This is a genomic window from Peptoniphilus genitalis (genome assembly GCF_023614525.1).
In the GTDB taxonomy this organism is placed as follows: Bacteria; Bacillota; Clostridia; order Tissierellales; family Peptoniphilaceae; genus Peptoniphilus_A; species Peptoniphilus_A genitalis.
This window is the reverse complement of record NZ_CP097885.1, coordinates 1-57,671: the sequence shown is the minus strand read 5'-3', so window position 1 is coordinate 57,671 and position 57,671 is coordinate 1. Positions and strand designations below refer to the sequence as shown.

57 protein-coding genes and 1 other annotated feature (1 of these 58 running past the window's edge) are annotated in these 57,671 nt (G+C 31.8%); of the genes, 6 read left to right on the top strand and 51 right to left on the bottom strand.

The genetic code is table 11. From position 1 onward, the window contains the following. The 39 genes from M9426_RS00285 to M9426_RS00095 form a co-directional block, all read right to left on the bottom strand. On the bottom strand, positions 1 to 374 hold the beginning of the coding sequence (locus M9426_RS00285; protein ID WP_195444339.1) for an AAA family ATPase. Its footprint begins 1,078 nt before the window's first position; the window shows 374 of its 1,452 coding nt (coding positions 1-374); the start codon lies at positions 372 to 374; the stop codon falls past the left edge of the window. Beyond that, a complete protein-coding gene (locus M9426_RS00280) occupies positions 371 to 1,351 on the bottom strand; it encodes a metallophosphoesterase family protein (RefSeq protein ID WP_195444341.1) in 981 nt (326 codons plus the stop codon). Before M9426_RS00280 ends, M9426_RS00285 begins: the two co-directional genes overlap by 4 nt. Before the next feature lie 11 nt (positions 1,352 to 1,362). Then, positions 1,363 to 2,424 carry a recombinase RecA gene (gene recA / locus M9426_RS00275; RefSeq protein ID WP_195444343.1) on the bottom strand — a complete coding sequence of 354 codons (1,062 nt, stop codon included), beginning with the start codon at positions 2,422 to 2,424 and terminating at the stop codon, positions 1,363 to 1,365. Positions 2,425 to 2,426: 2 nt separating this feature from the next. Beyond that, complete coding sequence (locus tag M9426_RS00270; protein WP_195444345.1) at positions 2,427 to 3,662, bottom strand: competence/damage-inducible protein A; 1,236 nt, start codon at positions 3,660 to 3,662, stop codon at positions 2,427 to 2,429. A gap of 8 nt (positions 3,663 to 3,670) precedes the next feature. Beyond that, positions 3,671 to 4,204 (bottom strand): CDP-diacylglycerol--glycerol-3-phosphate 3-phosphatidyltransferase, encoded by a 534-nt coding sequence (gene pgsA, locus M9426_RS00265; RefSeq protein WP_060800242.1) that lies wholly within the window; start codon positions 4,202 to 4,204, stop codon positions 3,671 to 3,673. Continuing rightward, the gene (gene rimO, locus M9426_RS00260; RefSeq protein WP_250342083.1) at positions 4,201 to 5,517 is read right to left on the bottom strand and encodes a 30S ribosomal protein S12 methylthiotransferase RimO; all 1,317 of its coding nucleotides are present in this window, start codon (positions 5,515 to 5,517) and stop codon (positions 4,201 to 4,203) included. The genes pgsA and rimO overlap by 4 nt, the downstream gene beginning before the upstream one ends. After that, entirely contained in the window at positions 5,510 to 7,870 is a 2,361-nt protein-coding gene (locus M9426_RS00255; protein ID WP_250342082.1) for an FtsK/SpoIIIE family DNA translocase, read from the bottom strand. The genes rimO and M9426_RS00255 overlap by 8 nt, the downstream gene beginning before the upstream one ends. Before the next feature lie 38 nt (positions 7,871 to 7,908). Further along, positions 7,909 to 8,340: a dUTP diphosphatase gene (gene dut, locus M9426_RS00250; RefSeq protein ID WP_195444361.1), complete on the bottom strand. Its 432-nt coding sequence runs from the start codon at positions 8,338 to 8,340 to the stop codon at positions 7,909 to 7,911. 57 nt (positions 8,341 to 8,397) lie between these two features. Beyond that, positions 8,398 to 10,509 carry a polyribonucleotide nucleotidyltransferase gene (locus M9426_RS00245; RefSeq protein WP_250342081.1) on the bottom strand — a complete coding sequence of 704 codons (2,112 nt, stop codon included), beginning with the start codon at positions 10,507 to 10,509 and terminating at the stop codon, positions 8,398 to 8,400. A 43-nt stretch (positions 10,510 to 10,552) separates the two neighbouring features. Beyond that, a complete protein-coding gene (gene rpsO / locus M9426_RS00240) occupies positions 10,553 to 10,819 on the bottom strand; it encodes a 30S ribosomal protein S15 (RefSeq protein WP_005956416.1) in 267 nt (88 codons plus the stop codon). A gap of 114 nt (positions 10,820 to 10,933) precedes the next feature. Then, complete coding sequence (locus tag M9426_RS00235; RefSeq protein ID WP_250342080.1) at positions 10,934 to 11,842, bottom strand: bifunctional riboflavin kinase/FAD synthetase; 909 nt, start codon at positions 11,840 to 11,842, stop codon at positions 10,934 to 10,936. Then, on the bottom strand, positions 11,839 to 12,726 hold the full coding sequence (truB, locus tag M9426_RS00230; protein ID WP_250342079.1) for a tRNA pseudouridine(55) synthase TruB: 888 nt from the start codon (positions 12,724 to 12,726) through the stop codon (positions 11,839 to 11,841). Before truB ends, M9426_RS00235 begins: the two co-directional genes overlap by 4 nt. Then, positions 12,726 to 13,700, bottom strand: a complete 975-nt coding sequence (locus M9426_RS00225) for a DHH family phosphoesterase (RefSeq protein ID WP_250342078.1) — start codon at positions 13,698 to 13,700, stop codon at positions 12,726 to 12,728. Before M9426_RS00225 ends, truB begins: the two co-directional genes overlap by 1 nt. Then, positions 13,693 to 14,046 carry a 30S ribosome-binding factor RbfA gene (rbfA, locus tag M9426_RS00220; protein ID WP_250342077.1) on the bottom strand — a complete coding sequence of 118 codons (354 nt, stop codon included), beginning with the start codon at positions 14,044 to 14,046 and terminating at the stop codon, positions 13,693 to 13,695. The genes M9426_RS00225 and rbfA overlap by 8 nt, the downstream gene beginning before the upstream one ends. Then, positions 14,046 to 16,295 (bottom strand): translation initiation factor IF-2, encoded by a 2,250-nt coding sequence (gene infB, locus M9426_RS00215; protein ID WP_250342076.1) that lies wholly within the window; start codon positions 16,293 to 16,295, stop codon positions 14,046 to 14,048. Before infB ends, rbfA begins: the two co-directional genes overlap by 1 nt. Before the next feature lie 24 nt (positions 16,296 to 16,319). Next, on the bottom strand, positions 16,320 to 16,583 hold the full coding sequence (gene rnpM / locus M9426_RS00210; protein ID WP_148466005.1) for an RNase P modulator RnpM: 264 nt from the start codon (positions 16,581 to 16,583) through the stop codon (positions 16,320 to 16,322). Between the two features lie 25 nt (positions 16,584 to 16,608). Next, entirely contained in the window at positions 16,609 to 17,844 is a 1,236-nt protein-coding gene (gene nusA / locus M9426_RS00205; protein WP_250342075.1) for a transcription termination factor NusA, read from the bottom strand. Between the two features lie 11 nt (positions 17,845 to 17,855). Then, a complete protein-coding gene (rimP, locus tag M9426_RS00200) occupies positions 17,856 to 18,317 on the bottom strand; it encodes a ribosome maturation factor RimP (protein ID WP_005956418.1) in 462 nt (153 codons plus the stop codon). A 106-nt stretch (positions 18,318 to 18,423) separates the two neighbouring features. After that, positions 18,424 to 22,671, bottom strand: coding sequence for a PolC-type DNA polymerase III (locus M9426_RS00195; RefSeq protein WP_250342074.1), 4,248 nt, complete (start codon positions 22,669 to 22,671; stop codon positions 18,424 to 18,426). Between the two features lie 4 nt (positions 22,672 to 22,675). After that, positions 22,676 to 23,731, bottom strand: coding sequence for a flavodoxin-dependent (E)-4-hydroxy-3-methylbut-2-enyl-diphosphate synthase (ispG, locus tag M9426_RS00190; RefSeq protein ID WP_250342073.1), 1,056 nt, complete (start codon positions 23,729 to 23,731; stop codon positions 22,676 to 22,678). Then, positions 23,728 to 24,738, bottom strand: a complete 1,011-nt coding sequence (rseP, locus tag M9426_RS00185; protein ID WP_250342072.1) for an RIP metalloprotease RseP — start codon at positions 24,736 to 24,738, stop codon at positions 23,728 to 23,730. Before rseP ends, ispG begins: the two co-directional genes overlap by 4 nt. 9 nt (positions 24,739 to 24,747) lie before the next feature. Continuing rightward, the gene (locus M9426_RS00180; RefSeq protein ID WP_250342071.1) at positions 24,748 to 25,530 is read right to left on the bottom strand and encodes a phosphatidate cytidylyltransferase; all 783 of its coding nucleotides are present in this window, start codon (positions 25,528 to 25,530) and stop codon (positions 24,748 to 24,750) included. A gap of 2 nt (positions 25,531 to 25,532) precedes the next feature. After that, a complete protein-coding gene (gene uppS, locus M9426_RS00175; RefSeq protein WP_250342070.1) occupies positions 25,533 to 26,258 on the bottom strand; it encodes an undecaprenyl pyrophosphate synthase in 726 nt (241 codons plus the stop codon). 45 nt (positions 26,259 to 26,303) lie between these two features. Further along, positions 26,304 to 26,861: a ribosome recycling factor gene (gene frr, locus M9426_RS00170; protein ID WP_060800231.1), complete on the bottom strand. Its 558-nt coding sequence runs from the start codon at positions 26,859 to 26,861 to the stop codon at positions 26,304 to 26,306. A gap of 9 nt (positions 26,862 to 26,870) precedes the next feature. Then, complete coding sequence (pyrH, locus tag M9426_RS00165) at positions 26,871 to 27,575, bottom strand: UMP kinase (RefSeq protein ID WP_005956531.1); 705 nt, start codon at positions 27,573 to 27,575, stop codon at positions 26,871 to 26,873. 16 nt (positions 27,576 to 27,591) lie between these two features. Continuing rightward, positions 27,592 to 28,236: a translation elongation factor Ts gene (gene tsf / locus M9426_RS00160; protein ID WP_005956533.1), complete on the bottom strand. Its 645-nt coding sequence runs from the start codon at positions 28,234 to 28,236 to the stop codon at positions 27,592 to 27,594. A 71-nt stretch (positions 28,237 to 28,307) separates the two neighbouring features. Then, positions 28,308 to 29,081: a 30S ribosomal protein S2 gene (rpsB, locus tag M9426_RS00155; protein WP_005956503.1), complete on the bottom strand. Its 774-nt coding sequence runs from the start codon at positions 29,079 to 29,081 to the stop codon at positions 28,308 to 28,310. Between the two features lie 245 nt (positions 29,082 to 29,326). Further along, on the bottom strand, positions 29,327 to 29,869 hold the full coding sequence (locus M9426_RS00150) for a rubrerythrin family protein (RefSeq protein WP_005956494.1): 543 nt from the start codon (positions 29,867 to 29,869) through the stop codon (positions 29,327 to 29,329). Between the two features lie 109 nt (positions 29,870 to 29,978). Beyond that, positions 29,979 to 31,046 (bottom strand): peptide chain release factor 1, encoded by a 1,068-nt coding sequence (prfA, locus tag M9426_RS00145; protein WP_005956457.1) that lies wholly within the window; start codon positions 31,044 to 31,046, stop codon positions 29,979 to 29,981. An 8-nt stretch (positions 31,047 to 31,054) separates the two neighbouring features. After that, positions 31,055 to 31,885 (bottom strand): peptide chain release factor N(5)-glutamine methyltransferase, encoded by an 831-nt coding sequence (gene prmC / locus M9426_RS00140; RefSeq protein WP_148466008.1) that lies wholly within the window; start codon positions 31,883 to 31,885, stop codon positions 31,055 to 31,057. Positions 31,886 to 31,927: 42 nt separating this feature from the next. Next, on the bottom strand, positions 31,928 to 32,131 hold the full coding sequence (gene rpmE / locus M9426_RS00135; protein WP_005956574.1) for a 50S ribosomal protein L31: 204 nt from the start codon (positions 32,129 to 32,131) through the stop codon (positions 31,928 to 31,930). A gap of 148 nt (positions 32,132 to 32,279) precedes the next feature. Continuing rightward, positions 32,280 to 33,704: a transcription termination factor Rho gene (rho, locus tag M9426_RS00130; protein WP_250342069.1), complete on the bottom strand. Its 1,425-nt coding sequence runs from the start codon at positions 33,702 to 33,704 to the stop codon at positions 32,280 to 32,282. An 8-nt stretch (positions 33,705 to 33,712) separates the two neighbouring features. Continuing rightward, complete coding sequence (gene glpX / locus M9426_RS00125) at positions 33,713 to 34,678, bottom strand: class II fructose-bisphosphatase (protein WP_005956561.1); 966 nt, start codon at positions 34,676 to 34,678, stop codon at positions 33,713 to 33,715. 1 nt (position 34,679) lies between these two features. Next, complete coding sequence (gene fsa / locus M9426_RS00120) at positions 34,680 to 35,333, bottom strand: fructose-6-phosphate aldolase (RefSeq protein ID WP_250342068.1); 654 nt, start codon at positions 35,331 to 35,333, stop codon at positions 34,680 to 34,682. Between the two features lie 5 nt (positions 35,334 to 35,338). After that, positions 35,339 to 35,815, bottom strand: coding sequence for a 2-C-methyl-D-erythritol 2,4-cyclodiphosphate synthase (gene ispF, locus M9426_RS00115; protein ID WP_250342067.1), 477 nt, complete (start codon positions 35,813 to 35,815; stop codon positions 35,339 to 35,341). After that, entirely contained in the window at positions 35,812 to 36,513 is a 702-nt protein-coding gene (ispD, locus tag M9426_RS00110; RefSeq protein ID WP_250342066.1) for a 2-C-methyl-D-erythritol 4-phosphate cytidylyltransferase, read from the bottom strand. Before ispD ends, ispF begins: the two co-directional genes overlap by 4 nt. 4 nt (positions 36,514 to 36,517) lie before the next feature. Next, positions 36,518 to 37,960, bottom strand: coding sequence for a peptidoglycan D,D-transpeptidase FtsI family protein (locus M9426_RS00105; RefSeq protein ID WP_250342065.1), 1,443 nt, complete (start codon positions 37,958 to 37,960; stop codon positions 36,518 to 36,520). Further along, a complete protein-coding gene (locus M9426_RS00100) occupies positions 37,953 to 39,218 on the bottom strand; it encodes an FtsW/RodA/SpoVE family cell cycle protein (protein WP_195444400.1) in 1,266 nt (421 codons plus the stop codon). The genes M9426_RS00105 and M9426_RS00100 overlap by 8 nt, the downstream gene beginning before the upstream one ends. A gap of 4 nt (positions 39,219 to 39,222) precedes the next feature. Continuing rightward, positions 39,223 to 39,663, bottom strand: a complete 441-nt coding sequence (locus tag M9426_RS00095; RefSeq protein ID WP_060800220.1) for an FHA domain-containing protein — start codon at positions 39,661 to 39,663, stop codon at positions 39,223 to 39,225. A gap of 125 nt (positions 39,664 to 39,788) precedes the next feature. On the opposite strand from M9426_RS00095, the gene M9426_RS00090 reads away from it, so the two are divergent. Continuing rightward, positions 39,789 to 40,397 carry a regulatory protein RecX gene (locus M9426_RS00090; RefSeq protein ID WP_250342064.1) on the top strand — a complete coding sequence of 203 codons (609 nt, stop codon included), beginning with the start codon at positions 39,789 to 39,791 and terminating at the stop codon, positions 40,395 to 40,397. After that, positions 40,398 to 40,694, top strand: coding sequence for a GIY-YIG nuclease family protein (locus M9426_RS00085; protein ID WP_250342063.1), 297 nt, complete (start codon positions 40,398 to 40,400; stop codon positions 40,692 to 40,694). 39 nt (positions 40,695 to 40,733) lie between these two features. Here the strand turns inward: M9426_RS00085 and M9426_RS00080 are convergent, their stop codons facing one another. The 11 genes from M9426_RS00080 to M9426_RS00030 all read right to left on the bottom strand — a co-directional run bounded on the left by M9426_RS00080 (position 40,734) and on the right by M9426_RS00030 (position 51,077). Further along, positions 40,734 to 42,566, bottom strand: a complete 1,833-nt coding sequence (locus tag M9426_RS00080; protein WP_250342062.1) for an ATP-binding protein — start codon at positions 42,564 to 42,566, stop codon at positions 40,734 to 40,736. Between the two features lie 8 nt (positions 42,567 to 42,574). After that, positions 42,575 to 43,519, bottom strand: coding sequence for a DNA double-strand break repair nuclease NurA (locus tag M9426_RS00075; RefSeq protein ID WP_250342061.1), 945 nt, complete (start codon positions 43,517 to 43,519; stop codon positions 42,575 to 42,577). Continuing rightward, positions 43,516 to 44,310: a 16S rRNA (cytidine(1402)-2'-O)-methyltransferase gene (gene rsmI, locus M9426_RS00070; RefSeq protein WP_250342060.1), complete on the bottom strand. Its 795-nt coding sequence runs from the start codon at positions 44,308 to 44,310 to the stop codon at positions 43,516 to 43,518. The genes M9426_RS00075 and rsmI overlap by 4 nt, the downstream gene beginning before the upstream one ends. Further along, on the bottom strand, positions 44,307 to 44,996 hold the full coding sequence (locus M9426_RS00065; RefSeq protein WP_250342059.1) for a tRNA1(Val) (adenine(37)-N6)-methyltransferase: 690 nt from the start codon (positions 44,994 to 44,996) through the stop codon (positions 44,307 to 44,309). Before M9426_RS00065 ends, rsmI begins: the two co-directional genes overlap by 4 nt. Next, entirely contained in the window at positions 44,993 to 46,171 is a 1,179-nt protein-coding gene (locus tag M9426_RS00060) for a CapA family protein (protein WP_250342058.1), read from the bottom strand. Before M9426_RS00060 ends, M9426_RS00065 begins: the two co-directional genes overlap by 4 nt. Then, positions 46,168 to 46,779 (bottom strand): epoxyqueuosine reductase QueH, encoded by a 612-nt coding sequence (locus M9426_RS00055; protein WP_250342057.1) that lies wholly within the window; start codon positions 46,777 to 46,779, stop codon positions 46,168 to 46,170. The genes M9426_RS00060 and M9426_RS00055 overlap by 4 nt, the downstream gene beginning before the upstream one ends. 42 nt (positions 46,780 to 46,821) lie before the next feature. Next, a complete protein-coding gene (gene lgt / locus M9426_RS00050) occupies positions 46,822 to 47,577 on the bottom strand; it encodes a prolipoprotein diacylglyceryl transferase (protein WP_250342056.1) in 756 nt (251 codons plus the stop codon). Then, entirely contained in the window at positions 47,574 to 48,233 is a 660-nt protein-coding gene (gene deoC / locus M9426_RS00045) for a deoxyribose-phosphate aldolase (protein ID WP_250342055.1), read from the bottom strand. The genes lgt and deoC overlap by 4 nt, the downstream gene beginning before the upstream one ends. Then, positions 48,233 to 48,958, bottom strand: a complete 726-nt coding sequence (locus tag M9426_RS00040) for a YebC/PmpR family DNA-binding transcriptional regulator (protein WP_005956397.1) — start codon at positions 48,956 to 48,958, stop codon at positions 48,233 to 48,235. The genes deoC and M9426_RS00040 overlap by 1 nt, the downstream gene beginning before the upstream one ends. Positions 48,959 to 49,068: 110 nt before the next feature. Further along, positions 49,069 to 50,379, bottom strand: coding sequence for a HAMP domain-containing sensor histidine kinase (locus tag M9426_RS00035; protein WP_250342054.1), 1,311 nt, complete (start codon positions 50,377 to 50,379; stop codon positions 49,069 to 49,071). Continuing rightward, on the bottom strand, positions 50,373 to 51,077 hold the full coding sequence (locus tag M9426_RS00030; protein WP_250342053.1) for a response regulator transcription factor: 705 nt from the start codon (positions 51,075 to 51,077) through the stop codon (positions 50,373 to 50,375). Before M9426_RS00030 ends, M9426_RS00035 begins: the two co-directional genes overlap by 7 nt. A 134-nt stretch (positions 51,078 to 51,211) precedes the next feature. Here M9426_RS00030 and M9426_RS00025 point away from each other — a divergent pair, with 134 nt between their 5' ends. The 4 genes from M9426_RS00025 to M9426_RS00010 all read left to right on the top strand — a co-directional run bounded on the left by M9426_RS00025 (position 51,212) and on the right by M9426_RS00010 (position 55,281). Then, positions 51,212 to 52,108 (top strand): ABC transporter ATP-binding protein, encoded by an 897-nt coding sequence (locus M9426_RS00025; protein WP_250342052.1) that lies wholly within the window; start codon positions 51,212 to 51,214, stop codon positions 52,106 to 52,108. Positions 52,109 to 52,112: 4 nt separating this feature from the next. Continuing rightward, positions 52,113 to 52,868 (top strand): ABC-2 transporter permease family protein, encoded by a 756-nt coding sequence (locus tag M9426_RS00020; protein ID WP_250342051.1) that lies wholly within the window; start codon positions 52,113 to 52,115, stop codon positions 52,866 to 52,868. Positions 52,869 to 52,877: 9 nt separating this feature from the next. After that, the gene (locus M9426_RS00015) at positions 52,878 to 53,591 is read left to right on the top strand and encodes an ABC transporter permease (RefSeq protein WP_250342050.1); all 714 of its coding nucleotides are present in this window, start codon (positions 52,878 to 52,880) and stop codon (positions 53,589 to 53,591) included. Positions 53,592 to 53,664: 73 nt separating this feature from the next. Continuing rightward, positions 53,665 to 53,907, top strand: a binding site (T-box leader). Between the two features lie 93 nt (positions 53,908 to 54,000). Continuing rightward, positions 54,001 to 55,281, top strand: coding sequence for an O-acetylhomoserine aminocarboxypropyltransferase/cysteine synthase family protein (locus tag M9426_RS00010; protein ID WP_250342049.1), 1,281 nt, complete (start codon positions 54,001 to 54,003; stop codon positions 55,279 to 55,281). Between the two features lie 137 nt (positions 55,282 to 55,418). Here M9426_RS00010 and M9426_RS00005 read toward each other — a convergent pair whose 3' ends face one another. Beyond that, positions 55,419 to 57,671 (bottom strand): stalk domain-containing protein, encoded by a 2,253-nt coding sequence (locus M9426_RS00005; protein ID WP_250342048.1) that lies wholly within the window; start codon positions 57,669 to 57,671, stop codon positions 55,419 to 55,421.

Genomic DNA, 57,671 nt, shown 5'->3' with positions numbered 1-57,671 from the left:
GAATTATCTAATGAAACTTTGTACATTTGAATAGCATCAGTTATTTCTTTTGGTACATCTAAACCAAATCCTTCAAAACGCATTTCTTGACCTTCAGCATCAATAAGATAATAGGAGTTTTTAGATGGAGTCCTTGATCTTTCAACTACTACGCCATTAGAGAAAGTAACTTTAACAGATACATCCCTCTCCCCTTGTCTAATGAAATAATCCCCTTTTGGTTCATTGAAAAGAGCCCACTTTATTGCCCTTAGAATTGCAGTTTTACCAGCATCAGAATTACCGAGGATAACATTGAGACCTCGGTCAAATTCTATTTCTGTATGATTATGAGATTGGAAATTTATAAGTTCTACATTTTTTATATAAATCATGAGTATCTAACCTCATTAATTTGAGCTTCTTCCACTCTCTTCAGAGCTTCACTTTTAACTTCTTCACTAATGTTTTCACTTTTAGAAATTCTTAATAGCAAATCGAAAATATCGAGACTTTTATAGTTTGCTGAAGCTTCTATACTCTCTTTAAATTCTGCCATTTTAATTCCCTTAAACTGATGTCTTTCCATTTCAGACCTATCAAGGACTTCTTCTCCAGGTTTTGCAGATTTTAAATATCTTTCTTCTATATGAATATCTTCATCTAAGCTAATAATATCTACCTTAGGTCTTCTTTTCATTTCAATTTTTGAATTAGATATCCTTATTAAGGCACCAGGATTTACAAAATATTTGTTATCAAGTTCAACAGTTTTAAATCCAAAGTGGTAATGACCCCCTAGAGTGATGTCAGCTTTTGTATCTTTAATATCCTCTATTAAAGTATGACTAACTTCTTTCATAAAGGGTTTATCAATTAAAAAACCATGAGTCATATGTATGGCATATTTACAGGATTCATCAACTTCTGTTACCTTATAGTTATCTCTATTGGAAAGCTCGTCCATTGAATAAATATAGGGAGATCCTGTTAGTTGAACTCTTAAATTATCCTTTTCTAAAATAATTTTTTTATAGTTCACAAGATGCATAATTCCAAGATTACACAAAAGACCAAGCATTGTTCTGTCTAAGGTGTCTGGATTGTGACCAAATATATCATGGTTGCCGCTTATTATATATATAGGCACTCCAAAAGATTGAAAAATCTGTGCAAATTCAGAGACTATACTGACAGACACATCTGGCCTGTCAAATAAGTCTCCTCCATGCAAAACAAAATCAACCTTCTCTTCTTTAACAATATTTGAAATTTCTTTTAATTTTTCTTTTAAAGTTTCACAATAATCGTCTAATCTATTCTTGGGACTAGTACCTCTTATGTGAGTGTCTGTTAAATAAAGTAATTTCAATAAATCACACCTTATTCTTCATTATTAGCTGTGTTTTCTTCCTCTTTGTTTTCTATATTTTCATCATCTTCAATAAGATTATAATGAACTCTTACTTTGTGTTCTATTTCATTTAGTAGTTCAGGATTTTCTTCTAAAAAGTCCTTAGAATTTTCTCTACCTTGGCCAAGTCTTTCTTCACCATAAGAGTACCAAGCTCCTGCTTTTTTTATAATGTCAGCTTCAGCTGCAACATCAAGTATATTGCCTACACTTGATATTCCCTTACCGTACATAATATCAAACTCTGCTTGTCTAAAAGGTGGTGCTATTTTATTTTTAACAACCTTTACCCTAACTCTGTTACCAATAATTTCATCACCTTTTTTGATGTTTTCAGACTTTCTAATATCAAGTCTTACAGATGAATAAAACTTAAGGGCTCTACCGCCTGTTGTAGTTTCTGGGTTCCCAAACATAATACCAACTTTTTCTCTAAGTTGGTTAATAAATACAACGGTACATTTTGACTTGTTGATTGCCCCAGTTAATTTTCTAAGTGCTTGAGACATAAGTCTAGCTTGGAGCCCTATTTGTGCAGCACCCATGTCGCCATCGATTTCTGCTTTTGGTACAAGGGCAGCAACTGAGTCTATAATAATTAAATCAACAGCGTTAGATCTTACAAGAGCTTCTGTTATTTCTAAGGCTTGCTCACCAGTGTCAGGTTGAGAAATAATTAAATTTTCTACATCAACTCCAAGGTTTTTTGCATATCCAGCATCAAGAGCATGTTCAGCATCTACAAAGGCACCTGTTCCACCATTTTTTTGTGCTTCAGCTAACATATGCAGAGCCAATGTAGTTTTACCTGATGACTCTGGTCCATATATTTCTATAATTCTTCCCTTAGGAATACCGCCAATTCCAAGGGCAATATCAAGAGCAAGTGAACCAGTAGGTATAGATTCAATGTCTAATTTAACATCTTCACCAAGAATCATTACAGATCCTTCCCCGTATTGTTTTTCAATTTTTGATATGACGTTGTGAAGAGCTTCTTGTTTTTCTTTACTTAAATTGCTTTCTTTCATAATTACTCCTTAAAATTTTTTCTAAGTAAATAAAGAATGTGAGATAAAACTCTATTTACAGTGCTTCTGCGTATTTTATTTCTGTCTCCTGAAAAGAAATAATGTTTTGTATAATAATTATCTTCACCAAAATAGATGCAGGTAAAGACATTTCCAACTTCTGTTTCTGATGGATTTGGTCCAGCTTCTCCAGTTGTTGAAACTCCAATATTGGCAATTGATTTTTCTTTTACTCCTTTGGCCATTTCATAAGCTGTATTTTCACTTATAGCACCAAATTTTTTCAGTGTTTCCTTAGAAACATTTAAATTTTTATTTTTTGAATCATTTGAATAGGTAACATAGGAGCTTTCAATAACATTAGATGCTCCACTTATATCTGTAATAGCTGATGCTAGCATTCCACCAGTTATGGATTCTGCGAAGGAAATCTTTAAATTATTTTTTCTTAAAATATCTACGATTTGTTTTGCAACATCTTCATTATTTTCTGAATAAATATGAGTCTTAAACTCCCTATAAAGAGAATTGACTGTTTCCTCTATGGAGGATATAAGTTTATCTTTATCAGAATTTTTTCCTATTATCTTAACCTCTGTATAAGTCCCGTGGGCAAAAGTATTGATTGAAATACTCTTGTCATTAAATTCCATATGTCTTATTCTATCTTCAATAATAGACTCACCAAGGCCAATGATATCTATTGACTTTATAATAATATTATCACTTGTAAAGGATTTATTAGCAATATAATAGTCAAGCATTGGTTCCATTTCGTTAGGAGGTCCAGGTAGTAAAATGATTTTTTTATTATTGAATTCTATAAACTCACCAAGAGCAACTCCCCAATGATTATTGATTTTCTCTGATCCCTCTATAAGCATAACTTGCTTAAGATTATTTGGAGTCATTGTTCTTCCAAGTCTATTAAACCTCTCTTCCATTTTTATCTTTTCGTCTTGGTCGAGATAAACCTTTCTATTTAAAAATTTTGCTACAGCATCTCTTGTTAAGTCGTCATCTGTAGGTCCAAGTCCACCACTTATAATAATTAAGTCAGATGTTTTAGAAATATAGTTTAATTCTTCTACAATTTCATATAAGCCATCATCTACTGAGACTTGTCTTATAACATCTATCCCCATATCAGTTAATTTTTCTGATATATATTTGGAGTTTGTGTTTAAAATTGAACCAATTAAGATCTCTTTGCCAATTGTTAAGATACTTGCTTTCATAATTCTCCTTAAATGTTTTCTAAGTCTAATACTTTTTTGTTTTTTATGAGGTAATCAGCACCAGAAATTATAGTAAATACTACAGCTAAATAAAATATAATCATTCCAATACCTTTAAGACTTTCTAAACCTGTTAAAAGCAAAATATTTGAAATTAATTGCGTTACTGTTTTAAATTTTCCTAAAGGACTTGCAGCAATAGTGATATTTTCAGATGCAGCTATTATTCTAAACCCAGTGATTGTAAATTCTCTTGCAATAATTATAATTACAGCCCATGCTGGCATTTCACCAGTACTAACTAACATTATCATTGCAGAGCACACCAATATTTTATCCGCAAGGGGATCAGCAAATTTACCAAAGTTCGTAACAAGATTGTCTCTTCTTGCTATATGGCCATCTAAAAAATCAGTAAAAGAAGCAACCGCGAAGATAGCTGTCGCAATTAACCTTGAATTATTAAAATCTAAATACATACAAAGGATAAATATAGGAACCATTAGGGTTCTCATTAAGGTTAGTTTATTTGGAGTATTCATATAATTTCACCTACTAAGTCGTAATCTAAACTATCAACTACATCTACTTGGACAAAGCTACCGATTTCGAGATTTTTAGCTGAATGAACATAAGTAACACCATCGATTTCTGGAGAATCCATATAAGTTCTACCAACGTAGTTTTCTTCATCAACCTCTTCTTCAATTAAAGTTTCTAGCCTTTTTCCTGTTTTTTTTGAGAGGATTTCAGCAGAAATCTCACTTTGAATTGCCATAATTTCGTTTTTTCTTTCTTCTTTTATTGAATCGGGAATTTGTTCATCTAATGAAGCTGCCCTTGTCCCCTCTTCTTTAGAGTATTCAAAAACACCTAGTTTATCAAATTTTATATCTTCAATAAAATCAACTAATTGATTAAAATCGTCATCACTCTCTCCAGGAAATCCAACGATAAAAGTCGTTCTTATGACAATGTCAGGTACAGATTTTCTTAGATTTTTTAGAGTTTTTAAAATATGTTCTTTACTTGTCTTTCTATTCATTTTTTTAAGAACATCGTCTGATATGTGTTGAAGTGGCATATCCACATAATTTACAAGTTTATCATTATTTTTAAACTCTTCAATTAAGTCATCTGTAAAATGATCTGGATATAGGTATAAAACTCTAATCCACTTTAAATCTTCTATTTTAGAAATCTTATTTATTAAATTAGCTAAAGAATATTTAGAATATAAGTCTATACCATAGTCAGTAGTATTTTGAGCAATTAGGATAATCTCTCTTGCGCCCTTACTTACCAGGTATTCCACTTCACTATAAATATCTTCAATTTTTCTAGATCTATTTTTCCCACGTAGTGAAGGGATTATACAGTAGGAGCAATTATTGTTGCAACCTTCAGAAATCTTAACATATTCTGTAGTATTAACTTCTTCTTTTCTAATTCCCTCAATATAGGCTGAATTTAAATTATCTGTCTTGATAAATAAATCTCCAGCAAGGCTTCTATCTAAAAGTTCGTTTATATAATCAATATTTCCCGTACCAATTATGCCGTCTATTTCGGGTATTTCTTTGATAAGTTCCTCTGGGTATCTTTGTGCAAGACATCCAGATAATAGAACTTTTTTACATCTACCTTCATTTTTATATTTTACAGATTCAAGTATTGTATCAATGGATTCTTCCTTTGCAGCATCTATGAAACCACATGTGTTAACAATTAAAATATCAGCTTGACTTGGTTCATTAACCATTTGATATTTATTTTTATCTAATAGTGAGTACATAATAGAAGAATCCACATCATTTTTTGAACACCCAAGGGTAACAATGTGAACATTATTCATCTTCTTCACCTAAAATCATATCCAATTCTTCCTTTGTTTTTAAAAGTTTACGAGGTTTTGACCCTTCGTGAGGGCCTATTATTCCCATTTCTTCCATTTGATCAACAATTCGACCTGCTCTTGAATAACCAACTTTTAGCTTTCTTTGTATATAAGATATAGAAGCTTGTTCATCATTAACTACAAGCTCAACTGCTTCTTTGAAAAGAGGGTCTTTTTCGTTGTCAATCTTTACTTTTCTGTCTTCTATTGCTTGTTCTATTTTTGATTCAACTGTATTTTTAATTTCATTGTTGCTTTTTACAAAATCAACTAATCTTTCTACTTCCCCATCACTAATAAAAGCACCCTGTATTCTCTTTGGCTTAGGATACTTACTTGGATAGAATAGCATATCTCCCTTTCCTAGCAACTTTTCTGCACCGCCCATATCAAGTATGGTTCTAGAGTCTACAGAAGATGCTACTGCAAAGGCAATACGAGATGGAACATTGGCTTTAATAGTTCCAGTAATAACGTCAACAGAAGGTCTTTGAGTTGCAAGTATTAAGTGCATACCAGCAGCTCTTGCTTTCTGAGCAAGCCTTGCTATATATTCTTCGATTTCTTTGGAAGCAACCATCATAAGGTCAGCCAACTCATCTACTATTATTAAAATTTTTGGAAGCTTTTCATCTTCTTTTCCTTCTGCTATCATTTTTTTATTATAGCCTTTTAAGTCTCTCACATGATTTTCAGCAAAGGCTTCATATCTTTTTTCCATTTCATCCACTGCCCAATTAAGAGCAAAGGCTGCTTTTTTAGGATTAGTAACTACATCTATTAAAAGATGTGGTATTCCATTATAAACGCTGAGTTCAACAACCTTAGGATCTATTAGCATTAATTTAACATCTTTAGGAGATGATTTATATATAACGCTAGTGATAATTGAATTAATACAAACTGATTTACCTGAACCAGTTGCACCAGCTATTAAAAGGTGTGGCATGTCTTCCATTCCAGAAATTAAAATATTACCTTCTACATCTTTGCCTAGGGTTAGAGGGATATCAGACTTACTATTTTTAAATTCTTGAGATTCAATTAATTCTTTAAGTGCAACAGAATCTTTATCTTTGTTTGGAACTTCAATACCTACTACTGTTTTACCAGGTATTGGAGCTTCAATACGTAAATCAGAACTTGCTAGTGCCATTGCTATATTGTCACTTAAGCCAACAATTCTAGATAATTTTATCCCTGGAGCAGGTTTTAGCTCATAAGAAGTTATAACTGGTCCCCTATTTATAGCTACAACCTTAGAATCAATTCCAAAGTTTTTCATAGTATTTTCAATGATTTTGCCTTTTTCAAGAACTTCGTCTTTGGAAAAATTACCCTTTGATGGAATCCTATCTAAAAGAGCTGTGTCTGGATAAGTGTAAATAAACTCTTCTTCTTTTTTGTGTTCGATGTCATCCTTTATAGTATCGATAACTTCTTCCTCATCATCTTGAGTTTCGATAGTAGCATCATTAGTAAATTCAATATCATCAGTATCGGCTACATCCTCAAAATCCTTATTCTCTGGAATACTATCTTCAGAATAATCTTTTATTACTAAACTTTCAGACAAATCCTCACTATTATCTAATTCTTTTTCTTCAACTTTTTTAATTTCTTTCTTCTTGCTTTCTTTTAATTCTTTTTTCTTTTCTTTTTCTTCAAGCTTCAATTTTTTCTCGGATCTTTTTTCTTCACGAGCTAGTTTTTTGTCTTCAAAATATTCACCCAAATCTTCAAAAACCATAATTATATGCTCTATATTAGGCCTTATCATGAAATATATTGAAGCAATTATTACTAAGCTTAAGATTATATAAGTACCAAGTGAACCTAAAAGTTTATAAGAAAAGAATCCAAAGATTGCGCCGATAATCCCACCGCTTCTAGTGATATCCATATACTCAGTTGATTTTATTATTCTTTCGATTAAAGTCATATCCATTTCCTTAGATCCGTCTAAGAAAACCAGTATGCATAAAAGAATTACTAAAGAAAAACTTATATAGCGACTCATATGTATTTTTGTCGCTTGAATATTAAAAAGTATTCCCCAAAAAATTAAAAGTAGTGGTATAAGAAAGTTTGCAGAACCAGATAAAACTGAGAACAATTTATATATTAATGATCCGACAATACCCATTCGCTGACTGTAAAGGCAGATAAAGAAGACTATTCCAATAACTATTAAAAATAGTCCCATTATTTCTTGGCCACTACCTATTTCTGAATTTCTTTTTTTTCTGTTAACTTTTGTATTATTTTTTTTATTTGTAGGTTTTTTATTTGTTTTAATTTTTCTTTTCAAGAGCTAGCACCTCATTAATATTATAACAATTTGTGCTCTTAAAGACCAGTGTGACCGAAGCCTCCGTCACTTCTTTCTGTATCACTAATCTCTTCTACTTCAATTAATTCAGGAGTTTCAATTTTCATAAATACAACTTGGGCAATCCTGTCACCATCTTCAATTACTACGTCTTCCCTACTCATATTTATTAAAATAACTTTTAACTCACCTCTGTAGTCTGAGTCAATTGTACCTATACCGTTAGGAAGTCCTAAACCTTTTTTTAAGGCTAATCCAGACCTTGCTCTTACTTGTGCCTCATAGCCTTTTTCAAATTCAAAGTAAAGGCCTGTAGGAACAAGTACCCTGTCAAGAGGTTTTAAAATTAAATTTTCATCTAAGTTTGCTCTTAAATCCATTCCAGATGAACCTTCAGTTTCATATTTTGGTAGAGGGTGTTTACTCTTATTAATAACTTTTAATTTCATAATTTCTCCTTTAAAAAAATCGCATTAAAATAAATTCTAATGCGACTAAAATTTTTCTTATTTATTTTCTTCGTTCTTTGGACTATCTTCTCTTTCAATTAAAGCTTTTCTTGATAATGAAATCTTTCCTGTATCTTTAGCTATATCAATTACCTTAACTTCTATTGAATCGCCAACTTTTAATACATCTTCAACATTGTTTGTTCTTTCATGAGCAATTTCAGAGATATGAAGAAGGCCTTCTGTCCCCTTTTTAAGCTCTACAAAAGCACCAAACTTAACAATCTTTTTAACCTTACCAAGGTAAACTTCTCCAACTTCGATTTCTTTAACTATGTCTTCAATTATTGCAATTGCTTCTTTAGCTTTTTCATCGTTATCAGATAATATAGAAATCTTACCATCGTCATCAATATCGATTTTTACACCAGTTTGTTCAATAATTTTATTTATTATTTTTCCACCAGCACCGATTACTTCACCAATTCTTTCAGGATCAATAGTAATCATATGAATTATTGGAGCATATTTAGAAAGTTCTTCTCTTGGTTTTTCAATAGTTGTTGCAATATGATCTAGGATTTCAAATCTAGCATCCTTTGCTCTTTCAAGAGCAGTTTCAAGAATTTCTTTTTTTATACCTTCAACTTTAATATCCATTTGAATAGCTGTGATACCTTTTCTAGTACCTGCTACCTTAAAGTCCATATCTCCAAAGTGATCTTCTAAGCCTTGAATATCAGTTAGTATTTTAATAACTCCATCTTCTTCAATAAGTCCCATAGCTATACCAGCTACTGGTGCTTTAATAGGAACACCTGCGTCCATAAGAGCAAGTGTAGATCCACAAATAGATGCTTGAGATGAAGATCCATTAGATGATAAAACTTCAGAAACGACCCTAATTGTATATGGGAATTCTTCAGAATCTGGAATAACTGGAATTAAAGCTCTTTCAGCAAGGGCACCGTGACCTATTTCACGTCTACCAGGAGATCTTGATGGTTTTGTATCCCCAACACAGAATCCTGGGAAGTTATAGTGGTGGATATACCTCTTAGGTTTGTCGTCTCCTAGTCCATCGATAACTTGCTCTTCAGAGATCGCTCCAAGAGTTGCTATTGAAAGTACTTGAGTTTGACCTCTTGTAAATAAACCTGAACCGTGAGTTCTTGGTAGAACGCCAACTTCTGAAGAAAGATGTCTTATCTCAGTTAGCTTCCTATCATCTGGTCTTCTTTCTTCTTCAATAATGCCACGTCTGATTTCATCAACTTCAATTTCATCAATTGCAGCTGAAATATCCTTTGCGTGTTCTTCCATAAGGTCTTCAAAGTGTTCTTTGATAGCTTCCTTAGCTTTCTCAGTGTTTGCTTCCCTAACTACTTTATCTTTTTCTCTAATAGCATTAACAAGTAAATCTTGACCAAATTCTTTTACTTTAGCTACAATTTCTTCGTCAGCTTTAAATACTTCGTATTCAGCTTTATCTTTGCCAATTTCCTCAGCAATCTCATCTGCAAAGTCACAAATTTCTTTAATAACTTCATGACCTTCTAGTATAGCTTCAAGCATTTCTGCTTCGCTTACTTCTTGGGCACCTGCCTCTACCATCATAATGGCAGTCTTTGTACCAGCAAGAGATAAATTTATTCTAGAATTATTTCTTTGTTCTTCATTTGGATTAATTATATATTTTCCGTCAATGTATCCAACTTCAACTGAACCTGTAGGTCCATCAAAAGGAATATCAGAAATAGAAAGAGCAATAGAAGAACCTATCATGGCAACAATTTCTGGTGAATGATCTTGGTCAACACTTAAAACAGTTGCTACTATGTGTACATCATTTCTATAACCTTCTGGGAAAAGCGGTCTTAGTGGTCTATCAATTAGTCTAGCTGAAAGAGTAGCTTTTTCACTAGGTCTTCCTTCTCTCTTGATAAATCCGCCAGGGATTTTACCAACAGCGTACATTTTTTCTTCATAATCTACACTTAGAGGAAAAAAGTCGATTCCCTCTCTTGGCTTAGAAGATGATGTTGCTGTAACAAGCACAACAGTATCTCCATATTGTACTAAACAAGCGCCATTTGCCTGCTCAGCAACTTTTCCAATTGTTACTTTTAACTGAGAACCTGCAAGATCCATAGTATAAGTTTTTTCCATTATTTCCTCCTTCTAATAAGAAAGAGCGGGATTACCGCTCCTATTATCCTCTTATTTGTAGTTTTTTAATAAGTGTACGATATCTTTCTATATCACTATTTTTTAAATATCTTAATAAATTTCTTCTCTTACCTACCATTTTAAGAAGTCCTCTTCTTGAGTGGTGGTCTTTTTTGTGAATTCTTAAGTGTTCGTTTAAATCGTTAATTCTTCTAGTAAGAATAGCAATTTGTACTTCTGGTGATCCTGTGTCACCTTCGTGAGTTTTAAATTCGTCAATAATAATTTGTTTGATGTTTGTTTCTAACATATTTTCCTCCTAAATTTTTTGATAAAGCTAATCGAAGTAGGCGTCGAGGAGCGACCAACTGCGAATAGCTATTTAACCTTGTATATCTTAACATATAATAACTTACTTGTAAAGTCATCTATTCCTTGTAACTAAAACATCTTTAGCAATTTGTTCGAATAGTTCTTCTATTGAATCAAACTTTAATTCTGGTCTTACAAAATCTAAAAGTTCAAGTTCTACAATCTCGCCATAAATATCTCTATTAAAATCTAGTATATGAGCTTCTATTTTTATTCCATCATGCTCAACTGTAGGGTTTGTGCCAATGTTGGTTGAGGCTCTAAACCTCTCCCCGTTGATAATAATATCTGTGTCATAAACACCAAATTTAGGTATTACAAAATTATCTATTAGTTTTAAGTTAGCAGTAGGATAGCCCATTTTTTTCCCTAAGCCTTTGGCGTGAATAATTTCTCCAATTAATTTATAGGGTCTTGATAGAAGTTCATTTGCTTCTTTTAGTTTACCTTCTTCAATTAAGCTTCTTATAAGAGTTGATGAAATTTTCACTCCATGGGAAGAAATTTGATCTATAACATCTACACTTTTAAATAAAAATTTATTTTTATTTAAAAAGTCAACATCTCCAGATTTTTTATAGCCATAGGTATAGTCATAGCCCACAACAATACCTTTTATTTTTAAATTATCAGCTAGAAAATCTTTTAAAAACATTATTGGAGTGTAGGACATAAACTCTCTTGTAAAGTTTATAAGATATATAATGTCTACTCCTAAACCTTCAATAATTTCAAATTTTGTTTGGTTAGTTGTTATAATATCTTTTTTTCCAACTTTGAATAGATTATCAGTATGCTCATTAAAAAGTAATAAACTTGATTTAATATTTAATTTTTTTGCATTTTTAACTGCCCTATTTATTAACTCCATATGTCCCTTGTGGACTCCGTCAAAATTTCCAAGGGCGATAACTGAATCCTCATCTGCTATATAATTTAAGTCAATTTCAATTATTTTCATAAATCACCTATTAATTTCTTCTTCATTTTTAGATAGGCTTCATTATCAATGTATCTAATTTCACCAATACCCAAAAATAAATTATCGCAGTATACTCTATAATCTTCGTCTTCTAAACTATCCTTAACTTTATAAAATTGCCCATTGAGGAATTCTTTGCAAAAACTTTTATCTATTTCAATCTTTTTAAAATTACTTAAAGCCATATCCATAGGTAAGATTTTTTCTTTTATTTCATCCAGAGACATTTCTTGAAAGGAAGAGGTTTTTATAGAATCTTCGATTTTAAAATCCCCAGTCCTCGTTCTTCTTAGTTCAGTTAGTGTGCCATAAGTTCCAAGGAATTCGCCAATATCATTAGCAAGAGATCTAATATAGGTACCCTTAGATACTTTAACTCTAATGAGAAATTCATCACTTCCATTGAATTCTAAGAGTTCATTCTCATAGAATTCGATATTTCTTTTCTTGATTTCAACTTCTTTACCCTCTCTGGCATATTCATAAAGTTTCTTACCCTTTACTTTTAAAGCAGAATATATTGGTGGCTTTTGAGTCATTTTTCCCGTGAAATGTTTAAGTGAATTAATGATTTCATCTTGCGTAAAAGTTACCTTTTCTTCTTTTAAAATTTCACCAGTAATGTCGTAAGAATCTGTAAGAACTCCAAGTTTTATTCTAGCTTCATATTCCTTGTCACTGGAAATAATATATTCACTAGTCTTTGTAGCCTTACCAATAGATATAACTAGGACACCTGTTGCCATTGGATCAAGAGTGCCAGTGTGTCCTACTTTTTTTATACCTAACTTACGTCTAACTTTATATACTAAGTCGTGAGAAGTGATTCCCTGTTCTTTGTCAAATATTAATAGACCGTCCATCATAATTCTTCTTCAGCCACTTTTATTAAATCTTTTTTAGCTTTCATAAGGTCAGTGTGGTTAATTGTCCCACCTGAAGCCCTAATATGACCACCACCATTAAATTGTGAAGCTATTTTTGTGCAGTCTACATAAGATTTTGACCTAAGAGATAATCTTATACAATCATCTTTTTCTTTTAGAAGAACAGCCAGCTCAACTGAATCAATGTCTCTTACAAATTCAACAATTCCATCAGCATCTGAGTTTGCAGCTTTTGTATTTTCCATATCATCTTTAGTTACAAGAACTACTGCTATTCTATCTTCATCAAAGTATTCTATTGAGTTCATAGCTCTAATTAAAAGGTCAGTTTTTTGTCTAGACCTACTTTGATAAACATTTTGTGTAACTTCATTAATATCAATATTATATTTAAATAAATCTGAAGCGATTTCAAAAGTTTGTGATGTGACAGAGCTATATTTAAATGATCCTGTATCAGTTGAAAGACCAGTGAATAATGAAGTTGCTATTTCCCTATTTAAACTAAGTCCAAGACTTTTAAAAATCCTAGCTAGTATTTCACAAGTTGCTGGAGATTTTTCGTCAACAATATTCAAATCAGCATAATTTTTATTGCTAAAGTGATGGTCAATATTAACAGTTTTCTTTGATTTATTAAAGATTTCTTTTACCCTATCTCCCATCCTATCTTCATCTGATGAATCAAGAGCAATAAATAAATCAAAAGTTGTATCAATATTATCAGGATTTTTTGCAAAGGATAGATTTGATAAAAATTTAAAAGAAGATGGTATGAGATCATCCAGAACAAAAATTGGTTTTTTACCAAGCTTATTAAGCATGCCAATCATTGCAGTTGCTGATCCTAAATTATCACCATCTGGATTCAAATGGGATGCAACTGCAATAGTTTGACTACTATCTATCAAATTTTTTAATTCAGAGGATACTTCCTTTAAATTAATCATTTTTGCGATTTACCTCTTCTATAAGTTTGTCTAGTTCCATAGCTTTTTCAATAGAGTCATCTTTAATGAAAATTAATTCCGGCATTGCCCTAAGTTTAACTCTATTAGCCAATTCTTTTTTTATAAAACCCTTAGCAGAATTAAGACCTTCAACTGCTTCGTCCCTATCATAATCGTCTCCTAAAACAGATACATAGACCTTTGCAAAGGACAGGTCGTTAGTAACCTCAACATGGGAGATACTTGTAATAGAAGGTATTCTAGGATCTTTTAATTCGTTTTGAACAATATTAGAAATAGTTTTTCTTACTTCTTCAGAGATTCTATTAATTCTTTTATTATTCATTATGATCTCTCAACTTCCTTCATGATATATGATTCAAGAAGGTCGCCCTCTTTTATATCATTAAATCCATCAATTACTAGTCCACCTTCAAAACCTGTTGCAAGTTCTTTGGCATCATCTTTAAATCTCTTAAGTGAAGCAATGTCACCTTCATGAATAACAACATCATCTCTTAGGACTTTAACCTTAGAATTTCTTAAGATTTTACCACTTAGCACATAAACCCCTGCAACCATTTGATTGTTAGGTAGTTTGAATGTTTGTCTAATTTCACATCTACCAAGTATTTCTTCAACAATGTCTGGATCAAGCATACCCTTAGCGGCTTGTTCAATATCATTTATAATTTCATAGATAACTCTATAAGTTCTTATTTCAACATCTTCTGTTTTTGCAAGTTCTATAGCATTGATATTAGGTCTAACGTTAAATCCTATTACAATTGCATTAGATGCAGAAGCTAATGTTACGTCAGATTCATTAATTCCACCAACTCCAGAGTGAATTACAGAAATCTTAACTTCTTCAGTGGAAAGTTTTAATAGTGATTGGTTAAGTGCCTCAACAGAACCCTTTACGTCACCCTTAACAACGATGTTTAGTTCCTTTACATCCTCTTCAGAGATTTTTTCAAATAAGTTGTCAAGACTAATCTTAGTTGTTTGGCTTAGTCTCTTTTCCCTAGAAATTTCTTTATTCTTGTCAGCAATAGTCTTTGCAGTCTTATCATCATTTACTGCATATATTGTATCCCCTGCATTAGGAACATCATTAAGTCCTAAAATTACAACTGGCATAGAAGGACCTGCTTTTTTAACTCTTTTACCCTTGTCATCTTCCATTGCCCTAATTCTTCCTGAGCAAGTACCTGATACTACTGCGTCACCGAATCTTAAAGTACCGTTTTTAATAAGGATAGTTGCCATAGGTCCCTTAGCCTTATCAAGATTTGCCTCGATAATAGTGCCTACAGCACGTCTATTAGGGTTTGCTTTAAGTTCTTTCATTTCAGCGACTAAAAGAATCATTTCAAGCAAGTCATCAATACCTTCTCCAGATTTAGAAGAAACACCAACAACAATAGTATCTCCTCCCCATTCTTCAGGAACAAGGTTTTCGTTCATCAATTCTTGCTTAACTCTTTCAGGATTTCCTTCAGGCTTATCAATCTTTGTAATTGCTACAATTATTGGAACATCTGCAGATCTTGCGTGAGAAATTGCTTCAAGAGTTTGAGGCATAACACCATCATCTGCTGCTACAACAAGTATAGCTATATCAGTAGTTTGAGCTCCTCTTAATCTCATAGAAGTGAAGGCTTCGTGACCAGGAGTATCAAGGAAAGTTATTTTCTTTCCTGAAAGATTAACAGTGTATGCTCCTATATGTTGAGTAATTCCGCCAGCTTCTGATTGAGTAACATGTGTTTTCTTAATTGAATCAAGTAAAGAAGTTTTACCATGGTCAACGTGGCCCATAACTGTTACAACAGGTGGTCTTGGTTTAAGGTCTCTCTCCTTATCTTCTTTTAAAAGACCGTATTCTTCTTCAACAGATTGGTCAAGATTTGGCGCTTCTATTTCAATTTCTATTCCTAGTTCATCAGCTAGTAATATACAAGTATCTTCATCAATACTTTGGTTTTGATTTGCCATAACTCCAAGACCAATTAGCTTTGTTATAACTGTTGAAACAGATACTCCTAACTGATTAGCAAAATCTTTTACTGTAATAGGTGCAATCACTATTATAGAATCATCTCCCTTATCTTCCTCTTCAACTCTATGTCTTGATTTAACTTTTTTCTTCGGTTTTTTCTTAGTTAAATCTTTTTTAAAGGAGTTGTTTTTATCATCTTTATCATCTTTATTATCTTTATGCTTAGACTTATTCTTCTTATTCTTTTTATTATTAGGAGTCTTTTCAACATCCTTTTCTTTTTGAGAATTTATGTCTTTATTTTCTTTCTTACTTGTTTTATTATCTAATTTTTTTTCGCTTTGTTTTTCCTTATTAGGATTGTTTTTTTTGCTTTTATCTCTCTTTTTATTAGAATTTTCATTCTTTACAGGAGATTCATTCTTAGAAGAACTCTTTTTGTATAATTTTCTTACTTTTTCTTCTTCAGCACTGTCTAATGTTGACATGTGGTTTTTTACTGATATTTCAAGTTCATTTAATTTTAATAATAATTCTTTACTAGTAATACCAATTTCTTTTGCCAACGCATGTACTCTAATTTTTGACAAATTGAACACCTCCTAAAAAGAAGCTTAATCTACAGAATCAATTAGTTTTTCATAAACTTCCTCACTAATTTCTGTTGTAAATGCCCTATTTAAAGCTTTTGACTTTATCGCTTTCTCCAAACAACTTTTGTCATTACATAAATAAGCTCCTCTTCCATTTGCCTTTCCAGTTTTATCAATAAAGATTTCATCTTCTTTGTTTTTTACAACTCTGATTAAATCTTTTTTTGCTTTTTGTTCTCTACAACCTATACAAGTACGCATAGGTATCTTCCTAATTTTAGTCATTATTTACTCCGTTAAATTAAGAATTTTATATTTCAGTTTCTTCAACAGAAGATTCTTCATCAGCGTTTTCTAAATTGCTAGAAACTTCATCTTCTACGTCGTTTTCTTTTATATCTTGTTCTTCAGGATTATTAAGATCCTCAGATACATCTTCGACATTCTCTTTAACTGCATTTTCACATTCTTCAATTAAGTCTTCTTCTGTTATATTTCTTTCATCAAGATACTCTTCAAATTGAAGATTTGACTTAATATCTATCTTCCATCCTGTTAATTTTGCTGCTAGTCTAACATTTTGACCTTCCTTACCAATAGCAAGTGAAAGTTGATAATCAGGAACTATAGCAAGTGCTGATTTTTCTGCTTCGTTAACAAATACCTTCTCTACCTTGGAAGGACTCAAAGAATTTGCAATGAATTTATCAATTTCTTTTTCATAAATAACAATATCTATTTTTTCATTGTCAATTTCATCAACAATAGCATTTACTCTTTGTCCCTTATAACCAACACAAGCTCCAAGTGGATCAACTTCAGGGTCTCTAGAAAATACAGCTATTTTTGTTCTTGAACCAGCTTCTCTTGAAATAGAGTAGATTTCTACTATTCCTTCACTAACTTCTGGGATTTCTAATTCAAAAAGTCTTTTTATTAAATCTGGGTGAGATCTTGAAAGAACAATCTGCGGACCTTTAGTAGATTTTTCTACTGATAAGATTAACATCTTATATCTATCTCCATGATTATAAGATTCACCGCTAATTTGCTCACTGTAAGGAAGTATTGCTTCAGTAGATCCTAAATCCACGTAAACATTGTTGTAAGACTTTCTTTGAACAAGTCCTGTTATAATTTCCTTTTCTCTTTCAACGTACTCATCAAATACAATATCTCTTTCTGCATCTTTGATTCTTTGAATTACAACTTGTTTAGCTGTTTGGGCAGCAATTCTACCAAAATTTTTAGGATGAATTTCTTGGTTATATACATCCCCAATTTCATAGTTTGGATTAATCTTTTTTGCTTCATCAAGGGATATTTCAAGTTGAGGATCCTCAACTTTTTCTACAATATCTTTAGAAGCAAATAGTTTTATTTCACCAGTTTCTCTATCCATGTTTACAATAACATTTTCTGATGTGCCGTAGTTTTTTCTATAACTAGAAACTAAAGCTGATTCCAAAGCTTCAAAGACGATTTCTTTAGAAATTCCTTTTTCTTTTTCGATTTCACTCAAAGCGTCTATAAACTCTTGATTCATTTATTCCTCCATTAAAATTTAATAGTTTGTTTCATTGACGAAATTGACTTAATTGGTATAGCAAATTCTTTTCCATCAAGTGTGCAATATACATTTTCATCATCATACTTGTCTAAAACAAAACTAAATTCTTTTTTCCCGTCTATTGGTGCATAAAGTTTAACATCTACTTCGTTTCCAATATTTCTTCTGTAGTCATCTTTTGTTTTTAAAGGTCTATCAAGTCCCGGCGAAGAAATCTCAAGATAATAAGGATTTTTTAAAATTTCTAAATTGTCTAGTTTCTTTTCTAGACTTCTACTCATGTCAGTGCAGTCATTCAAATCAATTCCTTCTTTTTTGTAAATAAAAATTGATAATAAATCGTGCTTTGATCCATTTTGAAATTCAATGTCTACAATTTCGTAGCCAAGTTCTTCTGCTACCTCTTCAGCTAGTGGGTAAATTTCTTTTTTTAATTCTTTTTTATTCACTCAACACCTCACTACTAAAAAACAAAGAGTGGGCTCACCCACTCTTTACTCTAAAATATCTTACTTATTTAAAATTATATCATAAAATGCTATAAATACAAGTTTTTCAAAAATTAAATAATGAAATTTGATTTGTTTCATCTAAGTCTTCAAGCATTCCATTTTTTTGTAGAATTGTTATAACAGAATTTCCTGCACCAGTTCTTTTTGAAAAGTCTTCGATAGATAAATACTTTGATTTTTGTGATTCTTGTTCTATCTTATTTGCACAGTTTTCACCAATTCCGGGCACTGCTCTTATAGGCATTCTAATTTTTCCATCTTCTATAGTGAACTTAGAAGCCTTAGATTTATAAATGTCTGCCTTTAAGAATTGAAAGCCTCTAGCATACATTTCAAGTGCAACTTCAGACACTCTTATTTCACCCTTGTCTTTGGCTGTTGGTTTTTCAATCTCTCTTAGCATTTTAATTCTATTTTTCAAAAAGTTTGGTCCTTCAATAATATTTTCTCCATTAAAGTCAGTTAACTTAATTGTAAAGAAAGTTGCATAGAAGGCCAAAGGATAATTTAATTTATAGTATGCAATTCTAAAGGACAACATAACATAAGCCACTGCGTGGGCCTTAGGGAACATATACTTAATTTTTTTACAAGAATCAATATACCATTCAGGCAGGTCTAAGTTCTTCATAATACTTTCTTGTTCTTCAGTTAGTCCCTTGCCCTTTCTAACCTTTTCCATTGTGTCAAAGGCCATTTTATTTTCAGCACCAGCATTTATTAGATAGACCATAATATCTTCTCTAGTGGCTATTACATCTTTAAGCTCAGCTCTACCAGAGTCAACTAACTCTTGTGCATTCGAAATCCATACATCAGTACCATGAGATAAACCAGAAATTCTAACAAGGTCTGCAAAGTTTTTCGGATTTGTTTCTAATAGCATTGATATAACAAAGGAAGTTCCAAATTCAGGTATCCCGAGGGTTCCTGTCTTGCAAGAGAAAACTTCTTCATCCATATTAAAGGCTTCTGCACTATTAAAGATAGAAAGTGTCTCTTTATCATCAAGTCTTATAGTATTGGAATCAATTCCTGTAAAGTCTTCTAACATTTTAATAATTGTTGGACCATCGTGACCAAGTATATCTAGTTTTAAGATCTTTCCATGAATAAAGTTATAATCAAAGTGAGTTGTTATTACTCCGGAGCTTGGATCATCTGCAGGATATTGGATTGGAGTAAAATCAAAAATAGAATTTGTTTTAGGGACAATCATTACGCCGCCTGGATGTTGTCCACTTGTTCTTTTTCCATCGGTTATAGCTCGTGATAGTCTGTCGATTTCGATAGGAGAAATATGTTTGTTTTCAAAATATTTTTTTACATAACCATAAGCAGTCTTATCTGCTATTTTTCCAATAGTTCCTGCTCTAAAAACATAACCTTCGCCAAACAATTCTTCAGTGTACTTGTGTGCTCTTGGTTGATATTCACCCGCAAAGTTTAAATCAATATCTGGCTCCTTGTCACCATAAAAGCCTAAGAAAACTTCAAAAGGAATGTTATGTCCATCCTTTTTAAGAGGACTGCCGCACTTAGGACAAACTTTGTCTGGCATATCAACTCCACTGCCATAAGTTAAGTCCTCTGTAAATTCAGAATATTTGCAATTAGGACAAATATAATGTGGTGGGAGTGGATTTACTTCTGTAATGTCTGCCATTGTTGCAACAAAGGATGAACCAACAGAACCTCTTGATCCTACTAAGAAACCATCATCATTAGATTTTTTTACAAGTTTTTGAGCAATTATATAGAGTACGGAATAACCATTTGAAATAATTGACTTAAGTTCCTTTTCTAATCTGTCCTCAACAATTTTTGGGAGTTCATCTCCATAAATATCATGTGCTTTTTTATAGGTCATTTCTCTTAAACTATCATCAGAACCTTCAATAACTGGAGGATAAGTTCCATCAGGAATAGGCTTGATATCTTTTATTGAATTCTTCAATTTATTAGTATTAGTTACTACAACTTCATAAGCCTTGTCTTGTCCTAAGTAAGAGAACTCATCTAGCATTTCTTCTGTAGTTTTAAAATAAAATTTTTGATTTCTACTAGCTCTAGGATCTGGTCTTCCAGGTTTACCGTTTAGCACAATTCTTCTTAATACGTCTTCAGACTCCTCAAGATAATAAGTGTCTGAATCAGCAACAACAGGTATATTTAATTCTTCTCCTATGGAAATTATCTTTTTATTTATTTCTCTTATATCTTCAATAGTATATTTACCATCTTCAATTGCAAGAATATTATCACTTGTCGGTTGAATTTCTAAGAAGTCATAATATTTTGCAATCTCAAGCAATTCTTCTTGAGGGCACATCCTATATATAGCATCAAATAATTCTGAGTTAGCATTACCTGATCCTACTAATATTCCTTCGCGGTATTTATCCAAAAGGCTTCTAGGTACTTTTGCAACAAAGTTAAAATATTTCATATGAGAATCAGAAATTAACATGTATAAATTTTTTAAACCAATTTCATTTTGCACTAATAATAATAAAGATGACTCGAATAAACGTTTAGATTCTATGTTTACTATTTCTTTATTTAAATTTTCAAAATCAAATTCTTCTTCTCTCTTAATTTTTTCAATTAACTTAATAAATACTTCTGCAGTAGCTTCAGCATCATTAACTGCTCTGTGAGCACCCACAAGAGAGACTCCTAGATTTTTACAAAGAGTTCCTAGATTAAATCTTTTCATATCGGTCATTGTTGCTCTTGCCAGTACTAGAGTATCTAGAATTGGATGATTAAATACTAGGTTGTTATTTGCATATTCTCGCCTTATAAAAGAAATATCAAATTTAGCATTGTGAGCTACGAGGACTGCATCTTTAGCAAAGTCATAGAATTTGAGAATTACTTCTTCTATAGTAGGTTCATTTTCAACCATAGCATTGCTGATTCCTGTCAAATCAACTACAACTTGTGGGATTTCTTTTTCTGGATTAATTAGCTGTGAGAATCTGCCTACTATCATTCCGTTTTTAATCTTAACGGCACCAATTTCTGTAATTTTATCATTTCTTGAAGAAAGTCCTGTGGTTTCTATATCAAATACCACATAAGTATCATAAGTTTTTCCCTCTTCATAGTTAGTAACAATTTTTTCTTTGTCATCAACAAAGTTAATATCAGTACCGTAGAGAATTTTTAATCCAGTTTTTTCTGCGGCCTCCATAGCTTCTGGGAAACCTTGGACATCATTTGTATCGGCTATACCTATTGAATCATGTCCCCAAAGTTTTGCTCTATTTGCAAAATCAGTAAAGGAGGTTACACCTGACATTTGAGACATCTTTGAGTGAATTCTAAGTTCTGTTCTCTTCTCATCTGAATTATCCCTTCGAATTATCTTGTCTCTCTTTTCAATATACCTGATCATTATAGTGTCACACCTAGAAAAATTATCATAGGAAACATTTCCTGTTATCACTACATGGTCTCCTTTATTAAAACTTTCTAAAAATTCTTCAGCCTTATCAGGTTTCAAAAATATTTTTGCTAAAGTAGAAGATGTGTAGTCTGTAATAGATGTCGATATTAAGGAGTTACCATTTTTTAATTCCCTGCTTTCAATGTTAAATATGTCAACTTCAACAGTGACTTTCTGGGAGTTTACATTCACATCGATTAATCTTTCGATTGTTCCAAGGTCCTTTTTGCCATAGGAGTCAGATTTTTTAGTGTTTTTTTCTTTTGATTTTTTTTCGATTTTGCTCTTAAATTCTTCCTCGTGTTTTGTGGATATTACTTCTTCAGCTTCTTCAATTTGACATATAAAGTTCTCAATACTATCTTCTTCAAATTCATTTTTAAGAAAATCAAATTTAATATTAAAATCACCAAAAATTTTTAATTCTTTTTGAAGATAGCTAGCGAATCCATTTTGACTTAAGCTGTAGAAAGCTTCTTCACTAGGTAGAGTTATATCGATTGTTCCTATTTTTTCATTTTTATTTATTTCAATATCATCTATCCAAATTTTTGAAGATGGGTTGTATTTCAAAATTTCTGCACAAATTAAATCATCTTCGCTTTTGTATAGAGAAGATGATTTGAAGTCAATATAAATTTTGTATTCATCAAGATTTTTGGAAAAGATATCTTCAATTTCATTTTTAAAAGTTTCTTCTAAATCTCTTTTTGAATTAATAACAAAAAAAGCTTCATTAGTATTTTTATTTCTTTTAATAGATTCTATGAAAATCTCTTCTGAAATATTATCGTATGAAGTATTTAATTTTTGTAAAATATCTTTTAATAAAATCAAATTATCACCCAATTTTTTCTATCTCAGATAAAAGTTCAGATAATAGCATATCTTCTGGAACTTTTTTAATTATTTCTCCCTTGCTAAATATTAGACCTTCACCGTGTCCACAAGCAATCCCAATATCAGCTTCTCTTGCCTCACCAGGTCCATTAACAGGGCAGCCCATAATTGCTACCTTTAAGTTTTTGTCCATAGAATAAAGCTTTTCTTCAGCCTTATTAACTATCTCAATTAAATCAACCTTAGTTCTTGCACAAGTTGGACAAGAAATTAAGTCTATACCCTCCCTTTTTAAATCAAGAGCCTTTAAGATATCCTTGCCGGCTATTACTTCTTCAAGAGGGTCTGAAGTTAGAGAAACTCTTATTGTATCTCCTATCCCCTCTGCTAGAAGAGTTCCTATACCAATGGCAGATTTAACAATACCTTTCTTAGGACTTCCCGCTTCTGTAACTCCTAAATGTAGAGGATAATTTGACATATCAGAAAATTTTCTATAGCTTTCAATAGTTAAATTAACGCTAGATGCTTTTAAAGATACTGCTATATCATAGAAATTATTTTTTTCTAATAATTCAATTTCTTCTAGGGCACTATAGCAAATGGAAGATGCATTAACTCCATTAAATTTATCTAAAAATTCTTGTTTTACAGAGCCTGAGTTAACGCCAACTCTTATAGGAATGTTATGAAACTTACAAGCTTCAACAACTTCTTTAACCTTCCATGAGGCACCTATATTTCCAGGATTAAGCCTTATTGCATCAGATTCATTCTCACAAGCGGCAAGAGCAAGTTTATAATTAAACTGTATATCTGAAATTATTGGTATATTAATTTCTTTTTTAATTTCCCTTAGAGCAGCTGCATCTTCAAGATCATTAACCGCCATTCTAATAATGTCACATCCTGCATTTTCAAGTTTTTTTATTTGAGAAACAGTAGATTTCACATCTTTAGTGTTGGTGTTTGTCATTGATTGGATAGAAATAAAAGAATTTCCACCAATTGGAACATTGCCAACATATACTTTTTTTGTTTCTTTTCTATTTATCATTTATTAAACAACCTTCCAATATCATTAAAAATAGTTACATATATCATTAGTGAAAATAAAAGACCTATACCTATTAGGGAAAGTCCTTGCTCAATCTTTTCATTAATTGGCTTTCCTATTATAGCTTCAATTAATAAAAATAAAAATTTTCCTCCATCAAGTGCTGGAATAGGAAGCAAATTAAATACTCCAAGATTTACTGAAATTAAGCCTAAAATTTGTAAAAAATTTAAAAACCCTTTTGATGATTCTGATCCAATTAATTGAACGACTCCAACAGGACCTGATAAGTATTCCATTTTAAAAGATCCACTAAACATCATCTTAATACTTTGAATAATCATTTTTGACATCTGTAAAGTCCTATCAGCTCCAAGACTTATTGATTTGAGAAATGAATGATCAATTTTTGATGTAATGCCAATGAGATACATTTTATTCTCTTCAGAAAACTGTGGTTTTATGCTAAATTTTAACAATTCACCTTTTCTATCAACAAAAAAATTCATTTCTTTATCATTGTTTTTAGAAATGACAGAATTTATATCATATATATCCCTAGTAGGTGAACTATTGATTTTAATAATTTTATCTCCAGTTTTTAGTCCAGAAGTCATAGCAGGAGAATTTTCTATAACTTTATCAATTTCGTTAGAGCCATATCCTACGATAGAAAAAATAATAGTGAAGGCAAGAAAACCCAAAACAAAATTCATAAAAGCTCCAGCTAAAACAACTGCCATCCTTTTAAAAATATGGACATTGTTAAAGGCTCTAGGGTCATGTGAATTCTCTTCTTCCCCTTCCATAGCAACATAACCTCCAACTGGTAGTATTCTCAGACTATAAAAAGTTTCACCTTTTTCCTTTTGATAAATTTTTGGACCCATTCCAATAGAAAATTCATTTACTTTAATGCCAGATAACTTTGCAACTGTAAAATGGCCAAGCTCATGTAGCATGACTACAAGTAAAAATACAAGTAGTGAACTTATTAAAGTTATCATTTATCCTCCTTAAATAAAGTGGTACAAAATAAAAACTAGAGGACTTATAAAAATTAGACTGTCAAATCTATCGAGTATCCCTCCGTGTCCTGGCAAAATTTGTGCATAATCTTTTATTCCTGAATATCTTTTTATTTTTGATGCAAATAAATCTCCAAATTGACCAGCAATAGACGCAAGCATAATAAGAAAGATTACAAGAATATTAATGTCATAAATATAATTATACTTGTTTAACAATGTGAAATAGACAGAAGTTAAAATTATAGCAAAAAAAGTTCCGCCAAGAGCTCCTTCAACGGATTTATTTGGACTCACTCTTTCGATTAGTTTGTGTTTTCCAAAAGTAGATCCTACAAAGTAAGCAAAAGTATCAGTGGAGAAGGCAATTACAAAAGCTGAAATAATTATATAAATGTCATCTAAACTTCCTAGTAAATTAAGAAAAAACACAAGATAAAAATAAGCCATATTTGTAAAGGAGTAATTGCTCAAAGTATAGTCTTTTAAAAGAACATATAAAGAAGAATTAAATATGAAATATAAGACTAGGGTAAAGGTTAAATTTTTATCTAGAATTGAAAATAAAAATGTTATTAAGGCACCAAAAAGCAAGCTGGGCAAATAAAGTTTTATCCCTTTATTAATAAGAGCGTTGTAAAGTTCTCTTATTGCTTCTATTGTTATAACAAAAATTGAAAATTTAATGGCATTTAAACCTAAATAAAATATTAAAATTAATATAGCTATGCCCACTATACCTGTGGAAACTCTTTTTTGTAAATCTGTCAAGATTATAATCCTCCGTACCTTCTATTGCGGTTTTGAAAATCACAAATGGCCTTGTAAAATTCTTCTTCGTGAAAGTCTGGCCACAATATATTCGAAAAATAAAACTCACTATAGGCTAACTGATAGAGTAAAAAATTTGAAACTCTAAGCTCACCACTTGGTCTTATAAGTAAATCTAAGTCCTCTTGCCCTCTTGTATATAAGTAATCTTTGAAAGATTCAGTATTTATTTCATCTAGAGAAATGTTGCCAGCAATAAGATCTTCGCAAATCATTTTGCTAGCTCTTACAATTTCACTTTGACCACCATAATTTAGACCAATATTTAATATCATTTTATCATTTGATTTTGTTTCCTGCAATGCAGCGTCTATTAGCTTTACGATTTTATCAGGAAATACTTTATAGTCTCCCAAGACTTTTATCCTAATATTGTTTTTCTTTATTTTTTCAAGTTGACCTTTTATATAAAAGGCAAGCAGATCCATTAATTTAGATATCTCTTCATCTGGTCTTTTCCAGTTTTCAGTTGAAAAAGCATAGAGAGTTAGAGATTTTACATTAATCTTATATGCAGCTTCAACAATTTCTATAACTCTTTCACTTCCTTCTTTATGACCAAAAGTTCTGGGCATTTTTCTATTTTTTGCCCATCTACCGTTGCCATCCATAATAATACCAATATGTTTTGGTATATTGCTTAAGTCTAATTGTTCGTAATAATTCATAAAACTCCTTAAAAAAAGAGCCTTAGAATAATCTAAGGCTAAAAATTAAATTTCCATAAGTTCTTTTTCTTTATCTGCTGCTACGCCATCAACATCTTTGATGTATTTATCTGTTAACTTTTGAATATCTTCTTCATAAGTTTTTCTATCATCCTCAGATATTTCTTTAGCTTTTTCTGCTTTTTTAATATCTTCCATAGCGTCTCTTCTAATGTTTCTAATTGAAACCTTAGCTTCTTCAGCATATTTCCCTACTAACTTCGTAAGATCTTTTCTTCTTTCTTCAGTTAGTTGAGGTATAACAAGTCTGATAATTTTTCCATCATTTGAAGGAGTTATTCCTAGATCAGATTTTTGAATTGCTTTTTCAATTTCAGGAATTAAAGTTGCATCCCAAGGTTGAATTGCAAGAAGTCTAGCTTCCGGTGCAGATAGACTAGCAACTTGATTAAGTGGAGATTGTTGTCCATAATAATCAACATAAATCCTATCTAGTAAACTTGTATTAGCACGTCCTGCTCTTATTGACTGAAGTGATTCAGTAAGTGAGTCAATAGATTTTGACATTCTTGACTCAGTATTTTTCTTAAGATCAGATATCATAATATCCTCCTATTTAACATTAGTACCAATGTCTTCGCCACAAACAACTTTATACATTGCATCTTCCTCATCTATTCCAAATACTTGAAGTGGAATATTGTTGTCCATACAAAGTGTAGTTGCTGTGGCATCCATGATTTTTAAGTTTTTATTTAAAATTTCCCTATATGTTAAGTTGTCAAACTTCTTAGCATCAGAATTAATGTTAGGATCAGAATCATAGATTCCATCTACACCCTTCTTAGCTAATAAAATTATATCAGCATCAATTTCTGCTGCCCTAAGTGCAGCTGCTGTATCTGTTGAGAAGTATGGATTACCAACTCCTGCAGAAAATATAACTACACGACCCTTTTCCAAGTGTCTTATAGCACGCCTTCTAATATAGGGTTCAGCAACTTGCTTCATTTCGATAGCAGTTTGCACACGAGTAATAACGCCTAATTTTTCTAAAGAGTCCTGTAATGCCAAAGCATTCATTACAGTACCTAGCATACCCATATAATCAGATGTAGCACGGTCTATATTGTTTTCGTCTCGTCCTCTCCAAAAGTTTCCGCCACCAACAACAATACCAGTTTCTACTCCTGAATCATAAATTTTCTTAACTTGCTTAGCAATTAAATTAACATAATCCATGTCAATACCAACGGTATTTGATCCTGCTAGTGCTTCTCCACTGAGTTTTAAAACAATTCTCTTATATTTTGGCATTTACTCCTCCAATTTGTTATCCTAATTGTTTTGCTACTTCTTCTGCAAAGTCTTCTTCTCTTTTTTCAAGACCTTCGCCAACTTCATATCTAACAAATCTTCTGATTTTAATATTTTCGCCTATTTTTGCAATTAGATCATTTAGAATATCTCTAATCTTTTTGTCTGAATCTTTAATGAAGTCTTGGTCAAGAAGACAAATTTCTTCATAGAATTTTTCAAGTCTACCTTGAACCATTTTTTCAATAATGTGTTCAGGTTTATTTTCGCCTCTTGCTTGTTCAGTTAAAACGTTCTTTTCGTGTTCAACTTCTTCAGCAGGAACTTCTTCACGACTTACGTATTTTGGAGCAACTGCTGCGATTTGCATTGCAATGTCCTTAACAAAGTTTTGGAATTCTTCATTTTTAGCAACGAAGTCAGTTTCTGAGTTAACTTCAACTAGAACTCCGATTCTTCCACCGTGTACATAAGATTCAACAATACCTTCAGAAGCAATTCTTGAAGATTTTTTTGCAACAGAAGCTAGTCCCTTTTCTCTTAAAAAGTCTACTGCCTTATCCATATCACCATTTGTTTCTGTTAAAGCTTTCTTGCAGTCCATCATACCTGCGCCAGATTTTTCTCTTAATTCTTTAACCATTGCTGCTGTAATAGCCATTTTAATTCACTCCTTATTTATTTTAAAAAAAGAGAGTTATAAAGGATTACTTTAGAACTCTCGAAATATCTTTACTCTTCTATAGCTGACTTTTCATCCTCAACTGCTTCTTCTTCAGAAACTTCTTGAGTGGATTCATCATAATCTGTATCTTCAATTTGACTGCCTTGTTTTCCTTCGATAACTGCATTAGCAATTGTTTCAGTAATAAGTTTTACTGCTCTAATAGCATCATCGTTTCCTGGAATTGGAATATCAACTTCTTCAGGATCACAGTTTGTATCTACAATACCGATAACAGGAATTCCTAAAATATGTGCTTCTTTAACTGCAATATTTTCTTTTTTAGGGTCTACTACAAATAAAGCTTTAGGCATACCCTTCATTTCCTTAATTCCACCTAGGAATTTTTCAAGCTTTTCTCTTTCGTGAAGTAATTGAGCAACTTCTTTTTTAGGAAGAACATCAAAAGTTCCATTTTCTTCCATTTCATATAGTTTGTAAAGTCTTTCAATCCTATTCTTTATAGTTTTGTAGTTAGTTAAAAGACCACCTAACCATCTTTGGTTAATGTATGGCATACCGCATTTAGTAGCTTCTTTTTCAATTGCATCTTGAGCTTGTTTTTTTGTACCTACAAAAAGAACTTCGCCACCATTAGCTGCAACTTCTCTTACAAAATCGTAAGCTTCTTCTACTTTTTTAACAGTTTTTTGAAGGTCGATTATATAAATACCATTTCTTTCGGTAAATATAAATCTCTTCATTTTAGGGTTCCATCTTCTAGTTTGGTGTCCAAAGTGTACACCAGCTTCTAATAAGCTTTTCATTGAAATTACTGACATTTAAGCCACCTCCGTGTTTTTTCCTCCATTTTCATCCTTTATCATAGGGACCAAATTGGCAACTCCAGTGATATCAGAAAATGTGTGTATTTCTTACCGGATAAAAGTATACCACAGGCAAGAGAAATTAGCAATAAATACTTTGATGTATAATAATTTTTTCAATTTAAAGTATATAGCTTCTTTAGATTTTTATAATAAAAAATCTCCCCATCATAAAGATGAGGAGACTTTTTTAACAAAAATTAGTATGCAACAAATTTGCTTCCTGCACATCCGCAGATTGGACATTTATCTTCTTCTTCAAAAGAAATATATCCACATACTGGGCATAGGTAGATGTTTTCAACATCTAAATCTTTTCCAGCATCAACAGCTTCTTTAGCTGTAGCAAATCTTTTAGCATGAACTTCTTCAGCTGCTGTAGCAAATCTCATTGCCTTAACAGCTTCTTTTTCGCCTTGCATTTCTGCAACTGCGATAAAAGCTGGATACATTTGAGTTGATTCAAAAATTTCTCCGCCTCTTGCTGCTTCAAGATTTTCAGAAGTTGAATTAATTCCAAATCCTGCCATTGATGTTACAGCAAAATCGCCAGAAACATCTTTCATAGCCTTGAAGTGAAGTGTAGCGTGAATTTTTTCAGCATCAGAAGTTGCATCAAAAAGTCTTCTAACGTTTTTGAAACCATCTTTTTCTGCGCAATCGCCCCAGATATTGTATCTAGTACGTGCTTGAGATTCTCCGCCGAATGCTGATCTTAAATTGTCACTTGTCATTTGATTCATAATATTACCCCCATAATATTTAATAATAAAACTACCACAATCATTATAGAATAATATTAATGAAAAATCAAATGAAGCATTAAAAATATACTAATTAAATATTTTAATTTTAGGAAATCTTTTCAATTTTTTGTGTTTGGTCATAAGTTATGAGGGCATCAATTATTTCATCAAGATCTCCATCATTAATAGCATCAATCCTGTGAGATGTTAAGTTTATTCTGTGATCAGTTACCCTTCCTTGAGGATAGTTATAAGTTCTTATTCTTTCAGACCTATCTCCAGTTCCTATTTGTGAAGATCTTTCCATGGATTCTTTTTCACTTTGTTCTTGAAGCTTTAAATCATAAAGTTTAGATCTTAAAAGCTTCATAGCTTTTTCCTTGTTTCTTAGTTGGGATTTTTCATCTTGGCATGAAATAACTATTCCCGTTGGAATATGAGTAAGTCTAACTGCAGAGTCTGTAGTATTAACACATTGTCCACCATTTCCAGATGCACGGAATACATCAAACTTTATTTGAGTTGGATCAATTTCTATATCAACATCTTCAGCTTCAGGAAGCACAGCAACTGTAGCAGTAGATGTGTGAATTCTTCCCCCACTTTCAGTCTCAGGGACTCTTTGAACTCTGTGAACTCCAGATTCATACTTAAGTCTTGAGTATGCTCCATTTCCAATTATCATGAAGACAATTTCCTTGTAGCCACCAATGCCTATTTCATTTGATGATATTGTTTCAACCCTAAATCCAGATCTTTCTGCATATCTAACATATTGCCTATAAAGAACGCCAGCAAATAATGCAGCTTCATCTCCACCTGCACCAGCTCTAATTTCTACCATTACGTTCTTGCTGTCATTTTTATCCTTAGGAATCAAAAGAATTTTTAACTCGTTTTCAAGTTCTTCAACTTTTTTAGTAGCTTCGTTAATTTCTTCCCTAACTAAATCTTTAAAATCATCATCTAATTTTTCTTTTATTAATTCTTTATTTTCATTTAGTGAATTTAAAGTTTCCTTATAAGCTCTATACTTTGTTACAATTGGTTCAATCTCAGCATGTTCAATTGCTTTTTGTTGATAAAGCTTAGAGTCATTTATAACTTCAACACTACTAAGATCTTTTTCTAATTCTATTAATTTATCTTCAAAAACCGAAAGTTTTTCGTACATAATTACCCCTACATTTTTAACTGTCCAACTACTACTCTATCTAAGTTATTTAAGTCTTTATAAACTTCAACCTCAAACTTATCTTTCATCAAATTACAAATATCTTCTGCCTCATCGTGTCCTATTTCAAATACCAAAAAACCCTTATGATTCAAAAACTCAGGAGATGACTTTATTATATTTCTATAAAAGAATAGTCCATCCTCCCCGCCATCAAGAGCAAGTCTTGGTTCGTAATCTCTTACTTCAACTTGTAGATTTTCTATCTCACATGACTTTATATAAGGAGGATTTGAATAGATTAAATCAAACTTTTCATTGATATTAGAAAATAAATCACTATTTATTATTTTTATTTTTGAGTTTAATTCTTTTTTATTAATTCTAGTGTTCTCCATTGCTTTTTCGCTTATATCAACAGCTGTAACATCAACTGAACTTTCAAGATCAACACTAATGCTTACTATACCAGTACCACAACCAATTTCCAACATATTATTTATTTGATTGTTTTCTATTATATTCAAGATTTTTTCTACTGATATCTCTGTATCCTGTCTTGGTATTAAAACACCTTCTATGACCTTAAAAGTTCTTCCATAAAAATCTTCCTCACCTAAGATATATTGAAGTGGAATTCCTTTTTGTCTTTTTTCTAAAATTTCAAAATATTTATTTTCTATCTTTGAATCTAATAAGTCTTCGTCATGAGATACTAAATAGGATAAGTCCTTATTTAATAAATCGCTTAAAATTCTTCTAGTTTCATAAATTGGATCAGTGTATTCTAAATCTTTTAAATAATCTCTGCCTTCTATTAAGGCTTCTTTAATTTTCATAAATTTAAGTAATAAAAAAGGTTAGCTATGCTAACCTCATTGTCATTTATTTCTCTTGTATCTGCTATTGAATTTTTCAATTCTTCCGCCGTGATCAGAGAGTTTTTGCTTTCCTGTAAAGAAAGGATGACAAGCTGAACAAATTTCAACTTTTAAATCTTCTTTAACGGATCCTGTTTTAAAAGTATTGCCACAAGCACAAGTTACTGTAGCTTCTTTATAATCTGGATGAATTCCTTTTTTCATTGTTTAGCCCCCTTAAACTTATTTTATAACTCAATTTTAATATTATAACACATTTTTCACTCTAGTGCAAACACAACTATTTGCTTAATTATTATACAATATTCCAATTGATTTATCAAGATTTTAACAAATAAATTCTCATTTAAGATTACTTATTCAAAAATTCTTTATTGCTTTTTGTTTTTGAAAGTTTATCTAAAAACTTTTCAGTTACTTCCTCTATATTTTCTTGACATAATTTATTTCGTAAATCGTAGTTAAATTCTAACTCATCTTTATTCAATAGGAGTTCTTCTTTTCTAGTTCCTGACTTTAAAATATCAATTGCGGGAAATATTCTTTTTTCAGATAAGCTTCTATTAAGATGAAGCTCCATATTTCCTGTGCCCTTAAATTCTTCAAAGATTACATCGTCCATCCTAGAACCAGTATCAACTAAAGCTGTAGCTAGTATAGTAAGACTTCCACCCTCTTCTATATTTCTTGCAGTTCCAAAAAATCTTTTTGGTTTATGAAGTGATAAGGGATCAAGTCCTCCTGATAAAGTTTTTCCACTTGCAGGGGTGATTAAGTTATAAGCTCTTGATAATCTCGTTAGGGAGTCAAGTAAAATTACAACATCTTCCTTGTTCTCTACTAATCTCTTAGCCCTATCAATCACCATCTCTGCCACCCTAGTATGATTTTTGGGGTTTTCATCAAAGGTTGAATAGACAACTTCTCCTTTAACAGATCTCTTCATATCTGTAACTTCTTCAGGCCTTTCATCAACTAGCAATACTATAAGATGAAGATTTGGATAGTTGCTGTTTATAGATTTAGAAATCTTCTTTAGTAGAGTTGTTTTACCAGACTTTGGTTGTGATACAATAAGTCCTCTTTGACCAAGGCCCACTGGTGCTAAGAGGTCAATAACCCTCATAGCAGTATCTTCCGTTTCTAAATCTAGTTTCTTTTTAGGATAGATTGGTGTCAAATTATCAAAAAATGGTCTATTAATAATTTTTGATGGATGAAGTCCATTTACTGACTTGATATATAAGAGAGCGTTAAAGTTTTCCCCATCTTTTGGTGGAGATTTCACTCCAAGAACTTCATCCCCATTTCTAAGTCTAAACTTCCTTATTTGTGATGGAGATACATAGATATCATCTTCACTAGGTAGGTAGTTTACCCTTCTTAAAAAACCATATCCATCTTGGTGAAGCTCTAGAATTCCCTTTACATAGTCTTTATCATCAAGATTTTTTAGTGTTTTTGCAGCGTTATCGGATAAATCCAACTCCTCAATTTTCTTAGATTCTCTTTTTTCCCTTATAACTTCTATAAGTTCATCTTTTTTTAAAGAGTAATATTTTTCAATTCCACATTCTTTAGCTAGGTCTCTAAGCTCTGAAACTTTAAGTTTATTTAAGTCTTCATCGCTTAGTGACATATTTGGAAGCTTACCCTTCTCTATAAAGTGTTTTAATTCTTCAATATTATAATTTTCTGAATCTTTAAGTCCTAGAGAAGAAGAAATTTTTCTCAAGTCTTCAATTGATTTGTTATTCAATTCATTATTATTAGTCATGACAAGAATTATTTAGCATAATCTGGTTTTAAATCAAGAGAGTGAACAGATTTTATAAATCTTTGAGTTCCACTTGGAAGTCTTAATACAAGAGTATCTGTCTTAGCCTTATTGTCACCATAGTATTTTACTCCGTCAAGAATTTCTCCTGAAGTGATACCTGTTACTGAAAAGATAACTTCATTACCCTTTACAAGGTCATCAATAGAATAAATTTTCTTTAAATCTGAATGAAGATCTCTACACCTAGCTTCTTGTTTTTCATCAGTTGGATGTAGTCTTCCTTGGAAGTCACCGCCAAGACACTTTAGTGCTGCTGCTGCTATAACGCCTTCTGGTGCTCCGCCTCTACCAATTACTAAATCAATACCTGAATCTTCGTAACAAGTTTCAATAGCAGTTACAATATCTCCGTCAGAAACTTTTTTTACTCTTGCTCCAACAGCAATGATTTCTTTTATAATTTCTTCGTGTCTTGGTCTATCAAGAACGGCGACTGTTATTTCTTCAATATTTTTGTTAAGTGCCTTAGCTACTCTTTTAACATTTTCAGATGGAGAATCATCAAGTTTAATTGCTCCTTTGGCTTTAGGACCGCAGGCAATTTTGTCCATATAAATATCTGGTGCATTTAAAAGGCATCCCTTAGGTGCAACTGCTAGAACTGCTATGGAATTATCAGTTCCATTTGCTATGGAATTTGTACCATCGATTGGGTCTACGGCAATATCAACTTGGTCTTCCCCTTCTCTTGTACCAATTTTTTCTCCAATATAAAGCATAGGAGCTTCGTCAATTTCACCTTCACCAATAACTACAGTTCCGTCAATGTCAACTGTGTCAAACATTCTTCTCATTGCATCTACTGCAGCTCCATCTGCTGCATTTTTATCGCCTTTTCCAAGCCATTTACCAGCTGAAAGTGCTGCTGCTTCTGTTACCCTTGCTAAGTTTAATGCTAAATTTCTGTCCATCTTACTTCTCCTTTGTCTTTACATCTTTAAAATCTTCTAAGAATTTTTTTAAACCCTTATCTGTTAACTCATGCTTAATCATTTCCTTAAATATTTTATAAGGAATAGTACCTATGTCAGCACCAGTTTTTGCTACATCTTCTACATGATTAATATGTCTAATACTTGCTGCAATAATTTGAGTTTCATATCCATATTCTTTAAAAATATAAGCAATGTCTGCTACAAGGTCTAAACCAGACTCTCCAATGTCATCAAGTCTTCCCATAAAAGGACTTATATAAGTTGCTCCAGCATTTGCTGCAAGAAGGGCTTGTGAAACTGAAAATATTAGAGTGACATTAGTCCTTATACCTTCCTTACTAAGAATGCTTACAGCTTTAAGTCCTTCTTCAATCATAGGAATCTTTATAACAATATTTTTTGATATCTTTGCAAGTTCTCTTGCTTCCTTAAGCATTCCATCTAAGTCTGTAGAAATAACTTCTGCAGATATATCGCCATCTACGATTTCAGTTATTTCCTCAATTACATCTTCAAAAACTCCCCCATTTTTTGCTATTAGGCTAGGGTTTGTTGTGACTCCTGACAGGACTCCCCAGGAGTTGATTTCTTTAATTTCCTCAATATTAGCAGTATCGATAAAAAACTTCATTTTATTTAATCATCCCTTTCAAGTAATACAACAGCTTGGGAAGAGATTCCTTCTCCTCTTCCAACAAAGCCAAGTTTTTCTGTGGTAGTTGCTTTTATAGAAATATTTTCTATATCTGTTTTTAATATATCAGCTATTGTCTTTCTCATGTAGTCAATATGATTTGCAAGCTTTGGTGCCTGACAGGCAACAACAGAATCAATATTTCCAATTCTATAATTTTTTGATTTCATTATTTCATAAACTCTTTTTAATAAAACTTTTGAATCAATATCCTTATATTCATTGTCATTATCTGGGAAGTGATATCCAATGTCTCTTAGAGCAAGAGCCCCTAAAATGGCATCCATTATTGCGTGAATAAGTACGTCTGCATCAGAATGACCTAGAAGTCCCTTGTCATATTCTAACTCAATACCACCAATTATAAGTTTTCTATCTTCAACTAGTTTATGAACATCATAACCAATTCCAATTCTCATATTTTCACCTTCTTCACAAGTATCTGTGCTATAGATAAATCCTCTCTTGTTGTAATTTTTATGTTGTCATAGGAGTTGTAAATGAGTTTAACTTTAACTCCTGTCTTTTCAACTAAGGAACAGTCATCAGTACCGTAATATCCTTCTGAATAAGCTTGATTGTAGGCCTTCATTATTATATCTTTTTTAAAGACTTGTGGAGTTTGCACCTGCCAAAGCCTATCTCTGTTTGGAGTATAATCAACTGTTTCTCCATCAGTAGATACTTTTATAGTATCTTTAACAGGATTTGCAAGAACGCAAGCACCAGTATCCATTACATTCTCAATAGCTTCGTCAATTTTATCAACAGAAACAAAAGGCCTAGCTCCATCGTGGGTTAAGACGATATCTGTTTCATAGGGCATATTTAATAGTCCATTGTTAATGGAGTCTTGCCTCTCCTTGCCCCCATAAACAATTTTGTAGTCCATATTAATTTTATATTTTTCAATAATATCATCTACATATTTCATGTCGCTTTCTTTTACAATGAGGATTAAAAAGTCAAGGTATTTGGATTTTTCAATTTTTTTAATGGTATGAGCAAGAATTGGAATGCCATCAATTGTTAAAAACTGCTTGTTAATTCCCATTTTCATTCTTTTACCCATACCTGCTGCTGCAACTATAGCCGTAACAAATTTTTCCTTATACACAAAATCACTCTTCTTCAAGTTGTAAATTATTAATAGCGTACTTTAAAAGTTCTCCAGCAATAGGAGCAGCTGCTTGAGAGCCGTAATCTTTTACATTAGGTATAACTACTGATATTGCAACTTGTGGATCATCTGCTGGTGCAAAACCAACAAACCAAGCATTATTAGTTCCTTCTTTAAGGTCTAGTTGTGCAGTACCTGTTTTACCAGCTACCTTTAGGCCTGAAACATAAGCTTCTGTACCAGTACCATTATTTACAACATTGACCATGTATTTTGTAATTTGGTCAGCATTTTCTTTTGATGTAACTTCACTTAAAACTGTCGGCGTATTTCTCAATACATTCTTGCCATCAGATGAATCAATTTTCTTTACAAGGTGTGGTTGCATCATAACGCCATCATTTGCAATAGTAGATGCAATCATACACATTTCAAGAGGTGTTACTAGTATAGTATCGTGGCCTATTCCACCTGCAGCAAGTGCAGTTCTGTCAAATCCATTTCTCTTAAAAGTCCAAGTAGAAGTTTCTAAAGGAAGTTCAAAATTTACTTTTTTGTTAATCATATACTTTTCAGAAACTTGGCCCATTATGTCAATTCCCATATCAACAGATTTTCTTACGAAATAAGTGTTAAGGGAATTTGTAAAAGCCCTTTTAAGGTCCACCCTACCATAGATTTTATTCCCAGCATTCTTAAACTCTCTACCATTATCTATCTTTTCCATTCCCTCATCAGTATATTTTTGAGAAATTCCTGACTCAAGAATAGCAGTTGTAGTAACAATTTTATAAACTGAACCAGGCGCAAATTTACCCTTTGTAGCACTATTAAAGAGAGCTCCATTATTGGCTTCATTAATTTTTTGCATGTCCTGAGCAATATTTTGAGAATTGAAGTCCGGTAGAGATACCATTGAAAGAACTTCGCCTGTCTTTGGATTCATTATTACAACAGAACCCTTATCTGAATTAGCAGATAAAACCGACCTAGTTTTTTCTTGCAAGGCTGTGTCTGTTGTAAGAGTAATATCATCTCCAGTGTATGGATCGTAATTTTTATTTATAATTGACTTAAAGGTTTTTAAAATTTTAGAGCCTTCCTTGCCAACTAAGTAATCGTTTAATTCCTTTTCAAGTCCATACTTGTCAACTATCTTATCTGAATAACCTATTATGTGAGAATAAATTATTGGTTGATTGTAAATTCTGTGATAATTATATTTTTCTCCATTGGAATAGGCTAAAACTTCGTGATTTCTATCATAGAAAGTTCCTCTCTTAACTGAATTTTCCCTTAATTCACTTCTTCTATTAGCAGGGTGCTTTACAATATCTTCTGCCTTGAATACAGTAAAATAAGTTAAATATATAATCGGAGCAACTAATAAAAACATTAAAAATACAAGTAAGACTAAAATTCTCTTATTATCTTTACTATTCATTGTCTACTCCTTTTTCGTATTTATATGATAAATCTTCGCTTGTCACTTGTAAAATTCCCAGTGCAACAAAACTTGATATCAAAGAACTACCTCCATATGATATAAAAGGTAAAGTTAAACCAGTCATTGGAATAAGCTTTATTACACCACCAATATTTAAGAAGGCTTGTACAGTGAAAAGAATTGCTACTGATAAGGCAAGAATTCTGTAAAATAAATATTCTTGATTAAGAGCAATCTTAATGGCCCTATAAACTAGAAGCATATAGAGCATTATTATTCCAATTCCAGTTAAGACTCCCATCTCTTCACAAATAGCTGAGAAAATTACATCTGAATAGGCAAAGGCAATTTGCTTTGGATAGCCCAAGCCAATACCTTGACCTATAAAGCCCCCCTCTCCTATTCCAAATAGAGATTGAACAATTTGCCTTGCAGAGTTAACAACCTTATCCGCAGTCCAAGGGTTTAACCAAATGTCCACCCTGTTCCTAACATGTGAGAATAAAAAGTATCCTGCAACGGATCCTATGACCATTAACCCAACATTAACAAGAATAGACACCCTATCCTCGTCATATATATACTGGATAAGAGTGTAGATAGCAATAAAAATTGCAGCAGTACCTAAATCTCTTTGTATAAACAAAAATCCCACAAAAATATATATTACTCCCATTAAGTAATATGAAGTATATTTATAATTTAATTTTTTTAATCTCGTTTGGAAAGTTGTATAAAAAGAAGCTATTAAAAATATAACTAAAATTTTTGTGAATTCGGATAACTGAATTGTTATACCTTCAGAAATTTCTATCCAGTTTTTAGCTCCGTACTTAGATGGAGCGAGAATTATTGTTAATAAGAAAAATAAAATAGAAAGTCCTAAATAAAGACCTGTCATGTACTCTAGTCTTCTCATTGCCCTTATTATAAAATAAGTCAAATAAAAAACTAAAATACCTGCTAATACCCATATTAACTGTCTTAGTCCAAGCTTTGGCGACAACCTATATATGGTTATTATCCCAAGACTCAAAAGCATGGAGACTATTAAAAATATATAATTATCCCCAGAAGAAACTTTACCGAGGACTAAATTTGAAATATAAACAATTAAAATTAGTCCTAAAAATAAAATTACTATGTACCTATCAATATTATTGTTATTAAAAGTAAATAGTAATAAGATACTTAAAATTTCAAAAATTAATAGTAGGTTTCTAGGTTTTCTCTGTTTAAAAATTTTATCTAACACAATTTCACCTTTTATCTACAAAAATAAATTGAATGAAGCCAACTCCAATTTTGTCATTGTTTTGAAGTTCAATTAGCTCATTAGGATCAATTTTTACACCATTTAAAAAAGTTCCATTGGCAGAACCCAAGTCTTCTAAATAATACCTTTGATTCTTTTCACGGATTAGTAAATGATTTTTACTTACGAATTTATCTTTTATAACAACATCATTTCTTGAACTCCTGCCAAGACTTATGTCACCTTCAATGACATAGTACTCCTGCATTTTAAAGTTCAAGGAATCAAGTCTATTTACGACTTTTAGATAAGCCTCATCGAGGGAGCCTCCCCCACTTGTCATGCTCTTAACATCGAGATACATTAGTCTTAAAATACTAAAAATAAATAGATAGATTAAGATTATGAACACATACCTCAATACTTGCGAGATTAACTCAAACATTTTACACCTCTCAGTCTTAAACTCTATCTAATTATATACTTTTTACTTGTAATTTTCCAATATTTTGTTAAATAAGATGAATTGGGGAAACTTGTGATTTATGATAAAATAAAGTCGGTGATAAAATGATTATTTCTAATATAAGTTTTGAAAAGAAAAAGTTTCATGTTAGCTTTGATAATGGAGAGGAAATAAAAATTTCTGAAGACACACTTGTGAACTTTGGACTTTATAAGGGGCAAGAAGTTGAAGAAGAGTTTGTTGAGAACCTAAAGTTTGAAGATGAGAAGTCTGAAGCCCTCCTCTTGTCTTACAAGTTTTTACAAAGGAACAAGACAAAACAGCAACTAATTGATTATTTATATAAAAATAAAATTCAAAGAGACATAATTGATCTCGTCTTGCCTATTCTTGAAGAAAAAAATTACTTAAATGATGAGGACTATGCAAGAAGATATCTTAGTGATGCCTTAAATATAAAAAAATACGGGAAGATTAAGACAAGATACATGTTAATGTCAAAGGGTATTGATAAGAAAATAATAGAAAAAGTTATGGAAGATTATGACTACGAGTTAGAGTATACGAATGCCCTTGAATTAATAGAAAAACGTATATCAAAAGATGAGACTGATCCAAAAATAATTAATTCAGCAAAGAATTATCTTCAAGGTCGTGGTTTTGAGTTTGAAATAATTAATTTCACTCTCGATGACTACTTAGGTGTTGAGTAAATGGCATCTTACGTTTATATTTTAAAATGTTCCGATGGAAGTTTATATACAGGCTACACACTTAACCTTGATAAAAGATTAAAGACTCATAAGGCAGGCAAGGCTTCAAAGTACACTGCTACAAGGTTGCCTGTTGAAATGGTCTTTAGTGAGGAGTGTTTAGATAAATCAGACGCCTTAAAGAAGGAGTACTTTATAAAGACTTTAACAAGAAGTAACAAATTAAAAATAATTAATAAGAAAAAAGCTCTTCAAGACTTATATGAAGCTTACCTTATAAAAAAATCAAAAAAATAAAGACCTAAGTTTAAATTAATATTAAACCTAGGTCTTTTTTTATTTGATCTTATACATTTCTGTTAAGAAGTTTGTCTCTTTTTCTATCAATTCTATTTCACATAACTTATCTAAATTGTTTTTAAATTCATCATAGGACAAATTATCTCCAGATTTTTTGTTGTAATTCATGAGAGCTCCATTTAGATTTGATGTGTCAATTGGAAGTAAATCTTTTATATCTAAAAAGAACTTTTCATAAACTTCATTGTCGTGAGCTGTCAGTTCGTCAAAAGGATTCTCGGTGTGAGGAGATACTGTATTGGCTGCCCTAATTCTTACAAAGGAAGTCCTGCCCTTCTTTGCTGAAGAAATGAAAACATCACCTGAACTCAAATATGGAAGTCTCTTTGTCTCATCTGATGACAAGTCAGTTTCTTCCCTAATGGTATCAATGTCTGATGCCCTAACTGTTCTAAAAATTAATTTTGTATTTAACTGAGCAGTTATTGTTTCATCAAGGAGTGTTGGCCTTTGTGTTGCAAGAATTAAAAACACGCCATACTTTCTTCCTTCTTGTGAAATTTCACGCAAGATAGATTTTGAAGGTGTATCAAAACCCTTAGGAGCAAAGTTATGGGCCTCATCAGTAATTATTATAAAAGGTGGAAAGTAATCAACTTTGACATTATTTCTATAAAGTTCGTCTCTGTATTCCTTTCTCAAATAATATAATTTTGCTAAAAGATAAGTAGAGAATACATTTATCATCCTTGTTGACCCTTGAAGTACAACTAGCTTTCTTCTCTTTAATAGGTCCAATAGTTCGTCAATATTATGCGAAAAGATTCCTTCACCTTGAAGAGTCATTAATCTCCACAAGACACCACGAACACTCATAGAATTACAAGTCTTGTCGTATCTTTCATAAATGTCTAAAACTTCTTCAAGCCTATCTCTTCTTGTTTGGTCCTCTTCAATTGCAATCTCTGATAAAATCTTATCTCTTGATCCAATTTCTTGTCCTTCTAATAATAAGTCCAACTTATTTTTAAAAGATTCAAAACTTGCGCCCTTTGAAAGCATGACATCAATTACATTGTTCATGGAATCAGTTAAGGGCGATGCTGCATTTAAAAGATTTTTTAAATCTCTTTTTTGTAGCTCTTGGAATTTTATGCCTGTATGAATTCCAATTTCTAAACACTTAAATTTGTCAGTATAGTCCTTATTAGAAATTTCAGAATTATTTGTAAAGTCCATTTCATAATGAGGGTCCATTACAATTGCAGGAACACCCATTTCCATAAGCTCTTCTAAAACAACTCTTAGACCAAAGGACTTACCACTTCCTGAACCACCGAAAACTCCTATGTGAGGGTATTGGTGCATGGACTTATAATCAAATAAATAAGGAAGCTCTCTTTGCCTTATAAATTCCTTATTTTGAAAAGTTGAAAATAAATCTTTATATATGTCATCCATTCCTTCAGCTATGTTGTCAGTATTCTTTATAGAACCTAAAATAAGTGATTCCTTAGGAAGGGTATCAATTAATAAGTTTTTTATCTCATCAAAGACTGGCGCTCTTAAATCGCTACCTGTTAGGGGCGGATATAAAAGTTCTTCAAAGAATCTCAGCTTGGCTACATAAACTGTTTCATCTCCAACATCATATCCCATTGATCCAAGTGATGATAAGACGTCGCTATCAACAAAGTCTCCACCAATATCAAGAGGAATGAAGCGGTTAAAAGTTTGTGAGTCCACAACTTCGCCAATGATATCACCTTGAACTGGGTCCTCAACTATTAAAAATTCATTGTTCCTAAAGTTTTTGTCCTTAGAACCAATATATACTTCTCTTGTTGTTGTTACTCCAAGTACCTTCATATTTCCTCCTATAGGCTTCTCTTCTCTCTTTCAGAAATAAAAAATCTTTCATAGACATCTCTATCTAGGTATTCTTCCAAAAGAGTTGTTAAGATTTCATCAGTTATCTTTACATCCTTGTCAACTATATCTAACCATAGGGGAACTCCCCTTGATGACATGGGTGTTAGGGTGTAAATGAGGTTAGATATTTCTTCCAAATAATTTTCTTGTGTGTCTAAGATATCAAGACCTACTGCACCAGGAAATTTTGATGTCCTCATAAAGGCTGATGAAAATCCTTCTCCTAGTCCGTCCTTAATAAATTTTTTATTAATTTCATTACGAATTAAAACTGCTTCTCCAGTCTTAAGTCTATTAAATAAAATTTCTCTGTCATAAATACTCTCGTCTATCTCAAGACTTCTTGCAATTACATTTGTTTTTAAGTCTTTTATTACGCCAAAGAGTATTATATTTTTGGCTTCGCAAGTCTCTCTAAGCTCTGTAAACAAATCAAGACAGTTGATTTTATATCTTATAAATCCACCATCCATCATTAAGTAGTCAAAATCATATTTATCAATGTATTCAAGGGCAGTTTCAATTTCAATTGTCGCAAGATATTTTTGCGATAGATTTTTATCTTCATAAATATCATTTAGGGTAGGTGTGTAGACCTTGTTTTTATAGACTTCATTGCCGTCAGTTGACTTGGCAAGTCCTTGAAAAATTTCTATAAAATGAGGAAAGGCTCCACCAGACCTATTGTTAGATCCATCAACACCAACAGTCCTCTTATACTTAGAAAGTTTTTCCTTAGGAAATTTTTCCATTTCAATAAGTCTTCCTACATTTTCTGTAAGCTCTTTTCTAAAAGTATCATTGTCAAGGCTAAAGATAAAATCGTACTTATCCTTTAGATTCTTATTCACTTCTCTAAGTTGACCCTCAAGATCTTGTAAATTAATCATAGGTCTAAACTCTCCTTGTAAACATCATTTTTTGGAAGATTATATTTTTTTGAAACTTCTTTTACAGCTTGAGACTTTTTCTTTCCAGACTTTAATTCTTCTTCAAGAAGACTTTTAATATCGTAAACTTTTTCTTCATTATTACCTTCGAGGACAATAACAAACTCTCCCTTTTCCACAATATCTTTTTCTAATATTTCTGATGTTGTGGACCTAATTGTTTCTTCAAAGACTTTGGTAATCTCTCTTGAAATAGAAATTTTCCTTTCACCAAAAACTTCATAAACATCTTGTAAGAAGTCCTTAATCCTGTGAGGTGCCTCATAAAAAATCAAAGTAAACTTTAAATCTTTAAGGCTTTCAAATTCTTTTTTTCTACTATTAGATTTACTTCCAGTAAAGCCATAAAAAGTAAAATGATCTGTATCAAGTCCTGATAAAACTAAGGCTGTTAAAGCTGCGTTAGCTCCTGGCAAAACCCTAAAGTCAATATTTTCTTCAATGAGTTTTTTAACTAAGACTGACCCTGGATCACTTATTCCTGGCATACCTGCATCAGTTACGAGGGCTATGTTCTTGTCATCTAAATGTTCAATAATTTTTTCGGACATTTCTGCTTCATTAAACTTATGATAAGTTCTAAGTTCCTTATTAATATCAAAGTGATTTAAAAGCTTTAAGGTAACTCTCTTATCTTCTGCATAAATTATATCTACTGATTTTAAAATCTCTATTGTCCTAAGACTTATGTCTCCTAGGTTGCCTATGGGAGTTGGACAAAAATAAATCAAAAGATCACCTCGTTTCTATAAACTCTTTTCATCTCGTCTGTATAGTCTTCTCCTTGTCCTATGTAAAAATCTCTAAAGTCATTGCCAAAATTTCCCTGCTTCCTTGCAACAATGATGGAATTTTTTGGATCCTTGTTTAAGTTACCGTGGATACTTATTATATGTTTTACTCTCAAACCAGCAAGATTAATCTTATAAATAAGTTCTGCCAACCTGTAAGTTGGATAAATAATATAAAGGTTTCCAGAGTTCTTTAAGAGATAGTTAACTATGTAAAGGCTCTTCTCAATATCAAAAAAGTGCTTTGCTGGAATTGTTTCAGATTTTATATTTTCATAATCATAATAAGGCGGATTAAAGACTATAGAATCAAAATAATTTGTTTCATAAACTTCTTTTAAAGAAAAGATATCTTTTTCTATTATTTTTATCTTATCTTCGAGTTTATTTACATTTAGGGATTCTCTAAAGTTTTCTAAAACTATTTTGTTAATGTCTACAGAATGAATTTCTTCATACCTATCAGCAATTCTTAGGGACAAGATTCCATTACCACAGCCTAAGTCAAGAGCCCTCTTCCCCTTCTTAACGAAAGAAGAGAGTATCAAAGAATCTGTGGTGTACTTAAACTCATCTTCATCCTGAAAGATTATAAAATTTGTACCTGGTACTTGGTCTTTCTTCATATTTCACCTTGTAAAACCCCAATGGCTTCCTTGTATTTTTTATCGGCAGAATTTTGTAGATTTTTATCTATTCCATCACTTAGTTTTCCGCCAGGTCTTATATCTTGAAGTTTAATCACATCATAATTAAGCCTTCCATTGGCCCTGTACCTATTAACATAAGTTGGTTGGACTTCATAAGATTTTAAACTAGTTACGCCACTTACATTGTCCTTTTCAATTTCCAATTTTACAAGGGTTCCTGTGTCAACTCCAGATTTTTTTAAATTTTCTACCCTTTGGTTGGATACGGCATTACCCATTGAATAGATCGTAAAGAGTTTTTTATTATTAATTTCTTCTACTTCATATCTTTGTAAGACATGAGGATGAGATCCTAAAATAATATCTGCTCCATACTCGTGGAGTTTTTCCTTTAAGAAGATTTGTCTTTCACTTGGATGATGCTGGTATTCATTTCCCCAGTGAGGATAAACTATTACTATGTCAGACTTATCTTTTAGGTTTTTTATATCTCCAGCAACGTCTTGTGAGAAGGTATTAACAGAATACTCCTTATTTCTCATTAGGGAGTCCATTCCATTTAAGGTATCTGTAAAGGATATTAATCCAATTTTTATTCCATTTTTTTCAACAAGAATTCCCTTTTCGCCCTCTTCAGCTAAAGTTCCAAAGGACTCCATACCACTTTCTTTAATATGACTTATAGTTTCTGCTACCCCATCAAGCCCTGTATCAAGAGAATGGTTGTTAGCAGTAGATAAAATATCAAAGCCAGCATTCTTTAATGAATAAATAGACTCCTTAGGAAAGTTAAACATAGGAAAACCAGACAATTTTCTATTTGAGTTTACTGAACCTTCAAAGTTTGCAATAGCTATGTCTGCTCCCTTAATATCTTCTGAAATATTTGCAAAAATAGGTGTAAAGTCATAAGTATTACCAGTCCTATAATTTTTAACAATTGGCTGATGAAAAATCATGTCTCCCATGGCAAGAATTTTCACTTGAGTCTTGTCTTCTTTTTCTTCTTCTGCACCTTTATTTTTTTCTAGTTTTTCACTACTTACTATATTTATATTTTCAAATTTAAAATTAGTTTTATATGCAATAAATAAGCTCAAGCTTAAAAAGAAAACAAGAGAAATAATAAAAATATTTTTAAAATTTTTCAATCTTCCCTCCTTGAAAATTCACAACCACAATAATCTTGCCTATACATATTAAACTTATCTGTTAACTCAACAGACCTTCTAAAACCATTTTTTTTCTTAAAATCTGAAAATAAATATTTAACCTTGTATTCCTTGGATAAAAGGTCTCCCAACCTATTTAAGATTTGTGAATCCTTGTGAGGCGAAATAGAAAGTGTTGTTGTAAAATAATCATAATTATTTTCAGCAGCAAATCCTGCTGCCTTCTCCATTCTCTGCCTATAGCATTTGAAGCACCTAGGTCCACCTTCTTGGTATTTTTCAAAACCCTTGACGTAATCAAGAAACTCATCATGATCATACTTAATGACCCTTACTTCTATTTCATCTTCAAGACCAAGATTTTTTACAAGTTCAACCTGTTCGTCAGCCCTCCTGTAAAATTCTTCTTCCCTATCGATATTTGGATTGTAATAAAATACATCAATGTCAAAGTATTCATTAATTCTTTCTAGGATTGCAGAAGAACATGGACCGCAACAAGAGTGCAAAAGTAGTCTCGGCTTATTATTTTTGTCTATAGTTTTTATTACTTTTTCCATTTCCAAATTGTAATTAATCTTATTCAAAATATCACCTATAAAATTAGACTAGTCGCCTAGTCTAATAAATCATTTATTCTCTTGTCTACTTTTTGCTATAAATCTTATGGCAAGTCCAAAGATAACAATTCCTATACTCACAAGTTGTGAAACTCTAAAGTTACCAATATAAAGAGAATCAGTTCTCATTCCCTCAATAAAGAATCTTGCAATACCATAGCATATTAAATAAAAGGATATTAATTGTCCTTCAAACTTTTGCTTCTTTGAAAGATAAAAATATAAAAATAAAAATATCAAAAAATTTACAAAGGATTCATAAAAAAATGTTGGATGAACCCTTTGTCCATCAACCAAAATTGCCCATGGAACATTAGTAACTCCACCGTGAGCTTCTCCATTAATATAGTTGCCCCACCTACCAATTGATTGAGCAAGGGCAAGGCCTGGTGCAATACAATCTGCCAAAGTCCAAAAGTTTATTTTCTTAAACCTTGTAAAAATATAAATTGTAAGACCACCAGCAATTATGCCGCCATAAATTGCTAGTCCACCATTCCTAATTGCAAAAATCTCATTTAAGTGTTGGCTGTAGTAGTCCCATTCAAATATTACATAATAGAGCCTTGCTCCCAAGACTCCGATTATAACTGCAAAGAGAGAAACATCATTTCCTACATCCTTATAGAGTCCATTTTTGTAAGATTTCTTCTTTGCCATAGATTCTGTTATAAGAATTGCCAAGAAAACTCCAAGAGCAATTAAGATTCCGTACCATTTAACCTCTAGCCCAAAAATTGTAAAGGCAACGGGATTTATATTCATAGTGACTTGCTTTCTTTATAAATATTAACTCCAGCGGATACACCAAGTCTGTCAGCTCCCTTTTCAATCATTTCTAGGGATTTTTTTAAGTCTCTAATGCCACCGCTAGCCTTAACCTTAACTCTTTCTGACACAGATTTTCTCATCAAGGCAACGTCTTCTGAGTCTGCTCCTGAAGTTGAAAAACCAGTTGATGTTTTAACAAAATCTGCTCCAGCTTCATCTGAAAGTTCACAAGCCTTAACAATTTCTTCTTTAGTTAAAAGACAGTTTTCAAGTATAACCTTTAAAAGGGCCCCATTTTCATGACAAACTTTTGCAATTTCTTGAATTTCTTCTTTAACTAGGTCATATTTTTTTGACTTAAGAAGTCCAATATTTATTACCATGTCAATTTCATTGGCACCATTTTTTATAGCGTCTTCTGTTTCAAAAACTTTTACTTCTTTTGTGTTAGCACCTAGTGGAAAGCCAATAACAGTACAAACTCTAACATCAGTACCCTTTAAGCTTTCAGCACATTTTTTAACCCATACTGGATTTACACAAACTGAAAAAAAATTATATTCTTTAGCTTCTTCTAGGATCTTTTCAATTTGTTCTTCTGTGGATTCTGGCTTTAATAAAGTATGGTCAATAATTCTATTAATTTCCATTAGTCTCTCTCCCATGAAGTAAATACATCTGTTACATCATCGTTATCCTCTAGGGCATCAATTAACTTTTCCATGTTCTTAATATCATCTTCATCATCTAAAGCAGTTTCAGTTTGAGGAATGTAAGTTATATCAGATTCAATGAAGGAGTGGCCTTCATCTTCTAGTGCCTTTCTTACATTGTGATAGTCTTCTGGTTCAGTAATAATTTCAAAGGCTTCTCCCCTATCAACTACGTCTTCTGCTCCAGCATCAATTGCAATTAAGGTAAATTCATCTTCATCAAGGCCTTCTTTTAATACACCGAGGGATCCTTTTTTATCGAACATAAAAGAAACACAACCTGGTTGACCAAGATTACCCGCAAATTTGTCAAATAAATGTCTTATTTCTGGTGCAGTTCTATTTCTATTATCTGTTAGGCAGTGAACCATAACAGCAACCCCACCTGGGCCATAGCCTTCGTAAACAATTTCTTCAAAGTTATCGTCGTTGTCTCCGCCACCAGCTTTGGCAATGGCTCTTTCTATGTTATCATTAGGCATGTTTTCTGCCTTAGCCTTATCTATAGCAACCTTAAGTGATGGATTATAATCTGGATCAAGTCCACCTTCCTTAGCTGCTACAGTTATTTGTCTTGCAAGTTTTGTAAAAATTTTACCTCTTCTTGCGTCTTCCTTACCTTTTTTATTTTTAATATTATTCCATTTAGAATGTCCTGACATCTAATCACCTTTCTATATAAATCGATTTTTAAGCATATTGAATATTATATTACATAAGTTTAGTAATCGTCAATATTATGGGCATAAGATGATGCTTCTTAATAGTTTATTTATTTTAAATTAAAAATAAATGATACACTTACATCTTGATCATGGTTTTCAATTTTCATCTCTCCCTTATGGAGCTTACAAATTTGTTTTGATACAAATAAGCCCATACCATGTCTTTGAACATCTGATAAATTTTCTTCATCTAGCCTTTTTATAATACTTTCATCAATAGGTATTCCCTCATTCTTAATGGATATAAGTAAGCTGTCTTGTAAAATTTCATAATTTATAAAAATTTTTCCATCTCCATACTTAATGCTGTTATTTAAAATATTTTCCAGCATCCTATAAAATAAATGATTGTCCATTTTTATTTTTATTTCTTTATTTATTTTATTCTCAAAAATAATTTCTTTGTTAGGATTTTCATTTAAGCTATTTACAAGTAACTTTCTTATGACAGAAATTGGATCCTTACACTCAAAATGTTTATCACTAAGGTTCTCAAGACTATTTGTTAAATTTAAGTCCTCGATAATTCTACTTATTTTTATAACTTGATCTTCAATTCTTTTGACTTCGTCTAAATTTTCTTTTGTCTTAATCCCCTCCATTTCCCAAGAAATTTTTGTGAGAGGAGTCCTTACGTCGTGACTTATTCCTCTAAGCCAACTAGCTTGGCTTTTTTTAAGATTAATAAATTTCTCATTTGCTTCATTGATTGTTTTAGAAATTTCTTTTAATTCTCCCGCTTCTTCTAGTTCCACATAATCTTCATCGAAAATATTATTGATCGCTTCTTGAAGTGGATTCAATTTCTTGAAAATACTTTTAACTTCATAAACATAAAATATATAAACGAGTATAGAGAACAAAAAAATGCTAACAAGTAAAATAAAAAAATTTATTTTTGCTAAGTCGTAAGAATAATAATTAAAGGGAAACTTGTCTAAAGAATTTTTTGGATAAGCAAGAACTAATACTCCATCACCTACTACAAAAGTAAAGACCGGATAATCATTTAAGTAATACCTTGTAAACCTAACAACATCACTTATTTCAAATTTATTTTTAACTTCATGAGGCTTGTTAAAGCTTTCAATCACTTGTCCATTTTTATCAATTCTTATTGCCCAAATATTTTTATCTTCTAAGTATTTCTTATTCTCCTCTGTAAAATAAATATCTTTAGCCTTATTGTCCTCTTTATTCTTTTCCACGAATTCAAATACCTTGCTTGGCTCAATATATTTTTTTGAAAATTTAAAACTTGAATAAAAAATTCCAATTAAACTTGAAATCATTAAGACTAATAAAATTAGTATAAATAAAACAAATTTCTTTAGTTTTTTTAAAAAATAATTTAGCATTCTTTATTATCTCCAAGTAACTTATAACCCAATCCCTTTACTGTAATAAGAGTTTTAGGATTTGCCGGATCCTCTTCTAGCTTATCTCTTAGCCTATATATGTGGGTTATTAAAGTGTTTTCGTAACCAAAACTTTCTTCCCAACACTTGTCTAATATTTGATCTATTGAAACAATTTTATTTATATTAGTAGCAAGATAATCTAAAATTTTAAATTGCTTTGCCGTCAATTGTATATCCTCGTCATCCTTTATTAACATTGCCCTCTCTCTATCAAAAACAATTCCTCCTGCTAAGATTATTTTTTCATTTTTATTTTGATAGGTTCTCCTAAGGATTGCCTCTATTCTCCACAAGAGGTCTTCAGGTAAAAAAGGCTTAACAATATAGTCATCTACTTCTAAATCAAAGCCCTCTTTTTTGTCATCAATACCACTTAGGGCTGACAGGATAATTACAGGTAGGCTTGACTTCTTTCTAAGGTCTTTTAATAAGTCAAAGCCACTCCCATCTGTTAGCATTATATCTAATATCATTAAATCAACTTTATTGTTGTTAAGTTTAAATCTTGCTTCTGCAATATTTTTTGCTGTCAAAATCTTTTGGTATCCCTTGTTCTTTAAAAACTTGTACATACTATCTATCAAATAGGACTCATCATCAACTAATAAAATGCTTGCATCTCTAAAAGTATTCATTTCTTTCTCCTTTAAAACAATTTTATCACATAAGAATTTGAATTTTTAAAATGTGATGTAAAAGTAATCTACATAAAATCTCTAAGTTATTTCCATTTTTTATAATTATTTTGAACTTTAGAAAGGAGAATATCATGACAAATATTTTAAAAATTGAAAATCTTACAAAATCCTATGATAAAAACATAGTCTTAAAGAATGTTAACTTAGAGATCCAAGAGGGAAGTATATTTGGACTTATTGGTCCTAATGGTGCCGGCAAGTCCACCCTTATGAAGTCTATTCTTGGTTTAGTTAAAAAAGATTCTGGAAAAATAAGTTTGTATGGAAAAGAAGTAAATGAAAAAAATCAAAAGGAAACAAATAAGAATTTAGGCTCTTTAATCGAAGCCCCTTCCTTCTATGACCATCTCACTGCTTATGATAACTTAGATCTAATCTGTGACATGAAAAATATAAATAAAGACAAGATTGATAAAACGCTAAGAGATGTTGGACTAATAAAAAGTAAAGACAAGAAGGTCAGAGAGTTTTCACTGGGTATGAAACAAAGACTTGGCATCGCCATAGCCCTTATTGGTAATCCAAAACTTTTAATCTTAGATGAGCCTATTAATGGACTTGACCCCTATGGTATTGAAGAGATGAGAGACTTGTTCAAAAGTATCGTAAAAAATTCTAATACTAGCATTTTAATTTCTTCGCATATTCTGGATGAAATTGAAAAGATTTCAAGTCACATTGGCATACTTAAAAATGGATCCTTGACTTACACTGGTTCTTTAAGAGACTATAGGGACCTCCATCCACCAGTGATTGTTTTAAAGACTTCAGATAATTTAAAAGCTTCTGAGTTATTAAATCTTCCTCAGTCAAATATTGTTGACGACTATTTAGTTCTTGGAAATAAAAGTAAAGAAGATGTTGCAAGAATAATAAAAAATCTTGTCAATGTTGTCGATATTTATAGGGTTGAAAAAAGAAAAGAAAGTCTTGAAAAGTTATTTATTCAAGAAACAAGTGTAAGGTGATCTTATGAAAAATTTAGAAATGAAAAAGAATAAGGGACTGAAATTAAATTTCACAATTTTAATTTTATTTGCCATACATTTATTTTCTATCCTTATAGCCTTCAAGACAAAAGACTTTCAAGTTAATAAATATCCCCTTGCAAGGATACTAGATTCTTATTTAGCAATCTCTTTATTTTTTAATCCCATAGCCCTGTCATCACTTGTTAAAAAAGTAATAGAGATTGAAGAGAAGAATAATATGTGGCAAATGCAAATAAGTCTTGGCTTAAAAGTTCAGAAAATTTTATTGGATAAAATTAAAAACTTGTCCATAAAAGTTTTCTTAGTCCAAATAATTGAATGGTTGATAATAATATTTTTAGCAAGTAAAAATACAAACTTTGACTTAGATGTGGAGATAATAAAAAGAATAATAATTTACTTTTTAACAACTCTATCAATTAACATTTCAATGCTATTGATATTCACAATAATTGAGATTAAAAGTAAAAAGATTTACTTCTCCCTTTTCTTCTCAATTGTTGGAGCAATGTCTGGAATAATTACCATGCTCACATCAAAAATTTTATCACAAATAAATCCCTTTGGACTCCTTGCTACTATCTTAAATATAAATTATGTAAAAGATGGACAAGTATACACACAGACTATGAATAATATAAATTATCTCACATTGTTTATAAGCTTAATTTATATAATCATAAGTCTAATTTACATCACAAGAGTTAATAAATTTACACTCACTAAGGATATATAGGAGGCATTCATGTTAAAAATAGAATTTAAAAAATTAAAATTGTTTTCGCTCTTATCTACAGTATTGATAATTCCCTTGCTTGCAAATATTTTTGGGACTATAAACTATTTACTAAATCAAGAGATCTTAAAAAACAAATGGGAAAGTCTTTGGACGCAAACTTCCTTATTCTACTTTATGTTTTTTATAATCCCCCTTATATCTATAATAGTTTCAAGTCTTTGGTCAGTTGAACATAAGGCTGGCTTGAAATTAATAAGGACAAGTCCAATAAAAAATATAAATTTCATCATATCAAAGTCTTTTATTGCCTTTATAATAATAGCCTTCACTCAAATTTATTTTTTATTACTATTTGTATTAAGTGGTAAATTTATATGTGGCTTTAAAATTGAAGGACTAGGCCTATACTCTTATTATATCGGAATAAGTATCCTATCCTCCCTTCCAATAATAGCTATAATGAATTATCTAAGTTTAAAAATAAAATCTCTAGGTCTAATAGTCCTTATGTCGGTCTTGATTTCAATTTTTGGCTTCGCCCTTGTAGCACAAAATATATTGCCACTATTTCAAAATATTATAGCTTCAAGCAAGCTCGCTATAGCAACAAATCACTTTGACTTAATAAATAAATCTGATGGAATAAAAATGTTTTTGTTTTCATTAATGGAAATCTTAATTTTTACAAAAAAATCAAATAAACTATTGAAGTATGAATAATAAAAAATATTTTTAAAATTAAATTTATGAAAAATATCCTTGACAAAAATATTTTATGTATTTATAATTCCATTCATAGACTTTGAAGAGGAGAGTACATTGTAAAAGTTTTTACAGAGAGGTTTCGCTTGGTGAAAGAAATCAAAATGGATACTTTGGAACATGGCCTTGGAGTTATCGCACCGAGACAAGAGTTTAGGCTGCGACAGGTACGCCTGTTATAGCGTTCGGAGTATGTTGGTACTCTATGAGGTTATTTTAGCGATAAAATAATAAAAAAAGGTGGTAACACGAAGCTCAAGCTTTCGTCCTTTATGGGACGGGAGCTTTTTTTTATTTTACAAAAGCTTCAAATATAAATTATTTCCTTTTGAGCTGCCGACAAGTATATAAAATCTAGGAGGATAAAATGACAAAGAAAAATTTAGGAACCTTATGTGTGCAAGCAGGATATGAACCAAAGAATGGTGAGCCAAGAGTTGTGCCAATAGTTCAATCCACAACATTTAAATACGATTCATCTGAGCAAATGGCAAATCTTTTTGACCTAAAAGAGGCAGGATATTTCTATACAAGACTTGCCAACCCAACAAATGATGCAGTGGCAAATAAAATTACAGCACTTGAAGGTGGTGTTGCCGGAATATTAACTTCATCAGGACAAGCAGCAAACTTCTATGCCCTACTTAACATTGTAAGTGCAGGCGACCACATAGTAGCATCATCAGCAATCTATGGTGGAACATACAACCTAATTGCCAACACAATGAAAAAGCTTGGCATTGAAGCAACTTTTGTTGAACCAGATGTTAGCCTTGAAGAATTAAATAAGGTCTTTAAAGAAAATACAAAGGCAGTCTTTGGTGAAACTCTTTCCAACCCTTCACTAAGTGTTTTAGATATCGAAACTTTTGCCAAAGCTGCTCACGACCATGGAGTGCCACTTATTGTAGACAACACCTTCCCCACACCAATTTTCTTAAGACCAATTGAATGGGGAGCTGATATTGTAACCCACTCCACAACAAAGTACATGAATGGATTTGCCAACTCAGTTGGTGGTGTTGTTGTGGACTCAGGTAACTTTGATTGGTCAAAACACAAGGACAAGTTCCCTGGACTAACTGAACCAGATGAGTCCTATCACGGAGTTGTCTATACAGAAACCTTTGGCAAGGGAGCCTATATAACTAAGATGACTACGACTTTAATGAGAGATTTGGGTAGTATTCCTTCCCCACAAAACTCTTTTTACTTGAATATCGGTCTTGAAACCCTGCACCTAAGGATGCCAAGACACTACGAAAATGCACTAGCACTTGCTAAATATTTAAAGGCTAACGACAAAATTTCTTGGATTACCTTCCCAGGTCTTGAAGGTGACTCACAATATGAACTTGCACAAAAATATTTGCCAGATGGATCCTGCGGAGTAATCGCCTTTGGTATTAAGGTTGGAAGAGAAGCTGCAACAAAATTCATGGATAGCTTAAAGCTTGCAGCAGTTGTAACCCACGTTGCCGACTCAAGAACTTGCGTCCTTCACCCCGCATCAACAACACATAGACAAATGAATGACGAGGAACTTGCTCACGCTGGCATTAGCCCTGACCTAATAAGAATGTCAGTGGGCATTGAAGATGTTGAAGACATAATCAAAGACGTAGAACAAGCACTAGCAAACTTATAATAAATATACTATAAAATAGAAAACTCTTTTAAAATTCTCACAAAAAACTTACCCATAGGACTAATTTCTTATGGGGAAGTTTTTTCTTTTTACAAGTAAAAAAGAACTTAGCTCTTAACTAAGTCCTTTAAAAGTTTTTATTTATTTAAGTTTATCTCTACTGTCTTGTTATCTCCATCCCACTCAATGTTTTGGTCTATGCCGTCTTTTGTGTTTCCATTTGTAAGTCCAAAGACATTGGCTACGTTAGAAATTGGAAGTAATATTCTTCCATTGATGTTTAGTGGTTTAGAGTCCATCTTGATGACTTTGCCATTGGAAAGGACTATTTCATTTCCATCGATTTGGATTTTTGCAACTAGACCCTTGTTTGTAAAGATTGCAGTCCTAGTTTGTGGATCCCACTCGACTTTTGCCCCAATCATTTCGGCAAGACTTCTAAGTGGAAGCATAAGCCTGTCATTTTTTATAATAGGCTTAACATCCATTTGTTTATTTTGCCTTACCCCATCTTTAATTACTTGGTAGTTGCCACTCATTACGTCAATAATATGTCTTGCTTCCTCTTTTTGTTTGTTGCTCAGATTTTTATTTTCAACCTGAGTCTTAACTTTTGTTGTCTTCGCAGAGTGGTTTTTGAATCTTAAACCAAAATAATTATTTTCTTTTTTATTTTGTTTGTTTTTTTCCTTATCTTTTTGATTTGTTCCTGGATTTGGCATAGGTCTTGTGTCTGGCTTTTTATTTTCTTTTGCCTTTTTAGAAACAATAGTATCTACCACTTTTGATTCTTTTTTACCCATTTCTATTTGAGTAACTGAAACTTTGTCATCTTTCTTTAAGTCTTTTTTTATTTCAACTTTCCAATTCTTGTCTTGTCCTACAATAGTTCCTAAAGAAGTGTTGTCTTTAAGAGTAACTTTAATTTTTGCTCCAGCTTGACCTTGGCCTTTAATTAACTTGTCAGACTCAGTGATTTTTTCAACTGTTGGTTCAGCTGATGTGGCTTGAGCTCTCTTCCAAGTTCCAACAAGCTTTTTGTCCTCAGATGCCCCTACAATTCTTGTTGGATTCCATCCAGCAAAGACCCAATCGTAAACCTTTGTAACTTGTCCGCTATCATCTTTTATTATTTCGGTAAAGTTTTCTGGTTTAGTATGGTCAAAGTTCTTTCCCTTTACAACCCAAGCTTCTTCTGGCATTTTATCTTTTAACACCTTAGGAAAAGAATTTTCATCAATATCATTATTTCTTTTATCAAGGTCAATTCCCTTGAATTCAAAAGTTACCTTGTATCTTTTAGTAGCAATTGCTGTAAATTCTTTGTTGTTATCACTAACTATAAAATTATTAGTATCCCAATGAGGATTGATGTATGAATCATTTAATGGCTGAAGGTTGATGTTTTCAATTACACTTTTATTTGTTGGTAAAATATATTTAGATAAGTCTGTCCCTGGTCTTACCTTATAGGTTCTATAGACTGGCTTTTGTTCTTCCTTTCCTTCTGTTATAACATTACCTTCTATAACCTTTGTTCCTTCTCCTAAAAATAAAGTTGTTTTAATAGCATCTTTTGGAACTTTATCAAAAATTCCTGCCGTCACATGTGAAGAAACATATAATTTTTGCTCCACAACATCTATATATGAATTGTCCTTAAAAGTTACTTTAATTTTTCCTTTGACACCTGAATTCTCACTATCTTTGTTAAGATTTGGAGTCTTTGAATCTCTGCCATCACCCTCAAAGTTTGCTTCATTAAAAGCTTTTTTAAGATCAGGGTCAGTAACACTAGTGTCAAGTCCAACTCCATCTTTCCAATTTATTGCATCATCTTTCCATACAGAAATATCTACAGCATATAAACCATTTTTTAATTTTTCAGCGTAAGTATTTGCTTGATTTGGAGCTTGATTTTTAATATCTTTTATATTTGCTGTTAATTCTATATCTTTTGTGATTTCACTATCTTTATTAAAATTAGTTGGTGTTATAGACCAAGGAGAATCTTTATCTATTTCATATTTTGTTGAATCTTTCACCTTGGCACCTATATTCCCAACGTCTTTTAATTTAACATTAGCATTGGGGTCTACATAATATATAAGTTCACTTTTATTAGTTTCTTGACTCCCTATTGTAAGGGTCCCTTTTGATCCGTCCACCTTAAAAGTTACTGCAAAATAGCCTTGCGGTTTCACATTATTTACGCTTTCACTGCTAATAACAGAACCAAGATGTTGACCATTTTGTGGGTTTTGTATTAACTGCATATTTGAATTTTGATTAATTGTAACACTTTGATTATTTGGCAAAGCAAAGGTGTTAACCGGAAATGAAAGCCCAAATAACAAAGTAGCCATAGTAGTTGCTAAAACTTTTTTCAT

Bases quoted from the DNA above. Each gene is read 5' to 3' on its own strand.
- M9426_RS00105 (WP_250342065.1), bottom strand. From the start codon at position 37,960: ATGAATAGTAAAGATAATAAGAGAATTTTAGTCTTACTTGTATTTTTA.
- nusA (WP_250342075.1), bottom strand. From the start codon at position 17,844: ATGAATCAAGAGTTTATAGACGCTTTGAGTGAAATCGAAAAAGAAAAA.
- M9426_RS00035 (WP_250342054.1), bottom strand. From the start codon at position 50,379: ATGCTAAATTATTTTTTAAAAAAACTAAAGAAATTTGTTTTATTTATA.
- M9426_RS00075 (WP_250342061.1), bottom strand. From the start codon at position 43,519: ATGATTAATTTACAAGATCTTGAGGGTCAACTTAGAGAAGTGAATAAG.
- M9426_RS00025 (WP_250342052.1), top strand. From the start codon at position 51,212: ATGACAAATATTTTAAAAATTGAAAATCTTACAAAATCCTATGATAAA.
- deoC (WP_250342055.1), bottom strand. From the start codon at position 48,233: ATGGAAATTAATAGAATTATTGACCATACTTTATTAAAGCCAGAATCC.
- M9426_RS00270 (WP_195444345.1), bottom strand. From the start codon at position 3,662: ATGAAAGCAAGTATCTTAACAATTGGCAAAGAGATCTTAATTGGTTCA.
- rho (WP_250342069.1), bottom strand. From the start codon at position 33,704: ATGACTAATAATAATGAATTGAATAACAAATCAATTGAAGACTTGAGA.
- M9426_RS00150 (WP_005956494.1), bottom strand. From the start codon at position 29,869: ATGAATCAAATGACAAGTGACAATTTAAGATCAGCATTCGGCGGAGAA.
- M9426_RS00080 (WP_250342062.1), bottom strand. From the start codon at position 42,566: ATGAAGGTACTTGGAGTAACAACAACAAGAGAAGTATATATTGGTTCT.
- M9426_RS00015 (WP_250342050.1), top strand. From the start codon at position 52,878: ATGTTAAAAATAGAATTTAAAAAATTAAAATTGTTTTCGCTCTTATCT.
- rbfA (WP_250342077.1), bottom strand. From the start codon at position 14,046: ATGAATAATAAAAGAATTAATAGAATCTCTGAAGAAGTAAGAAAAACT.
- M9426_RS00235 (WP_250342080.1), bottom strand. From the start codon at position 11,842: ATGAAAATAATTGAAATTGACTTAAATTATATAGCAGATGAGGATTCA.
- rpmE (WP_005956574.1), bottom strand. From the start codon at position 32,131: ATGAAAAAAGGAATTCATCCAGATTATAAAGAAGCTACAGTAACTTGT.
- ispF (WP_250342067.1), bottom strand. From the start codon at position 35,815: ATGAGAATTGGAATTGGTTATGATGTTCATAAACTAGTTGAAGATAGA.
- M9426_RS00065 (WP_250342059.1), bottom strand. From the start codon at position 44,996: ATGAAGAAAGACCAAGTACCAGGTACAAATTTTATAATCTTTCAGGAT.
- frr (WP_060800231.1), bottom strand. From the start codon at position 26,861: ATGATATCTGATCTTAAGAAAAATACTGAGTCAAGAATGTCAAAATCT.
- fsa (WP_250342068.1), bottom strand. From the start codon at position 35,333: ATGAAGTTTTTTATCGATACTGCTAATATTGAGGAAATTAAAGAAATC.
- M9426_RS00020 (WP_250342051.1), top strand. From the start codon at position 52,113: ATGAAAAATTTAGAAATGAAAAAGAATAAGGGACTGAAATTAAATTTC.
- rnpM (WP_148466005.1), bottom strand. From the start codon at position 16,583: ATGACTAAAATTAGGAAGATACCTATGCGTACTTGTATAGGTTGTAGA.
- M9426_RS00095 (WP_060800220.1), bottom strand. From the start codon at position 39,663: ATGTTTGAGTTAATCTCGCAAGTATTGAGGTATGTGTTCATAATCTTA.
- tsf (WP_005956533.1), bottom strand. From the start codon at position 28,236: ATGGCTATTACAGCAGCAATGGTTAAAGAATTAAGAGAAAAATCTGGC.
- M9426_RS00040 (WP_005956397.1), bottom strand. From the start codon at position 48,958: ATGTCAGGACATTCTAAATGGAATAATATTAAAAATAAAAAAGGTAAG.
- rpsO (WP_005956416.1), bottom strand. From the start codon at position 10,819: ATGTTAGAAACAAACATCAAACAAATTATTATTGACGAATTTAAAACT.
- M9426_RS00090 (WP_250342064.1), top strand. From the start codon at position 39,789: ATGATTATTTCTAATATAAGTTTTGAAAAGAAAAAGTTTCATGTTAGC.
- pgsA (WP_060800242.1), bottom strand. From the start codon at position 4,204: ATGAATACTCCAAATAAACTAACCTTAATGAGAACCCTAATGGTTCCT.
- glpX (WP_005956561.1), bottom strand. From the start codon at position 34,678: ATGGACAGAAATTTAGCATTAAACTTAGCAAGGGTAACAGAAGCAGCA.
- rseP (WP_250342072.1), bottom strand. From the start codon at position 24,738: ATGATAACTTTAATAAGTTCACTACTTGTATTTTTACTTGTAGTCATG.
- rimO (WP_250342083.1), bottom strand. From the start codon at position 5,517: ATGAATAATGTTCACATTGTTACCCTTGGGTGTTCAAAAAATGATGTG.
- recA (WP_195444343.1), bottom strand. From the start codon at position 2,424: ATGAAAGAAAGCAATTTAAGTAAAGAAAAACAAGAAGCTCTTCACAAC.
- truB (WP_250342079.1), bottom strand. From the start codon at position 12,726: ATGGACGGTCTATTAATATTTGACAAAGAACAGGGAATCACTTCTCAC.
- rpsB (WP_005956503.1), bottom strand. From the start codon at position 29,081: ATGTCAGTAATTTCAATGAAAAGCTTATTAGAAGCTGGTGTACACTTT.
- pyrH (WP_005956531.1), bottom strand. From the start codon at position 27,575: ATGCCAAAATATAAGAGAATTGTTTTAAAACTCAGTGGAGAAGCACTA.
- ispG (WP_250342073.1), bottom strand. From the start codon at position 23,731: ATGATAAATAGAAAAGAAACAAAAAAAGTATATGTTGGCAATGTTCCA.
- M9426_RS00010 (WP_250342049.1), top strand. From the start codon at position 54,001: ATGACAAAGAAAAATTTAGGAACCTTATGTGTGCAAGCAGGATATGAA.
- prfA (WP_005956457.1), bottom strand. From the start codon at position 31,046: ATGTACGAAAAACTTTCGGTTTTTGAAGATAAATTAATAGAATTAGAA.
- uppS (WP_250342070.1), bottom strand. From the start codon at position 26,258: ATGAATTATTACGAACAATTAGACTTAAGCAATATACCAAAACATATT.
- M9426_RS00030 (WP_250342053.1), bottom strand. From the start codon at position 51,077: ATGAATACTTTTAGAGATGCAAGCATTTTATTAGTTGATGATGAGTCC.
- lgt (WP_250342056.1), bottom strand. From the start codon at position 47,577: ATGAATATAAATCCCGTTGCCTTTACAATTTTTGGGCTAGAGGTTAAA.
- M9426_RS00245 (WP_250342081.1), bottom strand. From the start codon at position 10,509: ATGGAAAAAACTTATACTATGGATCTTGCAGGTTCTCAGTTAAAAGTA.
- M9426_RS00005 (WP_250342048.1), bottom strand. From the start codon at position 57,671: ATGAAAAAAGTTTTAGCAACTACTATGGCTACTTTGTTATTTGGGCTT.
- dut (WP_195444361.1), bottom strand. From the start codon at position 8,340: ATGAAATTAAAAGTTATTAATAAGAGTAAACACCCTCTACCAAAATAT.
- M9426_RS00085 (WP_250342063.1), top strand. From the start codon at position 40,398: ATGGCATCTTACGTTTATATTTTAAAATGTTCCGATGGAAGTTTATAT.
- M9426_RS00225 (WP_250342078.1), bottom strand. From the start codon at position 13,700: ATGATTAATTTAAAGGAAGTATCCTCTGAATTAAAAAATTTGATAGAT.
- prmC (WP_148466008.1), bottom strand. From the start codon at position 31,885: ATGAAAATTAAAGAAGCCTTAATAGAAGGCAGAGATTATTTAAAAGAT.